This window comes from Streptomyces sp. NPDC058671, from assembly GCF_042716475.1.
Lineage (GTDB): Bacteria > Actinomycetota > Actinomycetes > Streptomycetales > Streptomycetaceae > Streptomyces.
This window is the reverse complement of sequence record NZ_JBHXSA010000017.1, coordinates 1-57272: the sequence shown is the minus strand read 5'-3', so window position 1 is coordinate 57272 and position 57272 is coordinate 1. Positions and strand designations below refer to the sequence as shown.

General features: G+C 72.4%; 47 protein-coding genes (1 of these 47 running past the window's edge). 30 read left to right on the top strand and 17 right to left on the bottom strand.

The features are described 5' to 3' along the window. The 5 genes in view from ACFWV2_RS21575 to ACFWV2_RS21555 are tightly spaced (at most 53 nt apart) and all read left to right on the top strand, a layout consistent with a single transcriptional unit that may run on beyond the window. Window positions 1–459, top strand: the final stretch of a protein-coding gene (locus ACFWV2_RS21575; RefSeq protein ID WP_384406660.1) for a glycosyltransferase. The gene continues 867 nt to the left of window position 1, outside the view; 459 of the gene's 1326 nt are visible here — the last part of the coding sequence; its start codon lies beyond the left edge, outside the window; it ends in the stop codon at window positions 457–459. Then, window positions 456–1265 (top strand): polysaccharide deacetylase family protein, encoded by an 810-nt coding sequence (locus ACFWV2_RS21570; protein WP_384406659.1) that lies wholly within the window; start codon window positions 456–458, stop codon window positions 1263–1265. The genes ACFWV2_RS21575 and ACFWV2_RS21570 overlap by 4 nt, the downstream gene beginning before the upstream one ends. An 8-nt stretch (window positions 1266–1273) precedes the next feature. Beyond that, window positions 1274–3220 carry a hypothetical protein gene (locus tag ACFWV2_RS21565; protein WP_384406657.1) on the top strand — a complete coding sequence of 649 codons (1947 nt, stop codon included), beginning with the start codon at window positions 1274–1276 and terminating at the stop codon, window positions 3218–3220. 53 nt (window positions 3221–3273) lie between these two features. After that, on the top strand, window positions 3274–3723 hold the full coding sequence (locus ACFWV2_RS21560) for a hypothetical protein (RefSeq protein WP_384406655.1): 450 nt from the start codon (window positions 3274–3276) through the stop codon (window positions 3721–3723). Beyond that, window positions 3720–4781 carry a glycosyl hydrolase gene (locus tag ACFWV2_RS21555; protein WP_384406653.1) on the top strand — a complete coding sequence of 354 codons (1062 nt, stop codon included), beginning with the start codon at window positions 3720–3722 and terminating at the stop codon, window positions 4779–4781. The genes ACFWV2_RS21560 and ACFWV2_RS21555 overlap by 4 nt, the downstream gene beginning before the upstream one ends. A gap of 29 nt (window positions 4782–4810) precedes the next feature. Here ACFWV2_RS21555 and ACFWV2_RS21550 read toward each other — a convergent pair whose 3' ends face one another. The 3 genes from ACFWV2_RS21550 to ACFWV2_RS21540 form a co-directional block, all read right to left on the bottom strand. Next, window positions 4811–7021 carry a lipopolysaccharide biosynthesis protein gene (locus tag ACFWV2_RS21550; RefSeq protein WP_384406651.1) on the bottom strand — a complete coding sequence of 737 codons (2211 nt, stop codon included), beginning with the start codon at window positions 7019–7021 and terminating at the stop codon, window positions 4811–4813. Further along, window positions 7018–8217, bottom strand: a complete 1200-nt coding sequence (locus ACFWV2_RS21545; RefSeq protein WP_384406649.1) for a DegT/DnrJ/EryC1/StrS family aminotransferase — start codon at window positions 8215–8217, stop codon at window positions 7018–7020. The genes ACFWV2_RS21550 and ACFWV2_RS21545 overlap by 4 nt, the downstream gene beginning before the upstream one ends. A gap of 156 nt (window positions 8218–8373) precedes the next feature. Then, window positions 8374–9291: an RNA polymerase sigma factor SigF gene (locus ACFWV2_RS21540; protein WP_384406647.1), complete on the bottom strand. Its 918-nt coding sequence runs from the start codon at window positions 9289–9291 to the stop codon at window positions 8374–8376. Between the two features lie 221 nt (window positions 9292–9512). On the opposite strand from ACFWV2_RS21540, the gene ACFWV2_RS21535 reads away from it, so the two are divergent. Continuing rightward, window positions 9513–9884, top strand: coding sequence for an STAS domain-containing protein (locus tag ACFWV2_RS21535; RefSeq protein ID WP_360793501.1), 372 nt, complete (start codon window positions 9513–9515; stop codon window positions 9882–9884). Between the two features lie 122 nt (window positions 9885–10006). Beyond that, window positions 10007–10426, top strand: coding sequence for an ATP-binding protein (locus ACFWV2_RS21530; RefSeq protein ID WP_360793503.1), 420 nt, complete (start codon window positions 10007–10009; stop codon window positions 10424–10426). Window positions 10427–10665: 239 nt separating this feature from the next. Here the strand turns inward: ACFWV2_RS21530 and ACFWV2_RS21525 are convergent, their stop codons facing one another. After that, on the bottom strand, window positions 10666–12183 hold the full coding sequence (locus ACFWV2_RS21525; RefSeq protein ID WP_384406645.1) for a peptide MFS transporter: 1518 nt from the start codon (window positions 12181–12183) through the stop codon (window positions 10666–10668). Between the two features lie 429 nt (window positions 12184–12612). On the opposite strand from ACFWV2_RS21525, the gene ACFWV2_RS21520 reads away from it, so the two are divergent. Both ACFWV2_RS21520 and ACFWV2_RS21515 read left to right on the top strand, forming a co-directional pair. Then, window positions 12613–13290, top strand: a complete 678-nt coding sequence (locus tag ACFWV2_RS21520; RefSeq protein ID WP_360793507.1) for a response regulator transcription factor — start codon at window positions 12613–12615, stop codon at window positions 13288–13290. A gap of 14 nt (window positions 13291–13304) precedes the next feature. Beyond that, window positions 13305–14576 (top strand): ATP-binding protein, encoded by a 1272-nt coding sequence (locus ACFWV2_RS21515; RefSeq protein WP_384406643.1) that lies wholly within the window; start codon window positions 13305–13307, stop codon window positions 14574–14576. Between the two features lie 10 nt (window positions 14577–14586). Here the strand turns inward: ACFWV2_RS21515 and ACFWV2_RS21510 are convergent, their stop codons facing one another. Further along, window positions 14587–15102 carry a GtrA family protein gene (locus ACFWV2_RS21510; protein WP_360793511.1) on the bottom strand — a complete coding sequence of 172 codons (516 nt, stop codon included), beginning with the start codon at window positions 15100–15102 and terminating at the stop codon, window positions 14587–14589. 187 nt (window positions 15103–15289) lie between these two features. On the opposite strand from ACFWV2_RS21510, the gene ACFWV2_RS21505 reads away from it, so the two are divergent. The 4 genes from ACFWV2_RS21505 to ACFWV2_RS21490 all read left to right on the top strand — a co-directional run bounded on the left by ACFWV2_RS21505 (window position 15290) and on the right by ACFWV2_RS21490 (window position 19212). Further along, complete coding sequence (locus tag ACFWV2_RS21505; RefSeq protein ID WP_360793513.1) at window positions 15290–16429, top strand: 5-(carboxyamino)imidazole ribonucleotide synthase; 1140 nt, start codon at window positions 15290–15292, stop codon at window positions 16427–16429. Between the two features lie 35 nt (window positions 16430–16464). Next, on the top strand, window positions 16465–16962 hold the full coding sequence (purE, locus tag ACFWV2_RS21500) for a 5-(carboxyamino)imidazole ribonucleotide mutase (protein WP_384406837.1): 498 nt from the start codon (window positions 16465–16467) through the stop codon (window positions 16960–16962). Further along, window positions 16959–18164, top strand: a complete 1206-nt coding sequence (locus ACFWV2_RS21495; RefSeq protein WP_384406641.1) for a dipeptidase — start codon at window positions 16959–16961, stop codon at window positions 18162–18164. The genes purE and ACFWV2_RS21495 overlap by 4 nt, the downstream gene beginning before the upstream one ends. 124 nt (window positions 18165–18288) lie before the next feature. Then, window positions 18289–19212, top strand: a complete 924-nt coding sequence (locus tag ACFWV2_RS21490) for a membrane dipeptidase (RefSeq protein ID WP_384406639.1) — start codon at window positions 18289–18291, stop codon at window positions 19210–19212. A gap of 61 nt (window positions 19213–19273) precedes the next feature. Here ACFWV2_RS21490 and ACFWV2_RS21485 read toward each other — a convergent pair whose 3' ends face one another. Together ACFWV2_RS21485 and ACFWV2_RS21480 are read right to left on the bottom strand one after the other, a co-directional pair. Next, window positions 19274–20599: a UDP-glucose/GDP-mannose dehydrogenase family protein gene (locus ACFWV2_RS21485; RefSeq protein ID WP_360793518.1), complete on the bottom strand. Its 1326-nt coding sequence runs from the start codon at window positions 20597–20599 to the stop codon at window positions 19274–19276. Window positions 20600–20695: 96 nt separating this feature from the next. Then, window positions 20696–21955, bottom strand: coding sequence for an LCP family protein (locus tag ACFWV2_RS21480; RefSeq protein ID WP_384406637.1), 1260 nt, complete (start codon window positions 21953–21955; stop codon window positions 20696–20698). Between the two features lie 130 nt (window positions 21956–22085). Here ACFWV2_RS21480 and ACFWV2_RS21475 point away from each other — a divergent pair, with 130 nt between their 5' ends. Beyond that, complete coding sequence (locus ACFWV2_RS21475; protein ID WP_384406635.1) at window positions 22086–22619, top strand: acyl-CoA thioesterase; 534 nt, start codon at window positions 22086–22088, stop codon at window positions 22617–22619. Window positions 22620–22661: 42 nt separating this feature from the next. On the opposite strand, the gene ACFWV2_RS21470 is transcribed toward ACFWV2_RS21475, so the two are convergent. Next, window positions 22662–24041 (bottom strand): LCP family protein, encoded by a 1380-nt coding sequence (locus ACFWV2_RS21470; RefSeq protein WP_384406633.1) that lies wholly within the window; start codon window positions 24039–24041, stop codon window positions 22662–22664. 213 nt (window positions 24042–24254) lie between these two features. On the opposite strand from ACFWV2_RS21470, the gene ACFWV2_RS21465 reads away from it, so the two are divergent. Beyond that, on the top strand, window positions 24255–25280 hold the full coding sequence (locus tag ACFWV2_RS21465; RefSeq protein WP_384406631.1) for a glycosyltransferase family 2 protein: 1026 nt from the start codon (window positions 24255–24257) through the stop codon (window positions 25278–25280). A 73-nt stretch (window positions 25281–25353) separates the two neighbouring features. On the opposite strand, the gene ACFWV2_RS21460 is transcribed toward ACFWV2_RS21465, so the two are convergent. From ACFWV2_RS21460 to ACFWV2_RS21445, 4 genes are all read right to left on the bottom strand, one after another. Continuing rightward, window positions 25354–27132 (bottom strand): LCP family protein, encoded by a 1779-nt coding sequence (locus tag ACFWV2_RS21460; RefSeq protein ID WP_384406629.1) that lies wholly within the window; start codon window positions 27130–27132, stop codon window positions 25354–25356. Window positions 27133–27182: 50 nt separating this feature from the next. After that, window positions 27183–28910: an LCP family protein gene (locus tag ACFWV2_RS21455; RefSeq protein ID WP_384406627.1), complete on the bottom strand. Its 1728-nt coding sequence runs from the start codon at window positions 28908–28910 to the stop codon at window positions 27183–27185. Window positions 28911–29217: 307 nt separating this feature from the next. Next, window positions 29218–30441, bottom strand: coding sequence for an LCP family protein (locus tag ACFWV2_RS21450; RefSeq protein ID WP_384406625.1), 1224 nt, complete (start codon window positions 30439–30441; stop codon window positions 29218–29220). Window positions 30442–30619: 178 nt separating this feature from the next. Further along, entirely contained in the window at window positions 30620–31372 is a 753-nt protein-coding gene (locus tag ACFWV2_RS21445) for a TIGR03089 family protein (protein WP_384406623.1), read from the bottom strand. Between the two features lie 136 nt (window positions 31373–31508). On the opposite strand from ACFWV2_RS21445, the gene ACFWV2_RS21440 reads away from it, so the two are divergent. The 3 genes from ACFWV2_RS21440 (at window position 31509) to ACFWV2_RS21430 (ending at window position 35378) form a co-directional block, all read left to right on the top strand. Beyond that, on the top strand, window positions 31509–33044 hold the full coding sequence (locus ACFWV2_RS21440) for an N-acetylmuramoyl-L-alanine amidase (protein ID WP_384406621.1): 1536 nt from the start codon (window positions 31509–31511) through the stop codon (window positions 33042–33044). A gap of 104 nt (window positions 33045–33148) precedes the next feature. Continuing rightward, window positions 33149–34231, top strand: coding sequence for a sugar phosphate nucleotidyltransferase (locus tag ACFWV2_RS21435; RefSeq protein WP_384406620.1), 1083 nt, complete (start codon window positions 33149–33151; stop codon window positions 34229–34231). Between the two features lie 178 nt (window positions 34232–34409). Continuing rightward, a complete protein-coding gene (locus tag ACFWV2_RS21430; protein ID WP_384406618.1) occupies window positions 34410–35378 on the top strand; it encodes a DNA-3-methyladenine glycosylase family protein in 969 nt (322 codons plus the stop codon). A gap of 107 nt (window positions 35379–35485) precedes the next feature. On the opposite strand, the gene ACFWV2_RS21425 is transcribed toward ACFWV2_RS21430, so the two are convergent. From ACFWV2_RS21425 to ACFWV2_RS21415, 3 genes are read right to left on the bottom strand one after another with little or no spacing between them, the layout of a single operon-like run. Next, on the bottom strand, window positions 35486–36793 hold the full coding sequence (locus ACFWV2_RS21425; RefSeq protein ID WP_384406616.1) for a coenzyme F420-0:L-glutamate ligase: 1308 nt from the start codon (window positions 36791–36793) through the stop codon (window positions 35486–35488). After that, window positions 36790–37746 (bottom strand): 2-phospho-L-lactate transferase, encoded by a 957-nt coding sequence (gene cofD, locus ACFWV2_RS21420; protein ID WP_384406615.1) that lies wholly within the window; start codon window positions 37744–37746, stop codon window positions 36790–36792. The genes ACFWV2_RS21425 and cofD overlap by 4 nt, the downstream gene beginning before the upstream one ends. 13 nt (window positions 37747–37759) lie before the next feature. After that, window positions 37760–38269 (bottom strand): cysteine dioxygenase, encoded by a 510-nt coding sequence (locus tag ACFWV2_RS21415; RefSeq protein ID WP_384406613.1) that lies wholly within the window; start codon window positions 38267–38269, stop codon window positions 37760–37762. A 681-nt stretch (window positions 38270–38950) separates the two neighbouring features. Here ACFWV2_RS21415 and ACFWV2_RS21410 point away from each other — a divergent pair. From ACFWV2_RS21410 to ACFWV2_RS21400, 3 genes are all read left to right on the top strand, one after another. After that, window positions 38951–39214: a WhiB family transcriptional regulator gene (locus ACFWV2_RS21410; RefSeq protein WP_015033978.1), complete on the top strand. Its 264-nt coding sequence runs from the start codon at window positions 38951–38953 to the stop codon at window positions 39212–39214. 241 nt (window positions 39215–39455) lie between these two features. After that, window positions 39456–43190 carry a glycosyltransferase family 2 protein gene (locus ACFWV2_RS21405; protein WP_384406611.1) on the top strand — a complete coding sequence of 1245 codons (3735 nt, stop codon included), beginning with the start codon at window positions 39456–39458 and terminating at the stop codon, window positions 43188–43190. Beyond that, complete coding sequence (locus ACFWV2_RS21400; RefSeq protein ID WP_384406609.1) at window positions 43187–44725, top strand: DUF5719 family protein; 1539 nt, start codon at window positions 43187–43189, stop codon at window positions 44723–44725. Before ACFWV2_RS21405 ends, ACFWV2_RS21400 begins: the two co-directional genes overlap by 4 nt. 128 nt (window positions 44726–44853) lie before the next feature. Here ACFWV2_RS21400 and ACFWV2_RS21395 read toward each other — a convergent pair whose 3' ends face one another. Continuing rightward, on the bottom strand, window positions 44854–45309 hold the full coding sequence (locus tag ACFWV2_RS21395) for a metallopeptidase family protein (RefSeq protein ID WP_384406835.1): 456 nt from the start codon (window positions 45307–45309) through the stop codon (window positions 44854–44856). A gap of 299 nt (window positions 45310–45608) precedes the next feature. On the opposite strand from ACFWV2_RS21395, the gene ACFWV2_RS21390 reads away from it, so the two are divergent. The 8 genes from ACFWV2_RS21390 to ACFWV2_RS21355 all read left to right on the top strand — a co-directional run bounded on the left by ACFWV2_RS21390 (window position 45609) and on the right by ACFWV2_RS21355 (window position 54782). Beyond that, window positions 45609–46043, top strand: coding sequence for a DUF3499 domain-containing protein (locus ACFWV2_RS21390; protein WP_384406833.1), 435 nt, complete (start codon window positions 45609–45611; stop codon window positions 46041–46043). A 163-nt stretch (window positions 46044–46206) separates the two neighbouring features. Continuing rightward, on the top strand, window positions 46207–47571 hold the full coding sequence (locus tag ACFWV2_RS21385; protein ID WP_384406607.1) for a phosphomannomutase/phosphoglucomutase: 1365 nt from the start codon (window positions 46207–46209) through the stop codon (window positions 47569–47571). A gap of 89 nt (window positions 47572–47660) precedes the next feature. Then, window positions 47661–47843, top strand: a complete 183-nt coding sequence (locus ACFWV2_RS21380) for a Trm112 family protein (RefSeq protein WP_073820091.1) — start codon at window positions 47661–47663, stop codon at window positions 47841–47843. Between the two features lie 926 nt (window positions 47844–48769). Beyond that, complete coding sequence (locus tag ACFWV2_RS21375; RefSeq protein ID WP_384406605.1) at window positions 48770–49918, top strand: SIS domain-containing protein; 1149 nt, start codon at window positions 48770–48772, stop codon at window positions 49916–49918. 155 nt (window positions 49919–50073) lie between these two features. Continuing rightward, a complete protein-coding gene (manA, locus tag ACFWV2_RS21370; RefSeq protein ID WP_384406603.1) occupies window positions 50074–51225 on the top strand; it encodes a mannose-6-phosphate isomerase, class I in 1152 nt (383 codons plus the stop codon). A 66-nt stretch (window positions 51226–51291) separates the two neighbouring features. Beyond that, window positions 51292–52257 carry a cation diffusion facilitator family transporter gene (locus tag ACFWV2_RS21365; protein WP_384406601.1) on the top strand — a complete coding sequence of 322 codons (966 nt, stop codon included), beginning with the start codon at window positions 51292–51294 and terminating at the stop codon, window positions 52255–52257. A 303-nt stretch (window positions 52258–52560) separates the two neighbouring features. Then, the gene (gene ahcY, locus ACFWV2_RS21360) at window positions 52561–54015 is read left to right on the top strand and encodes an adenosylhomocysteinase (protein ID WP_384406599.1); all 1455 of its coding nucleotides are present in this window, start codon (window positions 52561–52563) and stop codon (window positions 54013–54015) included. Between the two features lie 152 nt (window positions 54016–54167). After that, the gene (locus ACFWV2_RS21355) at window positions 54168–54782 is read left to right on the top strand and encodes a hypothetical protein (RefSeq protein WP_384406597.1); all 615 of its coding nucleotides are present in this window, start codon (window positions 54168–54170) and stop codon (window positions 54780–54782) included. 3 nt (window positions 54783–54785) lie between these two features. Here ACFWV2_RS21355 and ACFWV2_RS21350 read toward each other — a convergent pair whose 3' ends face one another. Further along, window positions 54786–55697, bottom strand: coding sequence for an RDD family protein (locus ACFWV2_RS21350; RefSeq protein ID WP_384406595.1), 912 nt, complete (start codon window positions 55695–55697; stop codon window positions 54786–54788). Window positions 55698–55816: 119 nt separating this feature from the next. Here ACFWV2_RS21350 and ACFWV2_RS21345 point away from each other — a divergent pair, with 119 nt between their 5' ends. After that, the gene (locus ACFWV2_RS21345) at window positions 55817–56824 is read left to right on the top strand and encodes a stage II sporulation protein M (protein WP_384406593.1); all 1008 of its coding nucleotides are present in this window, start codon (window positions 55817–55819) and stop codon (window positions 56822–56824) included. The last annotated feature ends 448 nt before the right edge of the window (window positions 56825–57272 follow it).

Below are 57272 nucleotides of genomic sequence, written 5' to 3'. Positions count from 1 at the left end.
GCCGGCGGCTTCGACCCCGCCACCGGCACCGGGACCCCGGCGAAGGGCGGCGACGACCTGTACGCCTTCGTCGCCGTCCTCTCCGCCGGCTTCCGGCTCCGCTACACCGCGGAGGCCCTCGTCTGGCACCACCACCGCGACACCTGGCAGGACCTGCGGAACCAGGCGTACGGCTACGGCGCCGGCCTCACCGCCTACCTCACCGCCACGCTGGTCCGCCGCCCCGCCCTGCTGCCCGCGCTCCTCGCCCGGCTGCCGCGCGGCCTCGCCCGCGCCCGTACGATGACCGCCCAGCGCGGGGAGACACCCCCCGACGGCGGCGTTCCCGGCGAGCACGGCACCCACCACCACCCCTGGCCTCGCAGCCTCTCCCGACTGGAGCGACGCGGCATGCTCTACGGCCCCATCGGATACGCGAAAGCCCGCGTCACGGCCCGGCGGGGGAGGAACCCCCGATGACGAACGTCCCCCTCCACACCCGGATACCCGTCCTCCTCTACCACGCCGTGATGGACGACCCCCCGGACTGGATCGCCGAATTCACGGTCACGCCCGGGGAGTTCGCGTCCCAGCTCGACGCGGTCGTCGCCAGTGGCCGGGCGCCCGTCACCGTCGGCACCCTGGCCGCGCACCTCGCCTCCGGGGACCCGCTGCCGGACCGGCCCGTCGTCATCACCTTCGACGACGGCTTCGCCGACCTGGCCGGGCCCACGGCCGAGGCGCTCGCGGCCCGGGACCTGCCGTCCACGGCGTACCTCACCACCGGGGCCATCACCCCCGGCCGGCCGTGCCTGCTGCCGCCCGCGCCGATGATGACCCTCGAACAGGCGCCGCGCCTGGAGGAGTACGGGATGGAGGTCGGCGGACACACCGCCACCCACGCGCAGCTCGACACCCTGGCCCCGGGGGCCCTCCGGCGTGAACTGCGCGAGTCCAAGGCGGTCCTCGAGGACACCCTCGGCCACGAGGTCCGGCACCTCGCCTACCCCCACGGCTACAACAGCCCCGCCGTCCGCCGGGCCGCCGCGGCCGCCGGCTACACCTCGGCCGTCGCCGTCCGGCACGCCCTGAGCTCCGGTCGCGACGAGATCTACCGCATCGCACGGCTCATCGTGCGCCGAACCCACACCACGGCGGACGTGGAGCAGTGGATGGAGGGCCGGGGCGCGAGGACCGCGCCGTACCCGGACTCGCCGTTGACGGTGGGCTGGCGGATGTACCGACGGACGCGCGCGCTGGTGCGCGGGGCGGAGTTCGCCGGGTGACGAGGAACGTGTTCACAACGACGCCGGAGAACAACGTGCCGCCGGAGAACAACATGCCGCCGGAAGGCGAACTGCCGCCCCGGAACAACGAGCCGACGGAGGGCTCCCAGCTGTCGGGACGCGACTCCGGCGCCGCCCCGGCCCCCGTCCGTCGGACCGGCCCGGCCGCCGCGCTCCGCTCGCCGGCCGCCCTCAATCTGGCGCCCCTCCTCCTCGCCGCCGTGCTCTGGCTCTGGGCGCTGCCCCGCATCGACTTCCGGAGCATCGAGGAGTTCGGTCTCCTCGACCGCTTCCCCCTCAGCTTCTACGCCGCCCTCACCGCCCTGACCTGCGGCTTCGTCATCACCCTGCGGCGCGCGGGCACCGCGCCCCTCTGGCCCGCCACCTACTGCGCGGCGATGCTCGTCGCCCTCAAGGCGCCGCCCGCGATCCTCTACGACACCGTCCGCTACGCCTGGGCGTCCAAGCACGACGCGATCATCAGCCGACTGCTCACCGAGGGCACCGTCCACCCAGGGCGCGAGCTTTCCGGCGGCATGTCGGCCTACGACCAGTGGCCCGGGTTCTTCTCCCTCGACGCGGCCCTGGTCCGCGCCTTCGGCGTCGAATCCGCCGCCTCGTTCATCAACTGGGCCCCGGTCGCCCTCGGTCTGCTCACCGTGCCCGTCCTCATCCTCGTCTACCGCACGTTCAGCGACGACTGGCGGCTCGTGTGGACCGGTGTGTGGATCTTCCAGCTGGCGAACTGGGTGGGCCAGGACTACCTGTCCCCGCAGGGCTTCTCGTACCTGCTCTACCTCACCGTCTTCGCCGTCGTCGTCCGGCACTTCGTCCTCCCGGGCTCGGCGGGCGCGCTCCGCGACCGCTCAGCGCTCGACCCGGCCGCCGCGTCCGTGCCGCCGCCCACGACCACCCGGCAGCGGGCGGTCGCCGTCCTCTTCCTCGTCCCGATCGTCGCCACCATCAACGCCTCGCACCAGCTCACCCCCGTGATGCTGTGCGCTAGCCTCTTCGCGCTCTGTCTCACCCGCCGCTACCGCAACCTGGGGCTCCTCGCCACCACCGGCCTGATCATGCTGGTCTGGAACCTCACCATGGGCCGGGAGCTCTTCCTCGACACCCTCGGCACCCTGCGCGAGAAGGCCGGAGACCTGCTGGGGAACTCCCGCCCCGGCTTCGCGGGCGACCCGACGGGCCCCGGCCCGGAGCTCGTCGGCAGCGCGAACGTCCTGATGGTCCTCGCCCTCGGCGGGCTCGCCGTCGCCGCCGTCCTGCTCCGTCGCAGACTGGCCCGCAGCGCCCTGCCGTTGGTCCTCGCCGCCGCCGCGCCCCTCCCGATGTTCGCCGTCAACGACTACGGCGGCGAGATGATCTTCCGTGTCTACCTCTTCGGCCTGCCCGGCTCGGCGTTCTTCGCGGCCGCCGCGCTCGTCCCCGCCGCCGGGGCCGCGAGCCGTGCCGCCACCGTCGCGCGCCGGACGGCGGCCGTCGCCCTGCCCGTCACCCTCGTCGCCATGCTCGCCGGCTTCCTGCCCTCGTACTACGGCAAGGAGGGCATGCACTACGCGCCCCCCGGCGAGACCGCGCTGACCCGGCGCGCCTTCGACCGGGCGCCCGACGGGGCGCTGATCCTCGCCGCCACCGGCGCCTTCGCCGATTCGTACTACCGCTACGACCACTTCGAGCGGTGGTTCTTCACCGAGCAGGAGGTCGACGAGAACCTCCGCATGCTGAAGGACCCGGCCGGCTACCTCGCCGGCGGCATCCCGGCCGGACGCCCTGCCTACGTGATCCTCACGCCCACCCAGGGCGAGGCCGTCATCGGCGAGGGCTACCTTCCGGAAGGCGGCTTCGACACCCTCCGCGCCGCCCTCAAGAACTCGCCGCTGTTCGGGGTCGTCGAGGAGAACCGGCACGGGCTCGTCCTCCGCTACCGCCCCACGACCGGCGGCTGAAGCCGTCTCCGCCCCCACCCCCGCCGACCGCACGCACGAGGAGTAGGTACGCCATGGCCCACCCACGCCTGACCCCGCGAGTCCAGCGCAGAGCCGTCCTCGCGGCCTCCGGATGGGTCGCCCTCGCCGCGACCGCGATCCCGGGCGGCTCGCCGCTGCGCTGGATCCCGGTCCTCGCCTTCGTCGTCCTGGCACCGGGCCTCGCCCTGATGCTCCCGCAGCCCGTCGGTCTGCGGCCCGGCGCCCGGCTGGAGGCCCTGGCGCTCGCCGCGCCCGTGAGCCTCTCCGTGGCCACGATCGCCGCGACCACCCTGTTCCTCACGAAGTCCTTCTCGCTCACCGTCTTCCTCGTCGTGCTCGCCCTCTTCGTGAGCGTCGCCGCCACCCTGCCCGGCGTGCCGCTGCCGGCCGCCACCCGCGGCGCCGTCGAGCGCGCAGGCTCCACCCGCACGTCCCCGTTCCCGTCCCGGTTCCGGATACGAAGGCCCGGTGGAGGGCGATGAGCAGGCGGCACGCCAAGGGTGATGCCCGGACCCGGCTCGCGGTCGCGCTGGCCGCCGTCGGGGCGCTCACCGTCGGCCTGGGCGTCTGGTCCGTCCTCGGCGAGGAGGAGGACCGCTGCACTCCCGATGCCTCGCTCGTCGCACCGTGCGGGGCATGGTGGGGCGCGTACATCCCGTACGACGAGGACAGTTCGCTCACCCGGCCGGTGTACGCCTTCGAGAAGAAGATCGGCCGCAGACTCGACCTCGTCTACACGTACCACGACATGTCGGGGAGCAAGGCCGACGGTGAGCTGCTCACGCCGGACGAGCGGGAACTCGGCCGCGAGCGCCTCCTCATGCTGGCGTGGGAGTCGACCGTGTGGACCGAGAAGCACCACGCCGACTGGACCGAGAGGCAGCTCGGCTGGAAGAACATCGCTTCGGGGACGTACGACGCCTCGGTCATCGACCCGCAGGCCCTCCGCGTCAAGGAGTACGGCAAGCGGGTCTTCTTCTCCTTCGACCAGGAGGCCGACTTCCGCATCGAGCAGGGCGCCGGGACCCCCGAGGAGTACGTCGCCGCCTACCGTCACGTCCGTGACCGCTTCGAGAAGCTGGGCGTCACCAACGTGGTGTGGGTGTGGACCGTCTCCGGCTGGCTCGGCAACGCCGCCTTGATGAAACGGCTCTACCCCGGCGACGACTACGTCGACTGGATCGGCATGGACCAGTACAACTACTACCTCTGCCACAAGTCGACGGACTGGCTGGACTTCGACCGGAGTCAGCGGCCCGGTTACGACTGGCTCCGGGAGAACATCTCGGCCGACAAGCCGGTCATGCTCGCCGAGTTCTCCACCGCCCCCGACCCGAAGCGGCCCGAGCGGCAGCGTGACTGGTACACCGCCATCCCCGGGGTCGCGCCGACGCTGCCGAAGGTGAAGGCGTACGTGCACTGGAACCGTGCCGTGCCCGGGCCCGGCTGTGACCTGACGATCGACTCCGGACCCGGCCTCGACGGCTACCGGATCGCCGGCCAGGACCCGTACTTCCGGCAGGCCGTACCGAAGGGCTGAGGCTCAGCCGCCGTCCCGCCGCCGGGGTCTCACCGTCGGCCCGTCGTCAGGCCCCGGAAGGCGCACACCGCCATCGTGCCCCCGGCCAGGCCCAGGAAGAGCGGCAGCGGGGCCGTGGCGAAGGCCTGCTGACCCGCCCAGCCCGCCCAGACCAGCACCCACACCACCCCGGCCGTGACCCGCGCGCCCACGCCGACCACCCGCAGCAGCACGGCCGTAGCCAGCAGACTCAGCGCCTGGAGGACGATCGGGGCGACGGCTCTCCCGGCGCCCTCGCCCAGGAGCGCGGCGCCGGGGCCGTCCGCCTCGGCGGGCCGCAGGCCGAGCAGGGGCGGGGCGGTGTGCAGGGCGAGGAAGGTGGCGAGCAGGACCGTTCCGGCGAACCAGGGCCGGAACGCGCCGAGTCCGACGGCCGCCCCCTGGAGGGCGACGAGCAGCAGCCCGGCGGCGAGCGTGACGGGCGGGAGCGCGGTCAGCAGACCGGTGCCGGAGAGCCGCTCCACGTCGAGCGCCCCGGAGCCGGTGAGCGGCAGCCAGAAGAGGGCTGCCGCGAGGGCGAGCAGCACCCACCGCCAGGCCTCCGACCGGTCCACGCGTACCGTCGGCCGCCTCTGCGGAGCCGGGGCCGGGGCCGGAGCCGGGGCCGTGGGCGCCGACGGGGTGGTGGGGAGCTTCGACCCGTCCGCCCGTACGGACGGGCCCACCGGCTCCTCCGGACGCGGCCGGGGTACGTACACGGGGATGCCGAACGCCGGCGTCACCGACTCGTGCGCCCCGCGCAGATAGGCGCTCTCCCGTGCCCAACTCGTGCCGTAGTCGTCCTCGGCGCGCTCCCTGACCCGCGCGGCCCGCTTCGGCTCCTCGGCCGGTGCGTGGCTGTTGAGGGCGGCCCGCAGGCCCGGTACGGACACCAGGGCCATCAGGGTCATCGCCCCGAGCACGGCGTATCCGGCTCCCGCGATGCCGAAGGGCCCCAGGAGGAGCGCCGCGCTGCCGAGCACCAGGACGCACATCGCGCCCTGGAAGGCGGCGAGTACACCCGTACGCCCCTGGACGCGCAGGACACCGATGTACAGCTCGACGGCGACCCGGGGGAGCGCGGCGGCGGCGAGCAGCCGGAGCACGGTCGTGCCCTGCTCCGCGTAGGCGCCGCCGAATGGCGCGAGGACCAGTGGGGCGAAGACGACGAGGACGAGCACGACGGGGACGAGCAGCAGGGTCATGCGGCGCAGTGCGCCCCGTACTCCCTCGGCGAGGGACTCGGGGCTGTGCGAGGCGTGCGCGGTGAGCGAGGTGGCCATGTTGATGGCCATGAACTCCATCGTGCCGCCGAGGGTGTAGGCCGTGTAGAAGAAGGCGTTGTGGGCGGCGTCGAAGCGGACGGCGACCATCACCGGCAGCAGGTTGATCATGATGAGGCTGAAGAACGCGCCGACGGAGTCCCCGGCCATGAAGCGGCCGATCTCGCGCATGCCGGGCGGTTCGCGGTCGCGGTCGGCGTGTGCCTGCCGGGGGATGAGCCGCCGGAGGACGAGCCAGCCGATCGGCAGCACGGAGAGCGCTATCGCCGCCGACCAGGACACGAAGACGCCGAGGACCGGCAGGGCGGTGGCGAAGAGGATCAGGAGGACCAGCTTGCCGACGGTGAAGACCGCGTTTCCCACGGGGACCCAGATCGCCTGTCTGAGTCCGGTGAGGACGCCGTCCTGGAGGGTGAGCAGGGCCCAGCCGATGCTGGAGGCGGTGAAGAAGAGGCCGGCGGAGAGGGTGCCCAGCGGGGCGTACGAGGGGCCCCACCAGTCCAGGGTGAGCAGGAAGACGCCGCAGGCGACGGCGACCACCACGGTGCTGACCAGGTACAGGCGCACCACGAGCGGTCCGGTGGCGCGGCCGGCCCGGGGCACGTACCGGACGACGGCGCCGGTGAGCGTCGTCGCGGTGAGGGAGGCGAGCATCCGCTGGGCGGCGATGGCGGCGGAGCCCTGCCCGACGGCCTCCTCGGTGTAGTAGTGGGCCGCGACCAGCCAGAAGCCGAGGCCGAGGGCGGCGGAGACGCCGGTGGAGATCATCAGGGCGTAGGCGTTGCGGAAGAGGGAGTCGTCGGCGCCGGATGCCGAACTCTCGGCCGGGCCCGTCTCCTCGACCGGGTCCCTCGTGTCGGCGGGGGGCTCCGGCGGCGTGCCCGAGGGTCCCTCGGCCTCCGGACGTCCCGTCCCGCGCAGCCGTACGGTCTCGCTCACCGGGCGCCCTCGGGGGCCGCCGACAGGTGGGACGCGGGGCGGATTCCGGCGGTACGCAGCACCGCGAGGACCTCGTCCGCGTGGCGCGGGTCCACGGGCAGGGCGTGCCGGGCGAACCAGGCGGCCGGCTCCGGGGCGGCGGAGGGCTCGGTGAACGCCTCGCCCGCGTACCGGTCGAGCGGCGGGTCGTAGACGTAGCCGGTGGTGATCCGCTGCCGGGCGAGGGCGACGATCGCGGTGTCCCTGTCCTCGACGAGCAGCGGTACCCGGAACAGCGGCTGCGCGGCCTCCCGCGGGGCCCCGGGCGTGCCGTACTCGCTGGCCAGGAGTCGGGCGGTGCCGTCCCGGTGGGTGGCGAGGACGTCGTCGAGACGGGCGAGCTTGCCGGTGGTGCGGCGGAGCCGGCCGGCGCCGGGCCGGAGGCGGTAGTCGTGCATGTCGACCCGCACCCAGGAGTCGAAGGGGTCGAGGGCGGGCGCGGCCGGGAGGGCCCGCGCCAGCTCGTCGGCGCGGAGCGGCATCCGGATCTCCTCCCGCTCGTCGAGGCCCAGCAGCCGCACGGTCGCGCGCGCGGCCCCGGCGAGGCGCAGTCCGCGCAGGGCGGCCTCGGCGTACGGCCGGGTCAGGTAGGCGAGTTCGGCGGTGGCGCGGGTGGGGTGCAGCAGCGCGTCGCGGGCGGCGGCGAGTTCGTCGCGCAGCGCCGGGTCGGCGAGGGCGAGGAAGCCGCCGGCCTTGGCCGCGGTGTGCTTCGAGAGGCTGAAGACGGAGGCCTCGCCGTACGTGCCGACCGGGCGGCCGCCCACCGTCGAGCCGATGGCGTGGGCCGCGTCCTCGATGAGCGGGATCCCCGACCGGTCGCAGCGGGACCGGAGTCCGGGGGCGGGGTCGGGATTGCCGTACAGATTGGTGGTCAGTACGGCGGACAGGCCCTGCCATACGGAGTCGGGCACCGCGGCCGTGTCGATCGACCCGTCCCGGGGGTCGAGCGGCGCCTGCACGGGGCGCAGCCCGGCGGCGAGGACGACGAAGAAGATGACGTCGTCGTTGACCGGGGACATCAGCACCCGGCCGCCGGGACGGCACCAGTGGCGCAGCGCGAGATAGAGACCGAAGCGGCACGACGGCACGTAGAGGCACTCCCTGCCCCCGAGCCTGTCGCGCATGCGCTCTTCCAGTTCCGCGTACGCAGAAACCATGTGATTCCCCCCTGAACCCCCGGGCTCAATGTGGCCCAATCCGGACGGCTCGTCAACACGGCCCTCCGGTCACGCGGAAGGGCCCGTCCCGGGTCCGAAGACCGTGAACGGGCCCTTTCCGTAGCCATCTTCGCGGCTCGCGGGAGGCGGTGGAGGTCATTCCTCCAGAGTGAGACCGCGGCGGAGCCGGGCGAGGGTGCGGGAGAGCAGCCGGGAGACGTGCATCTGCGAGATGCCGAGCTCCGTGCCGATCTCCGACTGGGTCATGCCGGTGACGAAGCGGAGGGAGAGGATCTCCCGCTCGCGGTCGGGCAGCGAGGCGATCATGGGCTTCAGGGAGGCGATGTACTCGATCCCGGTGAGGCCGTGGTCCTCGTAGCCCAGCCGGTCGGTGATGGCGGCCTCGCCGCCTCCGCCGTCCTCCTCGGTGGGCTGTGCGTCGAGCGAGGCCGCGGTGTAGGCGTTGCTCGCGGTCATGCCCTCGACGACCTCCTCGCGGGCGATGCCGAGTTCCTCGGCGAGCTCGGCGACCGTCGGGGCGCGGTCGAGGCGCTGGGAGAGCGCGTCACCGGCCCTGGCGAGGTCGAGCCGCAGCTCCTGGAGCCTGCGGGGCACGTGCACGGACCACGACGTGTCGCGGAAGAAGCGCTTGATCTCGCCGATGATCGTCGGCATCGCGAACGTGGGGAACTCGACGCCCCGGGAGAGCTCGAAGCGGTCGATGGCCTTGATGAGGCCGATGGTGCCGACCTGGACGATGTCCTCCATCGGCTCGCTGCGGGTGCCGAAGCGGGAGGCGGCGAACTTTACGAGGGCCAGATTGAGTTCGACGAGGGTATTGCGGACATACGAGTGGTCGTGGGTGCCCTCTTCCAGCTCGGCGAGCCGGGCGAAGAGCTGCTTCGAGAGGGCGCGCGCGTCGACCGGTCCGATCCGGTCGAGCGGCTGCTCGGTGAGCTGCCGCGGAAGCCGGACGGTTGCGAGGGAATGGTTCATGGGGTGGCCGGGTAGGTCGAGGGGGACTGCTGCCGACGGCGCGTCGGGGGTACGCGGGGCGTCGAGCCGGGGTGACATGGGTCTCCTTCGGGGTTCTTCTGCTGCGGTGTGCGGTGCCTCCGAAACCGGTCGTGTCGGGTGTTCTCCTCTAGCCCTACCTGCTCGACGCGTGAGGTCGCAAGTGTCGACAATCCGTTATGTACGGGTATGAGGGGGACCCCGTGTGCACGGAGGCGCACCTCGCTTGTAGGGTTCGAGGCACGTCAGTCGGCACCCGCGAGAGCGAAAGAGGCACGGCCATGGACCGCGAGAACATCGGCAGCGCAACGCCCGCGCGGCTGCGGGTGGAAGTCCGGACCGTGGACGAGGAGATCGAACTCCTCGCGCCGGTGGGTGAGCTCGATCACCACACCTCCGAACTGCTGCGCGCGCCGCTGGACGACGCGCTCGAAGCGGGCCGTTCGCGCCTCGTCGTCGACTGCTCGGGCCTGGAGTTCTGCGACTCGACCGGACTCAACGTCCTGCTCGGTGCCCGGCTCGGAGCGGAGGCCGCCGGCGGCGGGGTCCACCTGGTCGGGATGCGGCCCGCGGTGGCCCGGGTGTTCCAGATCACGGGTGCGGACGCCGTCTTCACCGTGCACGAGACGCTCGCCACGGCTCTCCCCGCCTGAGCCCCTGTCAGGCTCCCCGGCCGCGCCCTGCCCGCGACGCCCGGCCCCGCACCGGCCGAACCCCACCCGCACCGCCCGTACGTCCTGCCCCCTGTCCCGTCGATCGGTGAGGTGAAGCGCTGATGGACCAAGCTTCCGACGTCCGTACCATCGCCCTCGGCGAGACCAGCGGCACCGTGCCGCTCGCCCGCGACTTCACGCGGACCGCGCTCCGCGAGTGGGGCTGGCTCCCGGCCGCCACCGCCGACCGCAGAGCCGCCGCGGAGGACGTCCTCCTCGTCGTCTCCGAGCTCGTCACCAACGCCTGTCTGCACGCCGACGGCCCCGAGAGCCTCCGCGTCCTGCGCCTGGCCAAGGTCCTGCGCCTCGAAGTCACCGACCGGGGCGCCGGCCAGCCCGCGCCCCGCACCCCGCACCGGTCCGGCCGTCCGGGGGGCCACGGCATGTTCATCGTGCAGCGCCTCTGCCTCGACTGGGGCATCGAGCGCACCCCGGGCGCCCCCGGCAAGACGGTCTGGGCCGAACTCGCCTCACCTGTGTAGGACTTCCACAGCTCCACCCGTTGTCCGGCCCGCTCGGACGGAGGCAGCCTCGCCGGGGCCGACCCCGGGAGCGACGGCACCCCGCGCGCCCTCGCCCTCGTCGGCGGGACGGTGATCCTGCTCGGCGGCGCGGCGTTCACGTTCACCCCGTGGGCGCGGCTCAGGACGTGACGGAGGGCGGGAACGGCGAAGGCCGCCGCACCGGATCGGTGCGGCGGCCTTCGGGCGAGCGGGTGGCGTCAGTGGACGCTGCCCATGAGCCCCTGGACCTTCTTGCGGTACATGTAGATCGCGAAACCGGCGCCGACGGCGAGCGTCGCCTGCATGGCGATGATCCCGGTGCCGTTCAGGTCGACCCCCGCGATGGAGAGCAGACCGGTGGTGCAGTCACCGGCGGTGACGGCGAGGAACCAGACACCCATCATCTGGGAGGCGTACTTCTTCGGCGCCATCTTCGTGGTGACGGAGAGGCCGACGGGGGAGAGGCACAGCTCGCCGATGGTCTGGATCATGTAGATCGAGACGAGCCACATCGGGGAGACCAGGGTGCCGTCGCCCGCCATGCTCATCGGGACGATGAAGACGAAGAAGGACGCGCCGACCAGGACCAGACCCATCGCGAACTTCACGATGGTGTTCGGCTCCTGGTTCTTGCGGGCCAGCCACAGCCACAGCCAGGCGAAGACCGGCGCGAGCGCCATGACGAACATGGGGTTGAGCGCCTGGTACCAGGTGGCCGACGGGTCGAAGCCGAAGAGCGTGCCGGTCTTGTCGTCGGCGAAGAGCGACAGGGTGGAGCCACCCTGGTCGTAGATCATCCAGAAGATGGCGGCGGCCACGAAGAACCAGATGTAGCCGTTCATCCTCGACTGCTCGCCCTTGTCGAGGTCCTTGTCGCGCTTGATGCGGACGAGGACGGCGACCGGGATGATCAGGCCGGCGAGGGTGAGCGGCACGAGCGCCCAGTTCAGGGTGAACAGGTCGAGGCCGACGACGACGCCGTAGAAGACGGCGGTGAGCACGACGACCAGCGAGGCCTTGACGAGGAGGCCCTTGCGCTCCTCGGCGGAGAGCGGGTTCGGGACGACGCTGCTGGTGGGGCTCAGGCTCTTGGTGAAGGCCAGGAAGCAGGCCAGGCCGAGGCCCATGCCGATGGCGGCGAGGGCGAAGCCCAGGTGCCAGTTGACCTTCTCGCCGACGGTGCCGACGACGAACGGCGCCACGAACGCGCCGAGGTTGATGCCGACGTAGAAGAGGGTGAAGCCACCGTCACGGCGCGGGTCGTCCGGGCCGTCGTAGAGGTGGCCGACCATCGTCGAGATGTTGGCCTTGAGCAGACCGGAGCCGGCGGCGACGAGCGCCAGGCCGACGAAGAACATCGCCTGGCCGGGCAGGGCCAGCGAGGCGTGACCGGCCATGATGACGAAGCCGGCGATCGTGACGGTCTTCCGGGCGCCCCAGACGCGGTCACCGAACCAGCCGCCGGGCATGGCCATGAGGTAGACCATCGACACGTACACGGAGTAGATGGCCGTGGCCGTGGCCGCGGTCATCGCGAGACCGCCGCCCTGGCTGCCCGTGGCCGCGTCCGCGCCGCCGGAGACCAGGTACAGAACGAGAAGGGCCCTCATGCCGTAGTAGGAGAAACGCTCCCACATCTCGGTGAAGAAGAGGGTGGCCAGGCCGCGGGGGTGGCCGAGGAACGTCTTCTCGGAACCAGGGGTTCCGCTCGAAGCCGTCGTCAGGCTGGACGCCATGTCGATCCTTGCTCTGTCGGGACGCGCGCCTTGTGAGCGTGATGCGCCCGGTGGGGGAGGCCGGCACCGGCGGGGGTGGTCGCACCCCCGTCGGGATCCACGCTCCGGGAGACGCGTCGTCGCGTCCCGGAACCCGGCCCACAGGTCGTTCGCCGTCTTCAAGGTTCGGCGAGGCCGACCTCACGCAGAAAGAGGACCTCGGCCCAGAAAACTGGCCAAAGGTCCCCGATCACCGCAACAGACGTCTCGCCACCATACGCCACGACAGGGCGGGATATGGAAGGACTTGAGAGATGGATCACAGGTGAAAGTGCAACCACATGGTCCCATTCCAAGGTCATGTGCAGGATGGTCACAAGATCTCCAAGGGTCGCCCGGTCCCTGTCGATCCCGCCCCGCCCCGGGACCCGTGCGGACTACCATCACCCCATGACCCGTGTACTGCTCGCCGAGGACGACGCCTCCATCTCGGAACCGCTGGCCCGCGCCCTGCGGAGAGAGGGGTACGAGGTCGAGGTCCGCGAGGACGGCCCGACCGCCCTCGACGCCGGACTCCAGGGCGGAGTGGACCTGGTCGTGCTCGACCTGGGCCTGCCCGGGATGGACGGCCTGGAGGTCGCCAGACGGCTGCGCGCCGACGGGCACGCCGTCCCGATCCTGGTGCTCACCGCCAGGGCCGACGAGGTCGACACCGTCGTCGGGCTCGACGCGGGCGCCGACGACTACGTCACCAAGCCCTTCCGGCTCGCCGAGCTCCTCGCCCGCGTCCGGGCCCTGCTCCGGCGCGGCTCCAGCGAGCCCGCCGCCGCCCCCTCGACCCACGGCGTCCGCATCGACGTCGAGTCGCACCGCGCCTGGATGGGCGAGGAGGAGCTCCAGCTCACCGCGAAGGAGTTCGACCTGCTCCGGGTCCTGGTCCGGGACGCCGGCCGGGTCGTCACCCGCGACCAGCTGATGCGCGAGGTCTGGGACACCACCTGGTGGTCCTCCACCAAGACCCTCGACATGCACATCTCCTGGCTGCGCAAGAAGCTCGGCGACGACGCGGCGAACCCCCGTTACATCGCCACCGTGCGCGGAGTCGGTTTCCGCTTCGAGAAGAGCTGAGCCACCCCCACGCCATGCGCCGCCGACTGATCAACTCCACGCTCGCCGTGGTGCTCGTCGTCATCTCCGTGTTCGGGGTCTCCCTCGTCATCGTCGAGACCCGCACCATCACCAGCACCGCCCAGGAGCGGGTGGACACCGAGGCCGTCCGGCTCGCGTCCATCGTCGACAGCCGGCTCATCGGCGGCGAACCCGTCAACCCCGACATCCTCGCCGAGCAGAGCGGCGCCAAGCGGTTCGCCGAGATCCGCATCCCCGGCCGGCCGTCGATCGAGATCGGCACCCGCCCCACCGGGGACGTCATCCGGGGCCTCGCCGAGGGCGAGCGCGGTGAGACCGTGATCATCGAGGAGTCCCGCTCCACCGTCACCGCCGAGGTGGGCCGCACCCTGCTGATCATCGGCGCCGTGGCCCTGCTCGCCGTCGTCGCCGCCGTCCTCCTCGCCGTACGGCAGGCGAACAAGCTGACCTCCCCGCTCACGGACCTCGCGGAGACCGCCGAGCGCCTCGGCTCCGGCGACCCCCGCCCCCGGCACAAGCGGTACGGGGTGCCCGAGCTGGACCGGGTCGCGGACGTCCTCGACGCCTCCGCCGAGCGCATCGCCCGGATGCTCACCGCCGAGCGCCGGCTCGCCGCCGACGCCTCCCACCAGCTCCGTACGCCCCTCACGGCGCTCTCCATGCGCCTGGAGGAGGTGGCCCTCGCCGACGACCTGCACACGGTCAAGGAGGAGGCGACGATCGCGCTCACCCAGGTCGAGCGGCTCACCGACGTCGTCCAGCGGCTCCTGACCAACTCCAGGGACCCCCGGACCGGCTCCGCCATCGCCTTCGACCTGGACGAGGTCGTCAAACAGCAGATCGAGGAGTGGCGGCCGGCCTACCGCAGCGCGGGGCGGGCCATCGTCCACTCGGGCAAGCAGGGGATGCGGGCCGTGGGCACCCCGGGCGCGGTCGCCCAGGTCCTCGCGGCCCTGATCGAGAACTCGCTCATGCACGGCGGCGGCACGGTCGCCCTGCGGACCCGGGTCATCGGCAACCAGTCCGTGATCGAGGTCACCGACGAGGGGCCCGGCGTCCCGGCCGACCTCGGCGCACGGATCTTCGAGCGGGCCGTCAGCGGCCGCAGCTCCACGGGCATCGGCCTCGCGGTCGCCCGCGACCTCGCAGAGGCGGACGGCGGGCGCCTGGAGCTGCTCAGGGAGCAGCCGCCGGTCTTCGCGCTCTTCCTGAGCCGCGAGGTGAAAAGCGTGTCCGACGAGCCGCGCGACCGGCCCGTACGGTGAGAATGCCTGGTCAGACCCGGTCGGGCTGGCGGCGGGTCGCCTGGCGCGGGGGCTGCTCCAAGAACGATTCGGCGGCCTGGACCGCCTCCTTCGCGGGCAGCGCGCGGAAGACCCATGTGCGGTACGACCAGAAGCGGAACAGCGTGGCGATCCCGATGCCGAGGAACTTGAAGAAGTTGCTCGCCAGGGGGCCGTCCCAGCCGAAGCCGTACGTCGCCGCGTAGAGCACGCCGTTCTCGACGACCATGCCGATCACGCTGAACAGCAGGAACAGCGACATCTCCTTGGTCCGCCCGGACTTGTCCCGGTCGCGGTACGTGAAGTAGCGGAACCCCACGTAGTTGAAGACGATGGCGACGACGGTCGCGATCAGGCTGGCCCGCACCATCGGAATCTCGGTGGTGGCCCGGACCAGGTTGAAGACGGCCAGGTTGACCAGGACGCCGAGACCGCCGACCACCCCGAACTTGGCGACCTCGCGGACGAGCAGGTCGAGTCGCGTGCGCAGCGCGCCGGGTTCACTCATGGTGATGGCTCTGTCCCGTCCGTCCGGGTGACGTCCGGATGACGTCAACCCAACCATGCTAACCAGCCGCCCTGTCACCCGCCCGTGTACCTCGTAAACCCCCGGGAGCCCGGCCCTCACCCCTGGTTTTCTTGTGCCAAACCACAGCCGGACGCGTGTTCCCTGATGGTGCGGATACCCTAAGAGGGTGACGTTCCCCGTAGTAGGCATGGTCGGCGGCGGGCAGCTCGCCCGTATGACCCACGAGGCGGGCATCCCCCTCGGCATCAAGTTCAAGCTCCTCAGCGACACCCCGCAGGACTCCGCGGCCCAGGTGGTGAGCGAGGTCGTCATCGGCGACTACCGCGACCTGGACACGCTGCGTGACTTCGCGCGCGGATGTGACGTGATCACCTTCGATCACGAGCACGTCCCCACGGAGCACCTGCGGGCCCTCGAAGCGGACGGCATCCCCGTCCGCCCGGGGCCCGACGCGCTGGTGCACGCCCAGGACAAGGGGGTGATGCGCGCCAGGCTCGACGAGATCGGCGCGCCCAGCCCGCGGCACCGCATCGTGGCGGACCCCGAGGACGCGGCGGCCTTCGCCGCCGAGGTCGGCGGCTTCCCGATCATCCTCAAGACCGTGCGCGGCGGCTACGACGGCAAGGGCGTCTGGTTCGTCCGTACGCCGGAGGACGCCCGCGACCCGTTCCTCGCGGGGGTCCCGGTCCTCGCCGAGGAGAAGGTCGACTTCGCGCGCGAACTCGCCGCGAACATCGTCCGCTCCCCGCACGGCCAGGCCGTCGCCTACCCGGTCGTGGAGTCCCGCCAGGTCGACGGCGTCTGCGACACGGTGATCGCGCCCGCGCCCGACCTCGACGACGAGCTGGCCGGTCAGGCGCAGGAGCTGGCGCTGCGGATCGCCAAGGAACTCGGCGTGGTGGGCCATCTGGCCGTCGAGCTGTTCCAGACCACGGACGGCCGCATCCTCGTCAACGAACTGGCGATGCGCCCGCACAACTCCGGCCACTGGACCCAGGACGGGGCGATCACCTCGCAGTTCGCCAACCACGTCCGGGCGGTCCTCGACCTGCCCCTCGGCGATCCGCGCCCGCGCGCGACCTGGACCGTGATGTGCAATGTCCTGGGCGGCGACTACCCGGACATGTACGCGGCGTACCTGCACTGCATGGCCAGGGACCCGCAGCTCAAGATCCACATGTACGGCAAGGACGTGAAGCCCGGCCGCAAGGTGGGGCACGTCAACACCTACGGCGACGACCTGGACGACGTGCTGGAGCGCGCCCGCCACGCCGCCGGCTACCTGCGAGGAACGATCACCGAGTGAGCAGCATCAGCACCTCCCCCGTCGTCGGCATCGCCATGGGATCCGACTCCGACTGGTCCGTCATGGAGGCCGCCGCGCAGGCCCTCGACGAGTTCGAGATCCCCTACGAGGTGAACGTCCTCTCCGCCCACCGGATGCCGCGCGAGATGATCGCGTACGGCGAGCAGGCCGCGGACCGCGGGCTGAAGGCGATCATCGCGGGCGCGGGCGGCGCCGCCCACCTGCCCGGCATGCTCGCGTCCGTCACCCCGCTCCCCGTGATCGGCGTGCCGGTGCCGCTGAAGTACCTCGACGGCATGGACTCGCTGCTCTCCATCGTGCAGATGCCGGCCGGGGTCCCCGTCGCCACGGTCTCCGTCGCCGGCGCCCGCAACGCGGGCCTGCTCGCCGCCCGGATGCTCGCCGCGCACGACCCCGAGCTCCTCACCCGGATGACCGACTTCTTGCAGGACCTGAACGACCAGGCGACCGAGAAGGGCAAGCGGCTGCGGGCCAAGGTCGAGGGCGCCGACTCCTTCGGCTTCGGCGGTTGAGCGCCGCCGACCGCCTGGCGGAGGCGCGGGAGCTGCTGGCTTCCGCGCCCGTCGCCGACGGCCACAACGACCTGCCGTGGGCGCTCCGCGAGCACGCGCGGTACGACCTGGACCGCATGGACATCGCCGCGGACCAGACCGGCGCCCTCCACACCGACCTCGCCCGGTTGCGGGCCGGCGGCGTCGGCGCCCAGTTCTGGTCGGTGTACGTGCCCTGCGGGCTCACCGGGGACGACGCGGTCAGCGCGACCCTGGAGCAGATCGACATCGTCGACCAGCTCCTGGAGCGGTACGCGGACGAGCTGGCCCCCGCCCTGACGGCGGACGACATGGAGACGGCCCGGCGGCAGGGCCGTATCGCCTCCCTCAAGGGCGCCGAGGGCGGCCACTCGATCAACAACTCCCTCGCCACCCTGCGCGCCCTGCACACCCTGGGCGTGCGGTACATGACGCTCACCCACAACGACAACAACGACTGGGCGGACTCGGCCACCGACGAACCCCGCGTCGGCGGTCTCTCCGCCTTCGGCCGCGCGGTCGTCCGCGAGATGAACCGATCCGGCGTGCTCGTCGACCTCTCGCACGTCGCCGCCACCACCATGCGGGACGCCCTCGACGCCACGGCGGCGCCGGTGATCTTCTCGCACTCCTCGGCCCTGACGGTCTGCCACCACCCGCGCAACGTCCCGGACGACGTCCTGGAGCGGCTGCCCGCCAACGGTGGCGTCGCGATGGCCACCTTCGTGCCGAAGTTCATCCTCCCCGCGGCCGTCGAGTGGACCGCGCGGGCCGACGACAACCTCCGCGCCCACGGCCTCCACCACCTCGACACGACCCCCGAGGCGATGAGGCTGCACCGCGCCTTCGAGGCGGAGAACCCGCGCCCGGTCGCCACCGCCGCCACCGTCGCCGACCACCTCGACCACATGCGCGAGGCGGCCGGCGTCGACCACATCGGCATCGGCGGCGACTACGACGGAACGGCCTTCACCCCGGCCGGTCTCGACGACGTCGCCGGGTACCCGAACCTGATCGCGGAGCTGCTGCACCGCGGCTGGTCCCACCCCGACCTGGCCAAGCTGACCTGGTCCAACGCGGTCCGCGCCCTCCGTGACGCGGAGGCGGTCTCCCGCGACCTGAAGAGCCGTACGGCCCCGTCGAACGCGACCATCGACCTGCTCGACCCCGTCGACGCACCGTAACCGCCCCGTCACCCGGACGGCTCAGTCCGCCGCGCTCCCGTACGGGGCCGGTGGCACGGTGGACGGTACCGCCCCGCCGCACTCGGCGGGGCGGTACTGCATCGCCCGAGTTCGGAGTCAGACCATGGCGGACCTGCTAGACGACCCTCCCAGCCTCTCCACCGTCCCCGCCGCCGGCGAGCCCGACGAACCCCCTGAGCCGCCCCCGCCGCTCGACGAGACTGCCCGCGCCCGCGCCGTCCTGGCCGTCGAGCACGTCGTCGAGGGGCACACCGAACTGCCCGCCTCACTCGACCCGGAGGACCTGCCGCCGGCGCGTGCCGAGGAGACCGGGGCCCAGTTCTGGTCCCTGCGCGCCGAGGCCGACGAGGGTGTCATCGGCACCCTGCGGCGCATCGACTCCGTCCGCGCGCTCGTCGCGGGCTGCCCGGAGGAACTGCGCCTCGCGCACACCACCACCGAGATGGCCCACGCCCGGAACTGCGGTCGCGTCGCCGCCCTCCTCGGCCCGGTCGACTGGACCGCGCTCGGCGGTTCCACGGCCGCCCTGCGGGCCTACCGGACCCTGGGGGTACGGGCCGTCAACCTCACCCGCTTCGACGACTTCACCCGCGAGGCGCTCCGGGAGATGAACCGCATCGGCATGGCCGTGGACCTGTCGGGCGCCGACGAGGAAACGATCCGCCGCGCCCTCGCGGTCACCCGCGCCCCCGCGCTGCTGACCCGGGCCGCGCCCGAGGGCCTGCCCGACGACGTCCTCGGACTCCTCGGCGAGAACGGCGCCGTCTGCATGGTCACGGTGACGGACACCCCGGCCGCGGTCGCCGACGTCCTGGACCGGGTGCGTGCGGCAGCCGGACCGCACTGCGTGGGCCTCTCCCGCACCACCGCCCCCGCCGTCGGCTACGTGCCGCTCTTCGCGGAGCTCCTGCGCCGCGGCTGGGCCGCCCAGGACCTGGCCGGGCTCGCCCACGCCAACGCCACCCGGGCGCTTCGCCAGACGGAGTTCCTGGCCCGGGCGAGCCGCGTCGGGCCGACCGCGGTCTGACCCCGTACGCAGACGAGGAGGGGGCGCCTCCGCGCCCCCTCCTCGTCGTACTCCCGCCCGCTCAGGCGCGCGGGCGGCCCATCGCCCGGTACGTCCACCCCGCGGCCCGCCAGCGCTCCGCGTCCAGCGCGTTGCGGCCGTCCAGGAGCACGGGCGCCGCGACCAGGTCCACCAGCTCCGCCGGGTCGAGCTCACGGAACTCGCGCCACTCCGTCAGGTGCAGCACCACGTCCGCCCCGCGCACCGCCTCGCGCGCCGTGTCCGCGTACCCGAGGGTCGGGAAGACGCGCCGGGCGTTGTCCATGCCCTTCGGGTCGTAGACGGTGACCTGGCCGCCCTGGAGGTGTATCTGACCGGCCACGTTCAGCGCGGGGGAGTCGCGGACGTCGTCCGAGTCCGGCTTGAAGGTGGCGCCGAGGACGGCGACCCGACGGCCCAGGAAGGAGTTCCCGCCGAGGACCTCCCGTGTCATCTCCACCATCTGGCCGCGCCGCCGCATGTTGATCGAGTCGATCTCGCGGAGGAAGGTCAGCGCCTGGTCGGCGCCGAGCTCGCCGGCGCGGGCCATGAAGGCCCGGATGTCCTTCGGGAGGCAGCCGCCGCCGAAGCCGATGCCGGCGCGCAGGAACTTGGCGCCGATCCGGTCGTCGTGGCCGATGGCCTCGGCCAGCTTGGCGACGTCACCGCCCGCGGCCTCGCAGACCTCCGCCATCGCGTTGATGAAGGAGATCTTGGTGGCGAGGAAGGAGTTCGCGGCCGTCTTCACCAGCTCGGCCGTCGGGAAGTCGGTCACCACGAACGGCGAACCCTCGCCGACGGGTACGGCGTACACCTCGCGCAGCGTCTTCTCCGCCCGCTCGCCGCGTACGCCGACGACGATCCGGTCCGGGCGCAGCGTGTCCTGCACGGCGAAGCCCTCCCGCAGGAACTCCGGGTTCCAGGCGAGTTCGACACCCTCAGGCAGCACGCCCGCGAGCCGCTCGGCCGAGCCGACGGGCACGGTCGACTTGCCGACCACCAGGGCCCCTTCGCGTACGACCCCGGCGAGGGAGGTGAAGGCGGCGTCCACGTAGCTCATGTCGCAGGCGTACTCGCCGTGTTTCTGCGGGGTGTTCACGCAGACGAAGTGCACGTCGCCGAAGGCCCCGACCTCCTCCCAGGAGGTGGTGAACCGCAGCCGCCCGCTCGAACCCTCGATGCCGGCCACGTGCTTGGCGAGCAGCTCCTCGAGGCCCGGTTCGTACATCGGGACCCGGCCGGAGGACAGCAGCTCGATCTTCTCGGGGACGACGTCGAGGCCGAGCACCTCGAAGCCCAGTTCCGCCATGGCCGCGGCGTGGGTGGCGCCGAGGTAGCCGGTGCCGATCACGGTGATCTTGAGGGCCATGCGGGTCTCCAGTGACGTCGGGCGGAATGCCTGCCCGAGCATAGTCGTGCCCAGGTCGGGGACCCGGGCGCGCCCTCCCCTCGTGCTGCCGCAGGGTCACGGGTTCGACTCGACGGTGACCTTCTCGTCGTTCTGGATCTGCGACACCAGCTGCTTCACCTTCGGCATGTCCCACTTGAGCGAGTTCTGCGGTGCCTTGCCCGAGATCGGGATGTTCATGGACTTGCCGTCGCCGCCGCTGATGCCCTTCATGGCGAAGAACATCTTCCCGAGGTCGTACAGCGACATGTCCTTGTCCACGATCAGCGTGTCCAGACCGGCGCCCAGCGTCGGGTACAGCGCGAACGGGTTGAGGATCGTGCCCGGCGTCGCCGCCTGGTTGGCGAGGGCGGCGAGGAACTTCTGCTGGTTCTTCGTCCGCGAGAGGTCCGAGTCGGCGAAGGCGTACCGGGTACGGACGAAGGCCAGGGCCTGCTCGCCGTTGAGGGTCTGGGTGCCCGCCTGGAAGTCGGCGCCGGACTTCTTGTCCTTGAAGCCCTTGTCGATGTTCAGCTCGACACCGCCGAGCGCGTCCACGATGTTCGCGAAGCCGGCGAAGCCGATCTCCGCGTAGTGGTCGATGCGCAGGCCGGTGTTGAACTCGACGGTCCGCACGAGCAGCTCGGGGCCGTCCATGGCGTACGCCGCGTTCAGCTTGGAGCCGCCACGGGCCGGGAAGGACTTGCCGGACTCGGAGCCGACGAAGTTCGGGATCGTCACCCAGGAGTCGCGGGGGAGCGAGACCATCGTGTTCCCGCTGGAGCAGGCCGCGAGGATCATCATCGAGTCGGTCCGCTTGCCCTCGGCGGAGCCCGTGCGGAGCCTCTTCTTCTCCTCGGCGGACATGCCCTCGCGGCTGTCGGAGCCGACGATCAGATACGTCGTGCAGTCGCCCTCCGCGGGCCGCTCGATGACCTTGGAGAGGTCGACCTCGTTGCGCATCTGCGAGCCGGCCCAGGCGTACGTGCCGATGCCCCAGGCGAGGACGCCGACGACCAGGACGATCGAGCCGACCTTGACGCGCTTGCGCCAGTCCGGCGCGGGCCCCCCCGGGCCACCGGCGCCGGTGCTCGGCGCGTACTGCGGCGGTACGGTGCCACGGCCGCCCCCCTGCGGGCCGCCGTAGACCTGGCCCGAGCTGTAGCCCGAGTCGTAGCCCGTGCCCTGGGCCTGCGTGAAGTTCGGGTCGGCCTGGTCGTAACGAGGCGGCTGCTGCGGAACCTGCGGGCGCTGCACATGGCTCATGCGGCGAGGACCCTCGGGGTGGGGGTTCGAGCTGCCGCGGCCGTATCCGCCGTCATCGGGCCAGTCATTCATGCGGACCAGTGTGCCGGGCAGGGCTTCGCGGGCGACAGGGCGGGTGGAGCATCGGGCCCGGGCTGTTGCCAAGCTGATGCAAAGCGGACCGGACGGCGACGGTCCGCAGGCCCCGCATATGGTGGACGGCATGACAGATCAGGGCGATATTCCGGGCAAGCCCACCTCCGCCTCCCGCACCACCCTCAGCCACATCATGACCAGCCACGACACCAACCTCCTCGGCACGGTGCACGGCGGCGTGATCATGAAACTGGTGGACGACGCGGCGGGCGCCGTCGCGGGCAGGCACTCGGGCGGTCCGGCCGTGACCGCCTCGATGGACGAGATGGTCTTCCTCGAGCCGGTACGGGTCGGGGACCTGCTCCATGTGAAGGCCCAGGTCAACTGGACCGGCCGGTCCTCCATGGAGGTCGGCGTCCGGGTCATGGCCGAGCGCTGGAACGAGTCCACGCCCGCCACCCAGGTCGGCTCCGCCTATCTGGTCTTCGCCGCCGTCGACGCGGACGGCAAGCCGCGCCGGGTCCCGCAGGTCGTCCCCGAGACGGAGCAGGACAAGCGCCGCAACCAGGAGGCCCAGATCCGCCGCACCCACCGCCTGGCCCGCCGCGAGGCCATCAAGGACCTGCGCGAACGCCGGGCGGCGGAGGGCTACGAGGACTGAGGACGGAGGCCCGCGCCGCCGGTCACGGACGCACGACCCCGGTCACGGACACACCACCCGGTCCCCCGTCACCGCCTCGAACGGGCCCGCCCGGCCCGCCTCCTCCGCCCGGACCGCCCGCACCCCCCTGTAGTCCGCCCCCACCGTCACCCGCAGCGTCCCGCCCCTCCCCGGCACCGCCTTCAGCTCCGCTCCCGGCAACGCCACCGCGAGGGTCTTCGCCGAGCGGTCCCAGCGCGGGTCGTACTCCACGAGCGTGCGCGTCCGGTCCTTTCCCGGCGCGGTCATCGGCGTCCGCGTGGTGTCGAAGCCGGTCCCGCGCAGCGCGTCGTCGACCTTGCGGCCGAGCCCGTCCGTCCGGGTCCCGTTGTAGACCTGCACCCGGACCGTGCGCGGCGCCACGTCCACCACCTCGGCCTCGGGGGCCTTGTCCGACGAGGCGGGCTTCGCGGGGGTGAGCGGCCGGTCCTCCCGTAGCGCCTGGAACAGCTTCTGCGCCTTCGCCGCGTCCCACTTCACCGTCGAACCGATCCCCTTCACGGGGAAGCTCATGTCACCGATCGGCACGGACACGAACTCCGACGACGCCGGGGTGAAGCCGCGCATCGCCCTGGCGAGGGCGAAGAGCTGGTCCGTACCGAAGTCCTCGTCGGCCCGCACCGAGCCCAGCATGGCCGTGGCGACCTCGCGGAACCGCACCGGGTTGAACAGCACCCCGCTGCCGCTGATCCGCTCCACGAGCGCCGCGAGGAAGCGCTGCTGCCGCTGCATCCGCCCGATGTCGGCGGCTCCGTCGATGTGCCGGGAGCGCACGTACTGGAGGGCCTGCCCGCCGTCGAGCTCATGGGTGCCGGCCGTCAGGTCGAGCCCGGTGTAGGGGTCCTTCATGGGCCGGGCGGTGCAGATCTGCACGCCGTCGACCGCGTCCACGGTCCGCATGAAGCTGGTGAAGTCGACCTCCAGATAGTGGTCGATCTTGACGCCGGTCATCGACTCGACGGTGCGCACGGTCAGCCCGGGACCGCCCTCGGCGTACGCCGCGTTCAGCTTCACCGGATGCGCCTGGTGCTTCTCGCCGCTGATGAGATCGGTGTGCTCGGGCATCTCCGCGTACGAGTCACGGGGCAGGCTCACCACGCTCGCCCGTTCCCGGTCCTCCGAGATGTGCACGAGCATCACGGTGTCGGTGCAGTGGCAGGGCGCGCCGCCGAGCCGGTACTTCTCCTTCTCCTCGGGGGTGATCCTGTCCCGCCCGTCGGTGCCGACGACGAGGACGTTCATCCCGTGCCCGGCCTGCGGCCGGTTCTTCATGTCCTTGAAGGGGTCGACCCGGCTGATCCCGGTGTTCAGACCGGTCACCACCGCGTGCCCGATCCCGCCGGCCGCGAGGACCGTCACGGACAGCGCCGTCGCCATCCGCATCCCCCACCGTGGGCGCCTCCGCCGCCCACGGGCCGGCACGGGGCGGGCGGCGGGCCGGGTACGGGGCGTGCGGGGCGGTGTGGGCACGGACGGACACCTCCGCGGGTGTGACAAGGGGAACCGTGAGCACCGTAGGCCCATACGATCAGCGCAAGGGCCCACCACCCGTGCGGCGCGCACCGCTGTCCCCCATTCGCGGTAACGTGGCGGACGATGAACGCCACGCCCCCCGTCTCCGTGATCATGCCGGTCCTCAACGAGGAGCGGCATCTGCGCACCTCGGTTCGTCACATCCTGGAGCAGGAGTACGCCGGCGAGATGGAGGTGGTGATCGCGCTCGGCCCGTCCACGGACCGGACCGACGAGATCGCCGCCGAACTCGTCCGCGCGGACCCCCGCGTCACGACCGTGCCGAACCCCACGGGCCGTACTCCCGCCGCTCTCAACGCGGCGATCAAGGCCTCACGTCACCCGATCGTGGTGCGCGTCGACGGCCACGGCATGCTGTCCCCGAACTACATCGCCACCGCCGTCCGGCTCCTGGAGGAGACCGGCGCGCAGAACGTCGGCGGTGTCATGCACGCCGAGGGTGAGAACGCCTGGGAGGACGCGGTCGCCGCCGCGATGACGTCGAAGATCGGCGTGGGCAACGCGGCCTTCCACACGGGCGGCGAGGCGGGCCCCGCGGAGACCGTGTACCTGGGCGTCTTCCGGCGCGAGGCGCTCGAACAGCAGGACGGCTACAACGTGGAGTTCATCCGCGCCCAGGACTGGGAGCTGAACTTCCGCATCCGCGAGGCCGGCGGTCTGATCTGGTTCTCGCCGGAGCTGCGCGTCCAGTACCGCCCGCGGCCCAGCGTCCGCGCCCTCGCCAAGCAGTACAAGGACTACGGCCGTTGGCGCCATGTGGTGGCCCGCTACCACCCCGGCTCCATCAACCTGCGCTACCTGGCCCCGCCGACCGCCGTCTGCGCCATCGCCGCCGGCCTGCTCGTGGGCGCCACCCTCACCCCGCTCGGTTTCGTGATCCCGGCCGGCTACCTCGCCGCGATCACGGCCGGCTCGGTCCCGGCGGGCAAGGGCCTGTCGCTCAAGGCCCGCCTCCAGATCCCGGTGGCGCTCGCGACGATGCACATGTCCTGGGGCTACGGCTTCCTGACGAGCCCCCGCTCCCTCGCGAGGAAGGTCATCGCGAGCCGCCGCCCGGCCGTGAAGACCGGCGAGGCCGAGACGGTCTGACCCGCTCCCCGCACACACGCCGACGGCCGGACCCCTCCTCGGGGTCCGGCCGTCGGCGTCGGCGGTGCGGGGGTCAGCTCTTGCTCTTCCCGTCCCACCTGTAGACCGAGTAGATGTCCATGCAGGTCGCCTTGTCGTCGGCGCCCTCGGGCAGGTCGCCGGCGACGGCCGTCGGCTTCTTGTACGTGGCGCCCTCGCGCCAGTCGGCGCCGACGACCAGGGTGATGCCGTCCGCCTCGGCGTCGGGCCGCACCTTGGTCTCCGGCAGTCCGAGGGCCTTCGCCACGGACACCGCGTTCGCCCGGCCCTGGTCGCCGTCGGCCTTCGGGTACATGACGACCGAGTCCTCGCGGGGCTGCGGCTCCTTGGAGGCCTCCGCCTGCGTGAAGCCCTTGCCCGTCAGGCTCTCGGTGACGGCCTTGGCGCGCCCCTCGACGGGCGCCCCGTTCGTTCCGGCGGTTCCGTTGGCGACGGTGACGGCGAAGGAGCCGGGGGCCTCGGCGGTGGCCTTGGGCGTCGCGGGCGTGTCCGGCTTCGGCTTGGGCGTGGCCGGCTTGCCGTTCTTGTCGAAGGCGATGTCGTCGCGGAGCATCGCCCACATCCTGTCGGCGGACGACTTGACCATCTGGAGCTTGTTCCGGTTCTGGGACCACTCGACCGTGGGGACCGTCGCCGTCGTCAGACGGTTCATCTTCACGTTCTTGAGCTGCATCGACAGGTCGAAGAGCTTCTTCACCGACTTCAGTTCGTCGGAGACCTGGAGCGCCTTGGTGGCCGTCTCGGCGAGGCCGGTCAGCTGCCCGGTGTCGCTCCAGGCGTTCTGCTTCTGGAGCTTCTCGACCATGCCGTTGATGTACATGTGCTGGGCCTTGGCCCGGCCCTGGTCGTTGCCGAAGGCGTGCCGGGTACGGAGCCACTGGAGGGCCTGCTTGCCCTGGATCTCCGTGGTGCCCGCGGGCAGCTGCAGGCCCGAACCGCCCTTCACCCGCCGGGTCGACCTGTCCCAGACGCCGGTCTTCACGCAGACGGGGACGCCGCCGACCTCATCGGCCATCGCCACCACGCCCGCGAAGTCGATCATCATCCAGTGGTCGATGTAGACCCCGGTGATGCTCTCCCAGGTGGTGAGGGTGCAGCCGGGACCGCCGCGCCCCAGCGTCTCGTTGATCGGTTCGGTGGTCGTCGCCGGGTAGGTGGAGCCGTCCTCGCCCTTGCACTCCGGGATGGGCACGATCGTGTCGCGCGGGATGGTGACGATGGAGGCGTTCTGGCGGTCGGCGGAGACGTGCAGCAGCATCTGCACGTCCGCGAGCGGCTTCGCCTGACGGAGGTTCTTGCCGCCGCCGAGCGCCACGTTCTTGGCGTCGGCCCGGCTGTCGGAGCCGATCAGGAGGATGTTCAGCGGGGTGTCGCCGAGCGCGTTCGGCGCGGCCTTCTTCACACCGCTGTCGCCGCCCGCGCGCGAGCCGCCGCGGATGTTGCCGTTCAGGTGCTCGTAGTACAGGTATCCGGCGCCGGCCGTGCCGAGTATCAGCACCGACATCGTGATGGCGACCCAGCGCAGCACCTTGCGCTTGCCGGACTTCTTGGCGCGACGGCGTGCGGCGGCGCGGCCGCCCGCTCCCGTACCGCCACCCGACCCCGTACCGCCGGCGTCGCCGGCGGCGGTTCCGCGGCGGCGTTCGGCGCGGGTCGACGCGGGTGCGTCGGTCCGGGCCGCGTTCTCCTCGGGAACGTCGCCCCCGACGCCGGTGACCTCACCGGCGCCGTGCAGGTCGTCGTCCCAGCCCCGTTCACGGGCGCGCGGAACGCGTCCCCGCGTTCCCTCCCCACGCACGCTCTTCTGTCCCACCCCAGGTCCCCTCGTCAGTCAGGAGTGCGCGGAGACCCGGTGTTTCCGGGTCACTTGGCGCACACCTGCTTGTCAGCTTCTACCTTGTCGACGGCCGGCGCCTTCGTCGGACCGTTGATGGGCACCCCCGCGCCCTTGAAGTCGGCGCCGAGGACGAGCGTCATGGGCTCGCGTTCCCCGGCGTCCTGCGTGCCCGGCTTGAGCGCCGTGGCCGCCAGACCCATCATGTCCGCGAGCGCGCGGGCCTGATCGGCCTGGTTCGGTGCGTAGGTGAGCGTGGTCTTCGCCGCCTTGTCGGGGGCGTTGCTCTTGTTGGTGGAGCGGTTCACGCCCTGCTCGTTCTGCAGCCAGTTGATGGTCGACTGGGCCGCGCCCGTGATGCCGCTGCCGTTGTAGACGTCGACGCGCACGTCGGCGGCCGCGGCACGCGCCCCCTGGAGCAGCTTCGCCTGGGCCTGCGCCTGGGCGTTCTTCGCGTCCTGGGTCTTCTTCTTCACCGCGGTGAGCGAGACGTCGGCCTGCAGCGCGGCGAAGAGTTGCGGTGCCTGCGTCGGATGCGGCACGACGGTGATCGGCTTCGGCTCGGCCGGGTTGTCGATGACCGGGAGGGTCGCGAACGAGATGTTCTTCGTGTCGATCCCGGAAAGCTCCTTGCCCAGGTCCTGGAGCTTGGAGAGGGAGCCTATGCCCTTGTCGACGGTGAGCGCGTTCGTCGCCGCCTGGGCGAGGTCGAGGAGCTTGGTGGGGCTGGTGAGCGTCTCGTCCGACTTCATCTGCCGGATCATGGAGCCCAGGAACTGCTGCTGGATCTTGATCCGGTCCAGGTCGCTCTTGTTGCCGAAGCTGGAGCGGGTACGGACGAAGGCGAGGGCCTGCTCCCCCTCGATGACCGACTCGCCGGCCGGCAGCTTCAGGTGCGACTTGGGGTCGTCCACCGCCTTCTCGACGCAGACCTTCACGCCGCCGACGGCCGAGGTCAGCTCCTTCACGGCGTTGAAGTCGACCATCATGAAGTGGTCGACGGTCAGGCCGGTCAGTTCCTTGACCGTGCGCATGGTGCAGCCGGGGTCGCGGCCGTCCTGGCCGAGGCTCACGTTGAACCGGGCCTGCTGCTGGGCGGGGATCGTCAGGATCGACCCGTCGTCCTGCCGGGACTGGCACTCGGGGATCGTCGTCATCAGGTCGCGCGGGATGGAGACCGCCGTGGCGTTGGTGCGGTCCTTGGAGACGTGGAAGAGGATCGTGGTGTCCGCGTGGCCGGGGCTGTTCTTGTCGCCGTAGCCGCCGTTGCCCTCCCCGGTCCGCTTGTCGGTGCCGATGATCAGGATGTTGAAGGCCTCGCCCTTGCGGAAGCCCTTGCTCTCCATGCCGACGGGGTCGACGACGTCGATGTTGCCGTCGAGCTTGCTGTAGAGCATGTACGCGCCCGTCGCGCCCCCCACGAGCACCAGGGCCATCGTGCCCCCGGTCCACAGCAGGACCTTCTTCTTGCGGGACGCGCCCTGCTTGCGCTTGCGGCGGCTCGCGGGCGGCTGGGGTGCTCCGCCGCCCGGCTCGGTGACCCTGCGGCGGCGCTGCCCGGGAACAGGTGCCTCGGCGGGGGTGTCGGACGGGGCGGGAGCGGGAACGGTGGATCTACGGGGCCTCGCCGGCGCCTGGGTGGTCGGCTGCCCTGCGGAGTGGTCCAGTCGCAGTTCGTAGTTGCCGGTCTGCGGGTTGAGCACCCACTGGTCGGCGGGGTCGATCTCGTCCGCCCGTCCACGGCTGTGCGCGTCCACGGTTACTCGAGTCCTCCGTCGGTGCCACGCGAGGCGCCTTCCCCACCGGGCGCCGCTCTCTCGGTCGTTCGATCCTTGGTGAGTGCGACCACGCGTCGGGGTGCACCGGATCGCGTCACACTATCCGCCCAGTTCAGCGTGGGGCGACGCGCGTGACAAATTCCACCCCCCTTACAACCGGGCAATTTGCTCAAACCTCATCGCTCCCCGCCCTCCCCTTGGTGTGGCCTTTACCCACCCGTCCCCGGGGCCCCTCCGAGGCGCCCCGCCCGCCGGTGCCCACCGTCGGCCCGGTCTCGTGAGCCCCCTAGGAGCACACCCCTTCCGCGGCGTTCCGACCGGTGAACGTCGGGGTCACCGAGGGTGTCGGGATGTCCGCGTCGTCGGGTTTCCCGTCCGTGCCGCCGTCCTGCCCGTCGTCGTCCTTCCCGCCCGGCGTGACCACCACGGGCCGGTCCTCCCGTAGCTGCGTGAAGAGTTGACTCGCCGCCGGCTGTACCAGTTCGTCCCGGTTCGCATCGAATCTGTACGGGCGGCGGGGGACCGTGAGGAATTGCACCTTCTCCGTCGGTACCGCCCGCATCGACCGCGCCAGGTCGTAGAGGTCCCGCAGCGAGTCGAGCCCCGCGTCGGTGGTGATCGCCCTGGTGGTCGCGTCCAGGACCGGATAGAGCTTCGTCGGGTTGAGCAGCACCCCGTCGCTCTGCACCTTGCTGACCAGGGCGCCGAGGAACTGCTGCTGGCGGTCCATGCGTTCCGTGTCGCTGCCGTTGCCGATGGACTTCCGGGCGCGTACGAAGCCGAGCGCCTGTTCCCCGCGGAGCGTCTGGCGGCCCGCGGGCAGCTTCAGTTTCGCGTCGTGGTCGTCCACGGGCTCCTTGAGGCAGACCTCCACGCCGTCGACCGCGTCCACCATCTTCTTGAAGCCCCGGAAGTCGATCACCATGTGGTGGTCCACCCGGATCCCGGTCAGCTTCTCGACGGTACGGATCGTGCACGCCGTACCGCCGAACTCGAACGCCCAGTTGAACTGCGCGAACTGCTCGCCGGTCCGGGTCCCGTCACCCTTGGGGCAGCTCGGGATCGTCACCATCAGGTCGCGGGGGAGGGAGACGGCGGTCGCGCTCGACTTCCCCGCCGACAGGTGCAGCAGGATCGTCGTGTCGGAGTGCTGGGTCCCCTTGTCCCTGCCGTACTGGCGGTTCCCCTCGCCCGCCCGGGTGTCCGAACCGATCAGCAGGATGTTCCGGGCGGCCGACACGACCGCGGCCGGGCGCTCCTTCTCGTACTTCCGGAGCTCGGCGGCGGCGGTCGTGTCCGTGGTGATGTTGCCGTCGAGCTTCCGGTAGAACCACCAGCCGACCCCGGCCGCGGCCAGCACCACGAACGAGACGCCCAGGGCGGTCCACCGCAGCCAGTGGCGCCGGCGCGGCTCCTCCGGCGCTCCGGGCGCCGTGCCCTCCGCCGGAGGGGTGTCCCCGTCCGCCGGAGGGGGATCCGGTTCGGCGGGCGTGCCCGCGCGGTCCGTCACGTCTCAGTCCGTCCTTCATGGCGTCGGCGGCACGCCGGGCGGCCGCCGGTCGTAGAAGGAGACGGCCGAACCCGACACATGGTTGTACGGAAGGAGTCCACTCCCCCTGGGCCGATCATGTACCGGACGGCGCGCCCGGGCCCGGGGACCCGGCGCGTCGCTGGTCCGAACGGGTGCGTCAGACGGCGGTGACCGTCACCCGCTCGCTCTCCACCCGCTGGGCGAGGGCCTCGGGCGCGAGCTGCTGCGCGTTCCGGCACAGGACCACGGAGCCGCCGGCCGCGAGGGGCGCGTACAGACCGGCCGAAAGACCCTTCCAGTGCCCGTACCCGAGCCCGGAGAGCAGCCGGGCGCCGGGAGGGAGGCCGAGCGCCTCCGCGTCGGCGCGGGCCTGCGCGACGACCTGCGCGCCGCTGTGCTCCGTACCGTCGACGACGAGCGCGGGGGCCTCCGGATCGACCGGTACGAACGGGGCGAACCGGTCGCCCTGGCTCGGTACCTCCACCGCGTAGTCCGCGTATCCGGCGGGCGCGGCCGGGAAGCGGCGGCCCATCGGGGCGAGCGAGAGCGCGATCCGCTCCCCGGAGCAGGCGAGCCCCGCGTCGAGCGCGTCCGGCCCCGCGACCACGAGGTCGGCGTCGGCCGGGTCGGCGCCGACCTCCGCGGTGACCCCCACGGAGGAGCAGGCGAGCAGCCAGACGGCGGTCTGCCAGTGCGCGGGCAGCAGCAGCGCGAGCCGGTCGCCGGGAGCGGCGGACAGTTCGCCCTGGAGCAGGTTCGCCGTCTTGGCCACCCAATTGGCGAAGGTGGCGACGGACAATTCCACCCGCTCACCGGTGGCGTCGTCGTAGAAGGTGACCAAGGGGCGGGCGGGGTCCGCGGCGAGCGCGGATCGCAGCAGGTCGGCGGGGGTGCGGTCGCTGGCGTTCACGCCGGACAGCGTACGCGCGCCGCCGTGCGGGGGTCCGCCGTACCGGTGACGCCGTCCACCGGTCGGCCGACACGCCGTCAGTTCCCGGGCCCGTTCCCGGCGCGCGGAACGGCTCACGGGTACGCACGATCGGCCCATGCGTGCCTCACTCGCCTCCTCGATCGCCGTCAGCTGTGCGGCGGTCCTCGCCCTGCCGGTCTCCCTCGCCGCGCCCGCGGCGGCCGAGGTCCCCCAGGCGCTCGGGCCGCCCTCCTCGCTCTCCGCGCTGCCACCCGCGCCCGACCTCCACGGCTCCACCCGGTCCCTCCCGCTGGAACCCCTGTCCGACGCGTCCGACCGGTCCTTCGGGGGCGGGGCGGACGGTACGGAGACGCAGGGACTCACCCGGCTCGACGTCCAGCCCTTCTCACTCGTCGGCGTCGTGTGGGACGACCCCACGGCCGCTTTGCACGGCACCGTCCAGGTCCGCACCCGGGCCACCGGCGGCGGAGCCTGGTCGCCGTGGCAGGACGTGGAGACCCACAACGACGACCACGGCGCCGACCCCGACACCGCGGAGGGCGCCGGCCGGGCGCTCAAGGGCTCCACGGCCCCGCTGTGGGTGGGCGACTCGGACGGCGTCGAGATCCGCGTACGGGGGGAGGAACCGCTTCCCGAGGGCCTGCGCCTGGAACTGGTCGACCCGGGCGAGGGCCCGGCGGAGACCGCCCCCGAGACCGCTCCGGAGACCCCTCCCGAGGTCACCCCGGTGGGCGTCGCGGCGGCGGCCGCTCCCGATGTCGCTCCCGCCGCGCGTACCGCTGTGGCCGCCCTGGTCCAGGCCGGGCTCGGTGCGGCGGAGGCGGCGGTCAGCGCGGTCAACGCCCAGCTCGCCCCGTACGGCGCGGCCTGGATCCCGGCCCTGTCGAAGGAGGCGACCGCGTTCACGGTCCCGTACGCGCCGTCCACGCCGTACATGGAGCCGGCGGAGGCAGGGGAGCCGGCCGAGGTGGTGGAGCCGGCGGAGGCCAAGGAACCGGCTCTGCCCGACGCCCTGCCCGAGGCCCAGGCCGCGGCGAAGCCGTACATCGGTCCCCGACCCAAGATCATCACGCGCAAGGGCTGGGGCGCGGACGAGAAGATCCGCGAGAAGGGCTTCGTCTACACGAAGAGCATCAAGGCGGCCTTCGTGCACCACAGCGCGACCGGTAACAACTACACCTGCGCCCAGGCACCCTCCGTCCTGCGCGGTATCTACCGCTACCACGTCCTGAGCAGCGGATGGCGAGACTTCGGCTACAACTTCGCCGTCGACAAGTGCGGAAACATCTACGAAGGACGGGCCGGGGGAGTGGCCAAGCCGGTCCTCGGCGCGCACACCCTCGGCTTCAACACCAACAGCATGGGCATCGCCGTCCTCGGAACCTTCAGCAAGACCACTCCGCCCGCCGCCGCGGTGACGGCCGTCGCCCGCCTGACGGCCTGGAAACTCGGGCTGCACGGGGTGAACCCGAAGGGAACGTCGTACCTCGTCTCAGGAGGCGGAAACCTGTACGCGAAGGGCAAGAAGGTCCGGTTCAACGCCATCGCGGGACACCGCGACGGATTCGCGACGGAGTGCCCCGGAGTACGGCTGTACGGCAAGCTCGGGACGGCCCGCGCGAGCTCCGCGAAGTACCAGGGGAGGCGCTGATGGGGGCATCGGGGCAACCATCTGCCTAAACTGACCGGTCATATCGCACGGACGACCGACACGGGCGTGCTGACCGACCCCGAACAGGAAGCAGAGACGACAAGGTGACAGAAGCGATCCTCCTGGTCGGTGGCAAGGGAACGAGGCTGCGACCGCTCACGGTCAACACGCCGAAGCCCATGGTCCCGGCAGCGGGCGTCCCCTTCCTGACGCACCAGCTGGCCCGCGCCCGCGCCGCCGGCGTCGAGCACATCGTGCTCGCCACCTCCTACCTGGCCGAGGTCTTCGAGCCGCACTTCGGAGACGGCTCCTCGCTCGGCCTGAGCCTGGAGTACGTCACCGAGGAGGAGCCCCTCGGCACCGGCGGCGCGATACGCAACGTGGCCTCGCGGCTGCACTCGGGCCCCGACGACCCGGTCCTCATCTTCAACGGGGACATCCTCACGGGCCTCGACATCGGGGCGCTCGTCGCCACCCACTCCTCCTCCGGCGCGGACGTCTCCCTCCACCTCACCCGGGTCGAGGACCCGCGCGCCTTCGGTCTGGTGCCCACGGACGCCACCGGCCGCGTCACGGCCTTCCTGGAGAAGCCGCAGACGCCCGAGGAGATCGTCACCGACCAGATCAACGCGGGCGCGTACGTGTTCCGGCGCTCGGTCATCGACACGATCCCCGCGGGCCGCCCGGTCTCGGTCGAGCGCGAGACCTTCCCGGAACTCCTGTCGTCCGGCGCACACCTCCAGGGCATGGTCGACTCCACGTACTGGCTGGACCTCGGCACCCCGCAGGCCTTCGTCCGCGGCTCCGCCGACCTGGTCCTCGGCCGCGCCCCCTCCCCGGCCGTCCCGGGCCGCTGCGGCGACCGCCTGGTCCTGCCGACGGCCCGGGTCGCCCCGGACGCCAAGCTGACCGGCGGCACGGTCGTCGGCGCGGACGCGGTGGTCGGCGAGGGCGCCCGCGTCACGGGCTCCACGATCCTGGCGGGCGCGGTCGTCGAACCGGGCGCGGTGATCACCGACTCGCTCATAGGCGCGGGCGCCCGCATCGGCGCGCGCTCGGTCCTCACGGGAGCGGTCATCGGCGACGGCGCCCACGTGGGCCCCGACAACGAGCTCCGCGAGGGCGTCCGCATCTGGTGCGACGCCACCCTCCCGGCAGCCACGGTCCGCTTCTCCTCGGACCAGTAACCACGCGCACCATTACCCACACGGGCACGTGGTCGTCCCGTCGTGCCCGTGCGTTCCGCAGGGCGTGGGCCCCGGGGGGGGCACCACGCACGCGGCGCCCGTCCCTCGGGCCCGTCACCCCGAGGACCTGGGACGGCGCCGCATCCGCACCCACTCCGGCCCCGTTACGCTCGTATCCATGGCCGGCCGCTTCACACCCCCCACCACTCCCACCCGCACCACCGTGCGCGGCGGCCACACCCACGCTCCCGTCGCCGTCACGGACGACACCCCGCTCGACCTGGGCCTCACCCTCGGCCCCCTCCGCCGCGGCCCCGCCGACCCCACCTTCCGCGCCACCCCCGACGGCTCCGTCTGGCGGGCCAGCCGCACCCCGGACGGCCCCGGGACCCTCCGGGTCCGTATCCGCGAGGGACGCGCCGCGGCCGAGGCCTGGGGCCCCGGAGCGCCCTGGCTCCTGGACCGCCTCCCCGGGCTGCTCGGCGCCGACGACGACCCGGCCGCCTTCGTCCCCCGCCACAAGCTGGTCCTCGCGACCCACCGCCGCCGCCCGGGCCTCCGCCTCACCCGCACCGGCCTGGTCCTGGAGTCGCTGATCCCCTCGGTCCTGGAGCAGAAGGTCACTGCGGACGAGGCGTACCGCTCGTGGCGGGTGCTCGTGCGGAAGTACGGCGAGCCCGCGCCGGGACCGGCCCCCGAGGGTATGCACGTGATGCCGGACGCGCGTACGTGGGCGATGATCCCGTCCTGGGAGTGGCACCGCGCGAACGTCGACGGCAAGCGCTCGGCCACCATCGTCCGCGCCGCCCAGGTGGCGGCCCGCCTGGAGGAGGCCGCGCACATGGCCCCGCCGGCCGCCCGTGAGCGCCTGGAACTGGTCCCGGGCATCGGCCCCTGGACGAGCGCCGAGACGGTCCAGCGCAGCAACGGCGCGCCGGACGAGGTCACCACCGGCGACCTCCACCTCCCCGGCATCGTGGGCTGGGCGCTCGTGGGCGACCGGACCACCGACGACGCGGCGATGCTCGACCTCCTGGCCCCGTACGCGGGCCAGCGCCACCGAGCGGCCCGCCTGATCCTCCTCAGCGGCCGCGTCCCACCCCGCAGAGCCCCACGCATGACCCCCGGCGACATCACGCGGATCTAGGGCCCGTCGTTCGGATCAGGCCGGGCTCGCGGGGACTGATCCGAACGAAAGGCCCGAGGGCCGGGCGTCCGGATCATGCGGGGCCCGTGCCCCGCACACCCCACCTCTCACCGCACCTCGACGAACTCCGCCGCCCCCCGCGCCGCCCGTTCCCTCGGCGCCGCCGCCGGATGGCCGATCGCGACCGCGCCGAGCGGGTCCCACCCGGCCGGCAGGTCGAGGACCTCCCGTACGACGTCCCGGCAGAACATCGTCGAGGACACCCATGCCGAGCCGAGCCGCTCACCCGCGAGCGCCACCAGGAAGTTCTGTACGCCCGCGCCCGCCGCCACCACGAACATCTCGCGTTCGGCCGCGTCCCGGCGCGGGTCGCCGTAGTGGTGGGAGCCGTCCATGACGAGGCAGGGCACCGCCAGGTAGGGCGCGTCGCGCAGGACGTCCCCGCGGCGCACCCGCTTGGCGATGGACTCCTCGGACCTGCCGTCCCGCCGCAGGTCCGCGATCCACGCGTCCCGCATCGCGTCGAGCAGTCGGACCCGGGAGGCCGCCGACTCCAGGAGCACGAACCGCCACGGCGTGGTGTGGTGCGGCGCCGGAGCCGTCACGGCCGCGGCGACCGCGCGCCGTACCGCACCCGGGTCGACCGGATCCGAAGTGAACTTCCGTACGGTCCGCCGCAGCGTCACCGCCTCGCGTACGGCCTCCGAGGTACCGAGCCGGAACATGTCGTCGGCCGCGCCGCGCACCAGCGCCCGGGCGCCCGGCTCCTCGTCCCCGCCCACCACGTGCGGCAGGCCCCGGACGACGGCGACGGGAAGACCCGCCGCCTTGCCCTTCACCAGGTCGCCCGCGGCGGCGAGCTCGTCGGCGGTGGCGACCACGGTCGCGCTGAGCGGATTGCCGTACGTGTCGGTCCCGCCGCGCAGGTCGTCGAGGACCCGCACGCCGGCCGCCCCGATCGCCACGTCGGTGAGCCCGCTGCGCCAGGGCCGCCCGAAGGTGTCCGTGACGACGACCCCCACGTCGACGCCGAGCGCCTCGCGCAGCCCCGAACGGATGCGCCGCGCCGAGGCGTCGGGGTCCTCGGGCAACAACAGCACCGTCCCGGCGGGGGTGTTGGACGCGTCGACCCCCGCGGCGGCCATGACGAGCCCCTGCCGGTTCTCGACGATCCGCAGGGTCCCGCGCCGCGCCACCACCCGCACGGTCTCGGCGTCGATGACCTCCTCGCGGTCGGCGGCGGCGACCACCCGCCCCTCGGCCTTGCTCACGATCTTGGAGGTGACGAGGAGGACGTCCCCGTCGACGAGGTCAGGCGAGACGGAGGCGATCAGCTTGGCCAGGTCGTCCCCGGCCGCCACCTCCGGCAGTCCGGGCAGCGCCCAGACCCGGTACGAAGGGGGTACGGGGGTCACCCGCGGACCTCCTCGGCGAGCGCCAGCGCCTCCCGCGCCATCGCGGCCGTCGCCTCGATGTCGGTCATCATCAGCGGGACCGCCCGGCAGCGGATGCCCGCCGCCTCGACCTCCGCGACGGCGCCCGCGTCGACGGTGTCGACGAGCCAGCCGTCGACGAGTTCGGAGCCGTAGTGCCGGGCGACGGCCGCCGCCGTGGACTCCACGCCCACGGCCGCGAGCACCTTGTCGGCCATGCCGCGCACGGGCGCGCCCCCCACGATGGGGGAGAGGCCCACGACGGGCACCTCGGCCGCGACGATCGCTTCGCGGATCCCGGGCACGGCCAGGATCGTCCCGACGCTGACCACGGGGTTGGACGGCGGGAAGAGGATGACGTCCGCGTCGGCGACGGCCTCCAGGACACCCGGCGCGGGCTTCGCGGCCTCCGCGCCGACCGGCACGATCGCCTTCGCGTCCACGGAGGCGCGCAGCTTCACCCAGTACTCCTGGAAGTGCACCGCGCGCTGCTCGCCGTCGACCTCGATCGCCACGTGCGTCTCGACGCGGTCGTCGGACATGGGCAGGAGGCGTACGCCGGGCTGCCAGCGGGCGCACAGCGCCTCCGTGACGGCGCTCAGCGGGTAACCCGCGCCGAGCATCTGCGTACGGACGATGTGGGTCGCGAAGTCCCGGTCGCCGAGACCGAACCACTCGGGTCCGACGCCGTACTCGGCGAGCTCCTTCTTCACGGTGAAGGACTCGTCGCGGCGGCCCCAGCCCTGTTCCTCGTCGATGCCACCGCCGAGGGTGTACATCACCGTGTCCAGGTCGGGGCAGACCTTCAGCCCGAAGAGATGGATGTCGTCACCGGTGTTGCCGATGACCGTGATCTCCGCGTCAGGCGCGGCCTGCTTGAGGCCGCGAAGGAAACGGGCACCACCGATGCCGCCGGCCAGAACCACAATGCGCATGCGGAGCAGTCTGTCAGGCGACGACGACACCGGGGGCGGCCGGGGCGCACCGGCCCTGGAGCGACTCGTGCATCGGCATCTCGGTGAGACCCGGGAAGTAGACGTGCAGGCTGACGGCCGGTTCGAGGGAGTCGTTGACGACCTCGTGGACGTACCCCGGCGCGAACACCCGCTCCGCGCCGGGCACGAGCGTCCGCGTGCCCCGGTCCGTACGCTCCGTCAGCTCGCCCTCCAGGACGGTCAGGACACCGGAGGAGACCCCGTGGTCGTGGAGCCCGCTGCCCTGGCCGGGCACCCAGGAGAGGAGCCACACCTCGTAGCCGGGGCCGGTGCGCAGCCGGTGGTACCAGCGGGTGGTGGCGTCGTACTCGACGTACGGGGCCCACTGGGCGCGGTCGTCGGCGATCGAGCGGGCGAGGCCGGCGAACTCGGCCACGGTGACCGGGTGGGGGCGCTCGGGCTGGAGGAGGTGCGGGACCTCGAGGATGTCGCCGGCGATCTGAAGGTCGCTGTCCATGTTCATGGGTGGGGAGGTTCCTCAGCAGAAACAGAAGCGGTGGGGGTCACGAGGCAGAGGTGACGCGAGTGACGCGTGTGACGCGGGGTGGCGCTATGAGGAGAAGCTGGAGCTCTACGGCATCAACAGCTGGAACAACAACAGCAACAGCGCGCCTGGACAGCGCGGCGGAACCCACGGCTGTGGGTCGCGGAGAGCGCTGCGGTCGCTGGCATGCCACCAAAGGTGGCCGCCAGGGCACCCGACTGTCAACTCAATGCCCGATTTGGGGGTAATGTTTCACCTCTTCTGATTGCTGCGCGGGGAGAAAGGTTTGCTCATGCGCCGACCAGGAGAGATGGCGCTTCGGTCGTGCTCGTAAACCTGGCAGCCTCGTCGTGAGGGCGGGGCGGGTCGTGATCGGACTGTGATCCGGATCGCTTCCATGGCTGGATCGCAACAAGATCCACGTCCTGGACGTCTTCCTTGCGGGACCACGCGGTGCGGCCAGACCGGTGGCATGTGTCACGTTTTTTGGTGATTTGAACACTTTCCGCATACGCTTGGTTCCGCAGAGTGAATACCGGGCCCAATAGCAGATCTCGGCTTGACTCGCACAGAGCACGAACTTGTAATTTCACTCGTGTCGTTCGGCCGGTTTCGCAACGGCAACATCACGGGGACGCACAGAACAGACGAGGGGCGCACATGACCGAGTTGTTCCAGGAACTGCTGGTCGAGGACGCGGACGAGGAACTCGGCTGGCAGGAGCGCGCGCTGTGCGCCCAGACCGATCCCGAGTCCTTCTTTCCCGAGAAGGGCGGCTCGACCCGCGAGGCCAAGAAGGTCTGCCTCGCCTGCGAGGTCCGCTCCGAATGCCTCGAATACGCCTTGCAGAACGACGAGCGCTTCGGCATCTGGGGCGGCCTCTCCGAGCGCGAGCGACGCCGCCTGAAGAAGGCCGCCGTCTGAACGGCGCGAAGCCCGCCGGTGCCCGCGCACCGGGCCGCGCCCACCACGACACGCGGAACGGTCCGCCCCTGTGACCCATCCACAGGCGGCGGACCGTTCTGCGTGTTCTGTACGAAACCGTTCCGCACCCTCTGTCCACAGGTCGGCGGACCGCTCCGCGTGCAGCCGTTAGTGTGGGCCTCCGTCCGAGACGCTCCCCACGCCCTTCGCGGGCGACCCCGGCCGGAGGGCCCGTAGCTCGATGTCCTCAACTCCTGAGTTTCCGCGACACGTCGTCACCGCCGTGCTCGTCACCCACGACGGCGCCCGCTGGCTGCCGGACGCCCTCGCCGGGCTGCTCGCCCAGGAACGCCCCGTGCAGAACGTGGTGGCCGCCGACACCGGCAGCGCCGACGACTCGGCGCAGCTCCTCGCCGACGCCATCGGCACCGACCGCGTCCTCCACCTCGCGCGCCGCACCGGCTTCGGCACCGCGGTCGAGGAGGCCGCCCGCACCGCGCCCGTGCTCGGACCCGAGGACCTGCCCTACCTGAAGCGGCCCAGCGGCTGGGACCCCGTCAGCCGGACCTGGAACGACGACGCCTACGACCTCCCCGACCTGCCGCACGGCGAACCGGTCCAGTGGCTCTGGCTCCTCCACGACGACTGCGCCCCCGAGCCCGCCGCCCTCGCCGAACTCCTGCGCGTCGCCGACTCCGACGCGCACGCCGCCGTCATCGGACCCAAACTGCGCGGCTGGTACGACAGGAAGCAGCTCCTGGAGACCGGCGTCTCCATCGCCCGCAGCGGCCGCCGCTGGACCGGGCTCGACCGCCGCGAGCAGGACCAGGGCCAGCACGACCAGGTCCGCTCCGTCCTCTCCGTCTCCACCGCCGGCATGCTGATCCGCCGGGACGTCTTCGAGGAGCTCGGCGGCTTCGACCGGCGCCTGCCCCTCATGCGCGACGACGTCGACCTGTGCTGGCGCGCCCACTCCGCCGGCCACCGCGTCCTCATCGCCCCCGACGCCGTCCTCCGGCACGCCGAGGCCTCCGCCCGCGAGCGCCGCACCGTCGACTGCGCCGGGCGCACCGCCGCCAACCCGCACCGCGTCGACAAGGCCGGCGCCGTCTACACCCTCCTCGCCAACACCCGGGGCGCGGCCCTCCCGTACGTCCTCCTGAGGCTCGTCCTCAGCACCCTGCTCCGCACCCTCGCCTACCTCGTCGGGAAGGTCCCCGGGCAGGCCGTCGACGAGGTCATGGGCCTCCTCGCCACCCTCCTGCGCCCCGAGAAGATCCTCGCCGCCCGCAAACGCCGCAAGAACCCGGCCGTCGCCGCGAGCGAGCTCCGCCCGCTGTTCCCCCCGCCCGGCGCCACCGTCCGCGCCGCCGTCGAACAGCTCACCGCGGACTTCGGCGGCGACGAGGCCGACTCCGGCGGCTCCCGCCACGGCGTCGTCGAGTCGGGTCCCGGCGGCGACGACGCCGACTACCTGGAGATCGAGCAGTTCGCCCGGCTCAAGAAGATCGCCGCCAGACCCGGCCCGGTCCTCTTCGCCCTGCTGCTCCTCGTCTCCCTCGTCGCCTGCCGCAACCTCCTCGTCGGCGGCTCCCTGGCCGGCGGCGCCCTGCTGCCCGCCCCCGACACCGTCTCCGGCCTCTGGTCGCGCTACGCCGACACCTGGCACGCCCTCGGCACCGGCGGCACCCAGACCGCCCCGCCCTACCTCGCCGTCCTGGCCGCGCTCTCCGCCCTCTTCCTCGGCTCCACCTCCACCGCGCTGACCCTGCTGCTCGTCTGCTCGGTCCCGCTCGCCGGCTTCACCGCGTACTTCGCCTCCCGAGGCATCGTCGAGTCCCGGCTTCTGCGCGCCTGGGGCGCCATCGCCTACGCCTTCCTGCCCGCCGCCACCGGCGCCCTCGCCACCGGCCGGCTCGGCACCGCCGTCCTCGCGATCCTGCTCCCGCTGACGGCCCGCGCCGCCGTCGCCGCCCACGGCCTCAACCGGCCCGACCGGGGCAGCTGGCGCGCCACCTGGGCGTACACCTTCCTGCTCACCTTCACCATGGCCTTCACCCCGGTGGTGTGGCCGCTCGCCGTCCTCCTCGGCCTGGGCGTCCTCGTCGTACGCCGCTCGGACATCACCGCGTACGGACTCCGCTTCCTGGCCGCCGTCGGCACCCCCCTCCTCGTCCTCGCCCCCTGGTCGCTCACCCTCCTCACCGACCCCGCCGCCCTCCTGCGCGAAGCCGGCCGCGACATCCGTACGGGCACGGCCACCGCGCTCGACCTGCTCGGCACCAGCCCGGGCGGCCCCGGCACCACCGGCGGCCTCCTCCTCCTGGGACTCGTCCTCGCCGCCCTGGCCGGACTGCTCCGCGAGGAACGCCGGACCGCCGTCCTCGCCGCCTGGACCGCCGCCCTCGCGGGACTCCTCCTCGCCGTCCTCACCAACGGCGCGGGCGGCACCGGCTGGGCCGGACCCGCCACCCTCGTCTACGGCGCCGCCCTCATCGCCGCCGGAATGATCGGCGCCGAAGGCGGTCGCACCCGCGTCGCCGCCCACGGCTTCGGCTGGCGCCAGCCCGTGGCCGCCCTGATCGCCCTCGCCTGCGCCGTCGGCCCGGCCGTCGCCGCCGCCGGCTGGATGATCGCCGGCGCCGACGGTCCGCTGACCCGCCGCGACCCGGTCCAGGTCCCGGCCTTCGTCGCCGAGGAGAGCGGTACGCGCGACCAGCCCCGCACCCTCGTCCTCGGCGGCGGCTCGCCCGGCCAGGTCGACTACAGCCTGGTCCGCGGCTCGGGCGCCCGCCTCGGCGACGCCGAACTCACCGCGGGCGCCGAGGCGGACCCCCGTCTCGACGCCGTCGTCGCCCACCTGGTCGCGGGCTCCGGCGCCGACCAGACCCAGGAGCTCAGCGGCTACGCGATCCGCTACGTCCTCGTACGGGACGGGGCGCCGCGCCAGATGAGCCGCGTCCTCGACTCCACCCCCGGGCTCAGCCGCCTCAGCCAGCTCGACGGCAGCGCCCTCTGGCGCGTGGACCGAGAGATCGCCCGCGTCATGATCGTCCCGCCGGCCGGACCGGCGGAGAAGCCGGCCGACACAGCGAAGGCGACGCCCCCGGTCGCCGTCGCCGCGGGCCCCGTCGAGGCGCACACCGACATCCCGGCCGGCCCCGCGGGCCGGGTCCTGCGCCTCGCCGACCGCGCCGACGAGGGCTGGACCGCCACCCTCGACGGCAAGGAGCTGACACGCACCACCGTCGACGGCTGGGCGCAGGGCTTCGAACTCCCCGCCGGAGCCGGCCGCCTCGACGTCACCTACGACCAGCCGCTCACCCGCACCGCGTGGATCTGGACCCAGGCCGGCCTCGCCGTCGTCCTCCTCGTCCTCGCCCTGCCCGGCCGCCGCCGCCAGATCGACGACGACCTGCCCGACGAGGAACTCGCGATCCCCGCCCAGGCGACCGAGGGCGACGGCCGCAGGGCCCGCCGTCTGCGCGCCGCCGCGGAGGCGGAGGCGGAGGCCGAGGCCGGGGCCACCGGGGCGGGACCCGGGAGCGAACCCGCCGCCGTCCCCGAGCAGCAGGCGTACGAGCCCCAGGAATGGGAGGGCGGCTACGACCCGGCCTACGCCCAGGCCCAGGAACAGCCCCAGGCCCAGAACCAGGAGCAGCCCCAGCCCCAGGCGTACGCCGAGCAGGGCTACTACCAGGACTACGCCGCCGACCCGTACCAGCAGCAGCCGTACGCGTACCCCCAGCAGGGCTACGAACAGGGCTACGGCCAGCAGGGGTACGAGCAGCCGCAGCACGACCAGCAGCAGTACGAGCAGCAGGGTCACGAGCAGCAGCAGTACGAGCAGCCGCCCCAGCAGTACGAGCAGCCGCAGCATCCCGACCAGCAGCAGTACGACCCGTACACCTACGGCTACGGGCACCCCCAGGGCCACGAGACCGAGCAGCGTCCCGACGGGAGCAGCAACCAGTGAAGCGCACGACCCTCTCCCTGATCGCGGTCGCCACCGGGCTCGCCGCCCTCACCGGCTTCGCGTCCCTCACGGCCCCGGACGGCACCGCCACCCCCGGGGCCAAGGCCCCCACGCGCCTGCCGGTGGAGCGCGCGGGCCTGGTCTGCCCGGCGCCCAGCACCTCCGAGGTGGCCGAGACGCGCTACACCTCGTACACCCCTCCGAGCACGGGTTCGGGCTCGGCGGCCGGTGCCCCGGGCAAGGGCGAGGCCGAGCAGCCCACCGCCCAGCTGCGGCCCGCCGCGGGCACGACGCCCTCCGGCGGCACCGCCAAGGGCGGCAAGAAGCCCAAGGCCCCCAAGGCCCCGGCCACCGTCACCGCCCCCGGCAAGCCCGTCACCGCCGAGGCGGAAGGCCCCGCCGTGCCCGCCCTCGCCGGCTCGGCGACCGGCACCCTCGCGCCCGGCTGGACCGTCCAGCAGACCACCGTCGTCCCCGCCGGCGGCGCGGGTGGTCTCCTCGGCCTCAGCTGTGGAGCCCCCGACACCGACTTCTGGTTCCCTGCGGCCTCCACCGCCAAGGAGCGCCAGGACTACGTCCACCTCACCAACCCGGACGACGCGGCCGCCGTCGCCGACATCGAGCTGTACGGGCCCGAGGGCCCCCTCACGTCCCAGTTCACCGACGGCATCCCGGTCCCCGCCCGCTCCACGGTCCCCGTGCTCCTCTCCACCCTCACGGGCGAGGCCGCCAAGCAGGTCGTCACCGTCCACGTCACCACCCGCAGCGGACGGCTCGGCGCGGCCGTCGCCGCCGCCGACGACAAGCTCGGCAGCGACTGGATCGCGGCCGCGACCGACCCGGCGAGCCGCGCCGTACTCCCCGGCATCCCCGCCGACGCCACCTCCGTCCGGCTCGTGGCCTTCGCCCCCGGCAACGACGACGCCGACCTGAAGGTCCAGCTCGTCACGGCGACCGGCACGATCGTCCCGGCCGGCGCCGGTTCCCTCCACCTGAAGTCCGGGATGACGGCCTCCGTCGACCTGCCGGACCTCACCCGCGGCGAGGGCGGCTCCCTGCTGCTCACCCCGAGCGACCCGAAGAAGCCCACCCCGTTCGTGGCCGCCCTCCGGGTGGTGCGGGGCAAGGGCGACAACACCGAGGTCGCCTTCGTACCGGCGGCCGCGGCGATCTCCGACCGCGCGACGGTCGCCGACAACCGGGCCGGGGCCACGACGCTCTCCCTGACCGCGCCCGACGCCGCCGCCCAGGTCAAGGTCACGGCCTCGGCCGGTTCCGCGGCGGGCACGCCGGTGTCGAGGACGGTCACGGTCAAGGGCGGTACGACGACGACCCTCACGGACCTGGTCCCCGAGGGCCTCAAGGGTTCGTACGCGATCACCGTCGAACCGGTCTCGGGCGGCAGGGTGTACGCGGCCAGGACCCTGGCGCTGCCCCTGGACGGCACACCGATGTTCACGATCCAGACCTTCGCCGACGACCGCGGCACGGTCGAGGTCCCGACGGCACACCAGAACCTCGGGGTGCTGGACTAGGACCTGACCAGCAGGCACCGGATCAACGCCGGTCCGGCAGGCACGGACCACAGCCTGTCCGGCGGGTCGGCGCTCAAGGCCGGTCGGGACAGGCCCCTGAGGCTCGGCCGGGGAGCCCTTCCGCCGGCTCAGTCCTGCCCGTAGCGCGGATCGACCGACTCGGGGGAGAGCCCGAGGAGTTCCGCGACCTGCTCCACGACCACCTCGTGGATCAGGAGCGCCCGCTCGTCCCGGTTCTTCGACCGGATCTCCACCGGGCGCCGGTAGACGACCACCCTGGCGGGCTCGTTCTTCTCGGCGGGGGCCGAGCCTCCCAGCGGCACCGTCTCGCCCGACACCGGCGGAGGCACCTCCATCACCATGAAGTCGACGTCCGCGAGCTGTGGCCAGCGCCGTTCGAGGCGTTCGACCGAGTCGAGCACCAGATCGCGGAAGGTGTCGGCCCGGCTCGCGGAGAGCGGCACCTGCGGCGGGGCGACCGGTCCGCGCATCCCGCGGCCGTGCCGGTCGCGGCGGCGCACCCGGGGCTCCGCCGGAGGCTCCGGGGGACGGTGCGAGGGGCTCGGCGGCACAGGACTGTCCATCACTGACGCAGCGTAACCCTCATCTGTCTCCCCGCACTCTGGCGCGTCCCCGCCGCCGCCCCCGGGGCCGCCGCCCCACCCCCACCCCCGATGGCGAAACCTGAACATTCCGGCCAATCATCCGCTCGATTCCCCAGGCCCTCGTGATCGGCCATCTGGCCGTGGTTGACCGGATCTGTACCCCAGACTGTCCGGATCGACTCCCGGCCCCGCCCCCATGCGTCCTCTCCCACGCAGGTCGGAGCGACCACCCCGGGCGGCGGCGTGGGGGAGGTCACAGCGCGACACGGGCGGGTGACCTGAGGGCGAGTCGTCGCGGCCCGCTCAAGAGTGCGGTACCGTCCAACGTCGTGAGCCCTGTACGTCGCTGTTCGCGCACCGCGTGCGGCCGCCCTGCCGTCGCGACACTGACGTACGTCTATGCCGACTCGACTGCGGTCCTCGGCCCGCTCGCCACCTACGCCGAGCCCCACTGCTACGACCTGTGCGCCGAGCACAGCGAGCGCCTCACCGCCCCACGCGGGTGGGAGGTCGTGCGGCTCACCGACGGTTCCGCTCCGCCCCGCCCCAGCGGCGACGACCTCGAAGCCCTGGCCAACGCGGTACGGGAGGCGGCCCGCCCCCACGAGCGCGCGGCCGAGGCGGGCGGCAAGGGCGGCGGAGGCCGTGGCGGCGACCCCATGGAGGTCGGCCGCCGAGGGCACCTCAGGGTGCTCCGCTCGCCGGACAACTGAGCCGACGGCCAGGCCCGGACACGGCACCGATCCGGCACCGATCCGGCCCGGATCCGAGCGCAACAGGCCACGGTCCGCTTACCCCTCCCCGCGCCGGGTAGTTTGGGCGTTCCGTACACGTGCCGCACACACGTGCCGAGAAAAATCTCAGGAGGGTGGATCCGTGACTGCCGATCTGTCGCAGATCGTGAAGGCGTACGACGTCCGCGGAGTGGTACCCGACCAGTGGGACGAGGATCTCGCCGAACTCTTCGGCGCCGCCTTCGTACGGGTGACGGACGCGGACGCGATCGTCATCGGCCACGACATGCGCCCCTCGTCGCCCGGCCTGGCCGACGCCTTCGCGCGCGGCGCGGCCCGCCTCGGCGCCGACGTCACCCTGATCGGACTCTGCTCCACCGATCAGCTGTACTTCGCGTCCGGCAGCCTCGGCCTGCCCGGCGCCATGTTCACCGCCTCGCACAACCCGGCCCAGTACAACGGCATCAAGATGTGCCGCGCGGGCGCCGCCCCCGTGGGGCAGGACACCGGCCTGGCGGAAATCCGCGAACTGGCCGAACGCTGGTCGGAGACCGGCGCGCCGGAAGCCGCGGCCACGCCGGGCACGGTCTCGCGGCAGGACACCCTGGCGGACTACGCCGCCCACCTGAAGGCCCTCGTCGACCTCACGACGATCCGCCCCCTCAAGGTGGTCGTCGACGCGGGCAACGGCATGGGCGGCCACACGGTCCCCACCGTCTTCGACGGCCTGCCGCTGGACGTCGTCCCGATGTACTTCGAGCTGGACGGGACGTTCCCGAACCACGAGGCGAACCCGCTCGACCCGAAGAACATCGTCGACCTCCAGGCCCGTGTCCGCGCCGAGAGCGCCGACCTCGGTCTCGCCTTCGACGGCGACGCGGACCGCTGCTTCGTCGTCGACGAGCGCGGCGAGCCCGTCTCGCCGTCCGCGATCACGGCCCTCGTGGCCGCCCGCGAACTCGCCAAGCACCCCGGCGGAACGATCATCCACAACCTGATCACCTCCTGGTCGGTGCCCGAGGTCGTCCGCGAGAACGGCGGCGAACCCGTCCGCACCCGCGTCGGCCACTCCTTCATCAAGGAGGAGATGGCGAAGACCGGCGCGATCTTCGGCGGCGAGCACTCCGCGCACTACTACTTCAGGGACTTCTGGAACGCGGACACGGGCATGCTCGCCGCGCTCCACGTCCTGGCGGCCCTCGGCGGCCAGGACGGCACCCTGTCCGACCTGGTGTCGTCGTACGACCGCTACGCCTCCTCGGGCGAGATCAACTCGACCGTCACGGACCAGGCCGCGAGCGCGGCGAAGGTCAGGGCGACCTACGAGCGCGAGGGCGCGACCCTCGACGAGCTCGACGGCCTCACGGTGACGGCCGCGGACTGGTGGTTCAACCTGCGCGCCTCCAACACCGAGCCGCTGCTCCGCCTCAACGTCGAGGCCCGCGACGAGGCCACCATGGTCAAGGTCCGCGACGAGGTCCTCGCCCTGGTCCGGGCGACGGACTGACCCGGCAGGCCGCCGGGGAACGGGGCGCCCCCCGTCCCCCGGCGGTAGGCTGACCAGGCCCGACCCCCGCTTGTTCGAAGGGACACCCCATGCCGCTCGAAGCCGGCCTCCTGGAGATCCTGGCCTGCCCCGCGTGCCACGCTCCGCTGAACGACCGCACGGCGGACGAAACCCCCGAACTCCTCTGCACGAGCCCGGACTGCGGCCTCGCCTACCCGGTCCGCGACAACATCCCGGTCCTCCTGACCGACGAGGCCCGCCGCCCGTCGTGACCCGACCGAACGAGCCCACCTGACGAAGACAGGCCGCGACGGTGGCACGGCCGCCGAACGGCGGGCGGGTCCCGACGCGGGCCCCGTCACCGAACGGCAGTAAGGCCCGCCACCGGCACGGCCACCTGACGGCGGCATGCCGCGACGGGTGGTACGGCCCGCACGGGGCCGTGGCCACGCAAGAGCCTCACGGCCACCAGACGGCGGCGGGTCCGCGCGACGGCACGGCCACCCGCCGGGCGGCAACGCCACCCGAGGACGTACGGCCACCCTTCGGGGGCTGCGCCCAACGGCGGCACGGCCACTCACGCGGTAGCCGTCGGCCAGGTCCGACTGAGGTACGGCCACCCGTCGGCAGGCGGCACCCGCTCCCGGCGCCGAAGGCCCGGACCACCAGAAGCCGGCCCGGGCCTCCGAAGCCGGGGCGAACACCACCAGGCCCGGACACCACCCAAGGGCGGTCCCCGGCCTACCTCCCCCGGGGGGAGGGTCAGCTGTCGAAGGCGAGCACTCGTCCTCTCCACCGGGGAGGGTCAGCTGTCGAAGGCGAGCACCCCTCGCCACCCGGGAGGGTCAGCCGCCGACGGCGAGCACCCCCACGGGAAGACCCGCACCTCTGCGTTCTCAGCTGCACGGGTGGTGCGGGTGGGAACCGAAAAGCCCGGCCGAAGGCCGGGCACACCACGAAGCCCCGCCCCCACCGAGCCCCGCCACCACAACCCCCGCCCCCGCCAGGGGCCCCGCCCCCACCGAGCCCCCGCACCACGAGCCCCGCCCCGCACCACGAGCCCCCGCACCACGAGCCCCGCCCCGCCAAGGGCCCCGTCCCCGCCAGGGCCCCACCCCCAAGAGCCCCCCAACACGCCGCCCTCCCCGCAGGGGACCGCACGACGACGACGCGACCGACCGACCGGAGGCACCGCCCCATGCTCGACGAGACCCTCCTCGACGCCCCGGACGACCTGGCCCTGGCCGACCACCGGGGCCTCCTCCGCGCCGCAGCGGAGGCGGGTGCCCGCGTACGGACGGCAGCCCGCCACGCCGCCGAGGCCGGCATCGCGGACCTGCGCCCCGAGGGCCGCCCCCGCGCCGTCCTCGTCGCGGGCCCCGGCACCGTGGCCGCCGGTGTCGCAGACCTGATCGGCGCACTGGCCGGGGCCTCGGCCCCGGTCGTACGTCTCCAGCCGACTGGCGTCGCCCCCGCCGCGGGCGCGCTGCGCTGGGCGCTGCCCGGCTGGGCCGGCTCGGTGGACCTGCTCCTGCTGCCGACGACGGACGGCTCCGAACCGGGCCTGGCGCTCCTCGCCGAGCAGGCGTACCGCCGCGGCATGTCGGTCGTCGCCGTCGCCCCGAGGACCTCACCGCTCGCCGAGGCCGTCAGCGGCTCCCACGGCCTGTTCGTGCCGATGGCCACCGCACCGAACGAGACCGCCGACGAGTCGGCCGAGACCCTCGCGGCCGGCCCGGGTGCGCTGTGGGCCCTGTTCACCCCGCTGCTCGCGCTCCTGGACCGGGTGGGGCTGGTGGAGGCGCCGCCGGAGACGCTGGAGAAGGTGGCCGACCGGCTGGACCGTACGGCCGAGCGCTGCGGCCCGGCCGTCGCCACGTACGGCAACCCGGCGAAGACGCTCGCCGCCGAGCTCGCGGACTCGCTGCCGCTGATCTGGACCGAGGGCGCGGCGGCGGGTCCGGCGGGCCGCCGTTTCGCCGCGGTCCTCGCCGAGATCGCCGGACTGGCGGCCCTGGCCGCCGAACTGCCGGAGGCCCTGCCCGCGCACGGGGTCCTGCTGTCGGGCGACTACGCGGCGGGCGCCGACCCCGACGACTTCTTCCGCGACCGGGTCGACGAGCAGCAGGCGCTGCGTGCCCGGGTCGTGCTGCTCAGGGACCGCCCGGCGGAGGGCCTCACCGCGGCGCACGCGGCCCGCGAACTGGCCCTCAGCCACGAGACCGCCGTCAGCGAACTGGAACCGGAGGAGGGCGGCGACCTGGAGACCCTGGCGGAGCTGCTGGCCGTGACCGACTTCGCGGCCGTCTACCTCTCCCTGGCCACCCGAGGCCACACGCCCCACTAGAAAAAACACCACCCCACCCCCCTCACCTCCCCCACCCCACCCCCCGGCCCCACCCCCCATCCACCACCCCGTCACCCACCCGTCACCCGACACCTGTCACCTGTCTCCCGACACCCCTCACCATCCGTCACCGCCCCGAGGAGCTGGCAGGCACCATGGACCGCCTCGTCAACACCGTTCGCCCCTACGCCTGGGGCTCCACGACGGCCATCCCGGAACTGCTCGGAATCGCCCCGTCCGGCGAGCCCCAGGCCGAGATGTGGATGGGCGCCCACCCCGGCGCGCCCTCCCGCACCGAGCGCGGCTCGCTGAACGAGCTGATCGACGCCGATCCCGTACGCGAACTGGGACGGCGTTCCGTCGAGAAGTTCGGCCCCCGCCTCCCGTTCCTCCTGAAGGTGCTCGCCGCGGGCGCCCCGCTCTCCCTCCAGGTCCACCCCGACCTGGCGCAGGCACGGGCCGGCCACGCGGCCGAGGAGGCCGCCGGCGTCCCGATCGACGCCCCGCACCGCACGTACAAGGACGCCAACCACAAGCCCGAGCTGATCTGCGCCCTCACGCCCTTCGACGGCCTGTGCGGCTTCCGCGCCCCCGCCGAGGCCGCCGATCTGATCGCCGCACTGGGCGTCGACTCGCTCAAGCCGTACGTCGACCTCCTCCACGCCCACCCGGAAGAGGCGGCACTCCGCGAGGTCCTCACGGCCCTGCTGACCGCCGACCCGGAGGAGATGGCGCACACGGTGGCCGAGGCGACCGCCGCCGCCGACCGCCTCGGCGGCGCCCACGCGCCGTACGCGAGCCTCGCCCACCACTACCCGAGCGACCCCGGCGTCATCGCCGCGATGCTGCTCAACCGGGTCCGGCTCCAGCCCGGCGAGGCGCTCTACCTCGGCGCGGGCGTGCCGCACGCCTACCTCGACGGCCTCGGCGTCGAGATCATGGCGAACTCCGACAACGTGCTGCGCTGCGGACTCACCCCCAAGCACATCGACGTGCCCGAACTCCTGCGGGTGGTCCGTTTCGAGCCGACCGACCCGACCGTCCTGCGCCCGGAGGCCTCCCCGACGGGCGAGGAGGTCTACGACACCCCGATCGACGAGTTCCGCCTCTCCCGGTTCGCCCGGGCCGAGGGCGCCGCCCCGACCGATCTGACCAGCCCCACCCCGCAGATCCTGCTCGCCGTCGCCGGTCGCCCGAAGGCGGGCGAGATCACCCTCGGCCCCGGCGAATCCGTCTTCGTGCCGGCAGGCGTACCGGCCGAACTCTCGGGTAGGGGGACGGTCTTCCGCGCCACCGTCGTGGCCTGATGCAACAATGACCGGCCGAACCGCGGCGACAGAGCCGATGCATCGACGAAGGGAACCCGTACACCCATGAGCGCGTCAGGCGGAACCAAGGCGATCGTGGCGGCGCTCGCCGCCAATCTCGCGATCGCCGTAGCCAAGTTCGTGGCGTTCCTCTTCAGTGGTTCGTCCTCGATGCTCGCGGAGAGCGTCCACTCCCTGGCCGACTCGGGCAACCAGGGCCTGCTGCTCCTCGGCGGCAAGAAGGCCCAGCGGGAGGCGACCCCGCAGCATCCCTTCGGCTACGGCCGCGAGCGGTACATCTACGCCTTCCTCGTCTCCATCGTCCTGTTCTCCGTCGGTGGCATGTTCGCCATCTACGAGGGCTACGAGAAGATCAAGCACCCGCACGAGATCCACGCCTGGTACTGGCCGGTCGGCGTCCTCGTCTTCGCGATCATCGCCGAGACCTTCTCCTTCCGTACGGCCATCAAGGAGTCCAACGCGATCCGTGGCGGGCTGTCCTGGACCCAGTTCGTCCGCCGGGCCAAGGCCCCGGAGCTGCCCGTCGTCCTCCTGGAAGACCTGGGCGCCCTCGTCGGCCTGATCCTGGCCCTCGGTGGCGTCAGCCTGGCGCTCGCCACCGGCGACGGGGTCTGGGACGGCATCGGCACCCTCTGCATCGGCGTCCTGCTCATCGTCATCGCGATCGTCCTGGCCGCCGAGACCAAGTCGCTGCTGCTCGGCGAGTCCGCCGGCATCGAGGACGTCAAGAAGATCGAGGACGCGGTGGTCGACGGCGAGACCGTCACCCGCCTCATCCACATGCGCACGCTCCACCTCGGCCCCGAGGAACTCCTCGTCGCCGCGAAGATCGCCGTCCGCCACGACGAGTCGGCCGCCGAGGTCGCGAACGCGATCAACGCCGCGGAGGAGCGCATCCGCGCCGCCGTCCCGATCGCCCGGGTCATCTACCTGGAGCCCGACATCTACGACGAGACGGTCGCCTCGAACGGCGTGAACCCCGCCAAGCACCCGGGCGGCACGGGTCACTGACCCACGCCCCACCAGACCCCCGGAACCCACGGTCCCGGGGGTCTCGCGCGTCCGTACGAGCCCCTCGGAGCCGCCCCGTGATCCCGATGCGGACTGTGGCCCACCGCCCCTTCCGGTGTAGATTCGTGACCAGCCAGACGTCGCTGCTGATGGCGGTCGGGCGGTCCGCAGGACCGGCCGAGGGAGAGAGGGCCTCCGACGACGGCACCGTGGAGTACCCGGGCATTCGTGTGCCCTGGGAGCCCCGTGGCGCCCGGCGCCCCAACCGACCCTCGCACCCGACCACACGAGGAGCAGCCCGTCATGACGACCGCCACCCACCAGGACTTCAAGGTCGCCGACCTCTCCCTGGCCGTATTCGGCCGCAAGGAGATCACCCTCGCCGAGCACGAGATGCCCGGCCTGATGTCGATCCGCCGCGAGTACGCCGAGCAGCAGCCGCTCGCCGGCGCCCGCGTCACCGGCTCCCTGCACATGACCGTGCAGACCGCCGTCCTCATCGAGACCCTGGTCGCCCTCGGCGCCGAGGTCCGCTGGGCGTCCTGCAACATCTTCTCCACCCAGGACCACGCCGCCGCGGCCATCGCCGTCGGCCCGAACGGCACCCCGGAGAACCCGCAGGGCGTCCCCGTCTTCGCCTGGAAGGGCGAGACCCTCGAGGAGTACTGGTGGTGCACGGAGCAGGCCCTGACCTGGCCGAACACGCCCACCGGCGGCCCGAACATGATCCTCGACGACGGTGGTGACGCCACCCTCCTCGTCCACAAGGGCGTCGAGTTCGAGAAGGCGGGCTCCGCTCCGGACCCGGCGACCGCGGACAGCGAGGAGTACGCCCACATCCTCCGTCTCCTCAACCGCACCCTCGGCGAGAACCCGCAGAAGTGGACCCAGCTCGCGTCCGAGATCCGCGGCGTGACCGAGGAGACCACCACCGGCGTCCACCGCCTGTACGAGATGCACCAGGCCGGCTCCCTCCTCTTCCCGGCGATCAACGTGAACGACGCCGTGACGAAGTCGAAGTTCGACAACAAGTACGGCTGCCGTCACTCCCTCATCGACGGCATCAACCGCGCCACCGACGTCCTCATCGGCGGCAAGACGGCCGTGGTCTGCGGCTACGGCGACGTCGGCAAGGGCTGCGCCGAGTCCCTCCGCGGCCAGGGCGCCCGCGTCATCGTCACCGAGATCGACCCGATCTGCGCCCTCCAGGCGGCGATGGACGGCTACCAGGTCACGACCCTCGACGAGGTCGTCGAGACCGCCGACATCTTCATCACCACCACCGGCAACAAGGACATCATCATGGCCGGGGACATGGCCAAGATGAAGCACCAGGCCATCGTCGGCAACATCGGCCACTTCGACAACGAGATCGACATGGCCGGCCTCGCCAAGACGCCGGGCATCGTCAAGGACGAGGTCAAGCCGCAGGTCCACACCTGGACCTACCCCGACGGCAAGGTCCTCATCGTCCTGTCCGAAGGCCGCCTCCTCAACCTGGGCAACGCCACCGGTCACCCCTCCTTCGTCATGTCGAACTCCTTCGCGGACCAGACCCTGGCCCAGATCGAGCTCTTCACGAAGCCGGAGGAGTACCCGACCGACGTCTACGTCCTGCCGAAGCACCTGGACGAGAAGGTCGCCCGCCTCCACCTGGACGCGCTCGGCGTCAAGCTGACGACCCTCCGCCCCGAGCAGGCCTCCTACATCGGCGTCGAGGTCGAAGGCCCCTTCAAGCCGGACCACTACCGCTACTGATGCCCCGGCCGGCGGCGCCCGCGCACTGACGTGACGCCGACCGGACACCCGTAGAGGACCCAGGCAGGCCCCCCGCACCCCCGTGCCGGGGGGCCTGCCCCGTCCCGCCCCCGCTACCGCTCCTGGAAGCGCCCCCTCCCGAGGACCGACCCATGCCCCGCGGCCGATATTCGCTCCATGACCCGCACGACCACACCCCCCTCGGTGAAGAACACTTCCACTGCGCGCCCGGCCCCTCCGGCTGGCGCTACGTCTCCCAGCTCACCACCCCCTCCGGCGACCACCAGGGCTCCGTCGACCTGGCCGTCGACGAACTGGGCCGCCCCCTCCGCCTCGAACTCCACGCCGCCGGCTGGCAGGTCCGCGGCGCGGCCCTCGACGGCGTCACCTGGGTCCGCACGGACCCCACCGGGACCCACGCCACCGAAGGCAATGTGCGCGCCCACGCCTTCACCGGCACGTCCCCGGCGTTCCTCGTCGCGCTCACGCGACTCCTGCGTCTCACCCCCGCTTCCCCCGAGACCCGTGTCAGGCTCGTCGCCTTCACGGACCCGGTGCTCGCCCCCCTCACGGTCGACCAGTCCTGGGCCCTGCTGAGAAGTGAAGCGCACGCCACTGACAACGGCCCCCTGACGGTGGACGAATACCAGGTCAGCGCCCTGGCCACGGGCGAAAGACACACCGTCCACATCGCCGGGGACGTGATCCTCGCGGCCCCCGGAATCGAACTCGAAGCCCTGGAAACCCCGCCGTCGGTCTTCCCCTGACGGTCAGGCCGGGGGAGCGAACCCGGTGGCGCGCACGGTGCTCTCCTCGCCCCCGCCGCCACCCGGTGCTGCGGGGCGCGGAGCAGCGGCTACGGGCGGAACGACAACCGAAGAGCCCCCACCGGACACCCCCGTCCCCTTCCCTCCCGCACCGGCCGGCCCCGCCCCCGGGGCCACCGTCCGCCGGGCGTCCCGGGCCTGCCGCTCCGCCACCACCCCCGCCAGATACGCCTCGGCCGGAACCCCCGGCGGCGGAGGCGTCCCGGTCCGCGTCACCAACGCGTCGGCCAGCCGCTCCGCGAGCCGCCGCCCCACGGCCGGGTCCAGCTCACGCGCCCGCGTGAGGTACTGCCGTATCTCCAACCACAGGGCCTCGGGCACCGCCGAAAGATCCAATCCCGAGAACCGCCCCACCAACCACGGCGGCGGCGGAGGCACGAACTGAACCCGTGCCGCGGGCATCCGCTCCCGCACCACCAGCGTCCCCGCGAAGACGTCACCAAGCCGCCGCCCCCGCTCCGACACCAGCGACGCCACACAGGCGACGACCCCGAACGTCATCAGGATCTCCACGACCCCCATCGCCCCGCGCACCAGCGCGTGCCGGAACCGGACCGGCCCGCCGTCGTCCCGCACCACCCGAAGCCCGCACGCCATCTTCCCCAGCGACCGCCCGTGCGACAGCGTCTCCACCGCGATCGGCGCTCCCACGAGGATCAGGAGGAAGGAGGCGATGGACACCGCCATCCCCGCCGCCTCGTCGAGCGACGCGGTCGCGACCGCGAGCCCCAGCGTGATCAGCAGGTACGCGGTCCACACCACCGCGAGGTCGATGAGCACCGCCAGCGCCCGGCTCGGCAGCCGGGCGGGCTGCAACCCCAGTACGACGGCGTCTCCCGTCACCCACCCACTCACGGCACCCACCCTTCTCCGACCTTCCCGACCCCTCCGAACGCCAGTCTGCCAAGCTGACCCGCAGCGCGCCGCAGCAGTACGGACCCGTCCGCAGCCGATGCCTGGAGCAGCAGCCGATCATGGACCTCGACGTCTACGTCACCGCCCACCGCGCTGAGTGGGAGCGCCTCGACCACCTCCTGGGCCGCGGCGGCAAGCTGACCGGCGCCGAGGCCGACGAACTCGTCGCCCTGTACCAGCGCACGGCCACGCACCTCTCGATCGTCCAGTCCACCGCCCCGGACCCGATGCTCACGGCCCGGCTCACCCAGCTCGTGGCCCGCGCCCGCGCCACCGTCACCGGCACCCGCCGCTCCTCCTGGCGTGACGCGGCCCGGTTCCTGACGGCCGGCTTCCCGGCGGCCGTCTACCGCTCACGGCACTGGTGGATCCCCACCGCCGTCCTCTCCACCCTGCTCGCCGTCCTGATCGGCTGGTGGGTCGGCACGCACCCGGAGGTCCAGGCCGCGATCGGCGCCCCCGCCGAACTCCGCGAGATGACCCGCCCGGGCGGCCAGTACGAGACGTACTACTCCAGCCACCCGGCGACCTCCTTCGCCGCCCAGGTCTGGACGAACAACGCCCGGGCCGCCGCCATGTGCCTGGTCCTCGGCGCGTTCCTGGGGATCCCGGTGCTGTGGATCCTCTTCCTCAACATGCTGAACGTCGGTGTCGCCGTCGGCCTGATGTCGTCCGCCGGCCGCCTCGATGTCTTCCTGGGCCTGATCCTTCCCCACGGCCTGCTCGAACTGACCGCCGTCTTCGTGGCAGCGGGCACGGGCCTCCGCCTCGGCTGGACCGTCATTGACCCAGGCCCCAGGACCCGCCGCGCGGCCCTCGCGGAACGGGGCAGGGCGGCCGTCGGCATGGCGATCGGCCTGGCCCTGGTCCTCTTCGTCTCCGGCCTGATCGAAGGCTTCGTCACCCCGTCCGGACTGCCCACCTGGGCGCGGATCACCATCGGCATCGCCGCGGAGCTGGCCTTCCTCGCCTACGTGTACGTCCTGGGCGGTCGCGCCTCCCGCCTGGGCGAGTCCGGCGACCTGGACGAGCCCGACCGCAGCGCGGAGCTCCCCACCGCCGCCTGATGTGCGTACGGCCCCGCTGACCTGTTAGTGTCCTCCGGTGCCCACAAAAGCCGTTGACACGGCTGACGTGTGGAGGTAGATTTAAACGGTTGCCTGGAGCTGGACAGTTCGGCAGCAACCAAGTTAAAGTCTCACTCACTCCGGTCGGGAATTCGATTCCACGGAGTCACTCCGATTCTTATTCGAATCACGAAAGCCACCGATTAGGTCGGCCGAAATGAATCTGATAAAGTCGGAACCGCCGAAAGGCCCCCGGAGTGAAAACAAAAGGGACCGGAAAGCACCGAGGAAATCAGGTCGGAAAGATCTGGTAGAGTCGGAAACGCAAGACCGAAGGGAAGCCCGGAGGAAAGCCCGAGAGGGTGAGTACAAAGGAAGCGTCCGTTCCTTGAGAACTCAACAGCGTGCCAAAAATCAACGCCAGATTAGTTGATACCCCGTCCATCTT

What these genes read in the sequence shown, in the direction of transcription:
- ACFWV2_RS21375 (WP_384406605.1), top strand. Translation starts at nt 48,770, where the DNA reads ATGCTCGACGAGACCCTCCTCGACGCCCCGGACGACCTGGCCCTGGCC.
- ACFWV2_RS21405 (WP_384406611.1), top strand. Translation starts at nt 39,456, where the DNA reads ATGTCCTCAACTCCTGAGTTTCCGCGACACGTCGTCACCGCCGTGCTC.
- ACFWV2_RS21395 (WP_384406835.1), bottom strand. Translation starts at nt 45,309, where the DNA reads ATGGACAGTCCTGTGCCGCCGAGCCCCTCGCACCGTCCCCCGGAGCCT.
- ACFWV2_RS21440 (WP_384406621.1), top strand. Translation starts at nt 31,509, where the DNA reads ATGCGTGCCTCACTCGCCTCCTCGATCGCCGTCAGCTGTGCGGCGGTC.
- ACFWV2_RS21480 (WP_384406637.1), bottom strand. Translation starts at nt 21,955, where the DNA reads ATGAATGACTGGCCCGATGACGGCGGATACGGCCGCGGCAGCTCGAAC.
- ACFWV2_RS21355 (WP_384406597.1), top strand. Translation starts at nt 54,168, where the DNA reads ATGCCCCGCGGCCGATATTCGCTCCATGACCCGCACGACCACACCCCC.
- ACFWV2_RS21515 (WP_384406643.1), top strand. Translation starts at nt 13,305, where the DNA reads ATGCGCCGCCGACTGATCAACTCCACGCTCGCCGTGGTGCTCGTCGTC.
- ACFWV2_RS21490 (WP_384406639.1), top strand. Translation starts at nt 18,289, where the DNA reads ATGGCGGACCTGCTAGACGACCCTCCCAGCCTCTCCACCGTCCCCGCC.
- ACFWV2_RS21545 (WP_384406649.1), bottom strand. Translation starts at nt 8,217, where the DNA reads ATGGTTTCTGCGTACGCGGAACTGGAAGAGCGCATGCGCGACAGGCTC.
- ACFWV2_RS21475 (WP_384406635.1), top strand. Translation starts at nt 22,086, where the DNA reads ATGACAGATCAGGGCGATATTCCGGGCAAGCCCACCTCCGCCTCCCGC.
- manA (WP_384406603.1), top strand. Translation starts at nt 50,074, where the DNA reads ATGGACCGCCTCGTCAACACCGTTCGCCCCTACGCCTGGGGCTCCACG.
- ACFWV2_RS21540 (WP_384406647.1), bottom strand. Translation starts at nt 9,291, where the DNA reads ATGTCACCCCGGCTCGACGCCCCGCGTACCCCCGACGCGCCGTCGGCA.
- ACFWV2_RS21485 (WP_360793518.1), bottom strand. Translation starts at nt 20,599, where the DNA reads ATGGCCCTCAAGATCACCGTGATCGGCACCGGCTACCTCGGCGCCACC.
- ACFWV2_RS21465 (WP_384406631.1), top strand. Translation starts at nt 24,255, where the DNA reads ATGAACGCCACGCCCCCCGTCTCCGTGATCATGCCGGTCCTCAACGAG.
- ACFWV2_RS21535 (WP_360793501.1), top strand. Translation starts at nt 9,513, where the DNA reads ATGGACCGCGAGAACATCGGCAGCGCAACGCCCGCGCGGCTGCGGGTG.
- ACFWV2_RS21520 (WP_360793507.1), top strand. Translation starts at nt 12,613, where the DNA reads ATGACCCGTGTACTGCTCGCCGAGGACGACGCCTCCATCTCGGAACCG.
- ACFWV2_RS21530 (WP_360793503.1), top strand. Translation starts at nt 10,007, where the DNA reads ATGGACCAAGCTTCCGACGTCCGTACCATCGCCCTCGGCGAGACCAGC.
- purE (WP_384406837.1), top strand. Translation starts at nt 16,465, where the DNA reads ATGGGATCCGACTCCGACTGGTCCGTCATGGAGGCCGCCGCGCAGGCC.
- ACFWV2_RS21525 (WP_384406645.1), bottom strand. Translation starts at nt 12,183, where the DNA reads ATGGCGTCCAGCCTGACGACGGCTTCGAGCGGAACCCCTGGTTCCGAG.
- ACFWV2_RS21510 (WP_360793511.1), bottom strand. Translation starts at nt 15,102, where the DNA reads ATGAGTGAACCCGGCGCGCTGCGCACGCGACTCGACCTGCTCGTCCGC.
- ACFWV2_RS21345 (WP_384406593.1), top strand. Translation starts at nt 55,817, where the DNA reads ATGGACCTCGACGTCTACGTCACCGCCCACCGCGCTGAGTGGGAGCGC.
- ahcY (WP_384406599.1), top strand. Translation starts at nt 52,561, where the DNA reads ATGACGACCGCCACCCACCAGGACTTCAAGGTCGCCGACCTCTCCCTG.
- ACFWV2_RS21430 (WP_384406618.1), top strand. Translation starts at nt 34,410, where the DNA reads ATGGCCGGCCGCTTCACACCCCCCACCACTCCCACCCGCACCACCGTG.
- cofD (WP_384406615.1), bottom strand. Translation starts at nt 37,746, where the DNA reads ATGCGCATTGTGGTTCTGGCCGGCGGCATCGGTGGTGCCCGTTTCCTT.
- ACFWV2_RS21470 (WP_384406633.1), bottom strand. Translation starts at nt 24,041, where the DNA reads ATGCGGATGGCGACGGCGCTGTCCGTGACGGTCCTCGCGGCCGGCGGG.
- ACFWV2_RS21555 (WP_384406653.1), top strand. Translation starts at nt 3,720, where the DNA reads ATGAGCAGGCGGCACGCCAAGGGTGATGCCCGGACCCGGCTCGCGGTC.
- ACFWV2_RS21380 (WP_073820091.1), top strand. Translation starts at nt 47,661, where the DNA reads ATGCCGCTCGAAGCCGGCCTCCTGGAGATCCTGGCCTGCCCCGCGTGC.
- ACFWV2_RS21410 (WP_015033978.1), top strand. Translation starts at nt 38,951, where the DNA reads ATGACCGAGTTGTTCCAGGAACTGCTGGTCGAGGACGCGGACGAGGAA.
- ACFWV2_RS21560 (WP_384406655.1), top strand. Translation starts at nt 3,274, where the DNA reads ATGGCCCACCCACGCCTGACCCCGCGAGTCCAGCGCAGAGCCGTCCTC.
- ACFWV2_RS21365 (WP_384406601.1), top strand. Translation starts at nt 51,292, where the DNA reads ATGAGCGCGTCAGGCGGAACCAAGGCGATCGTGGCGGCGCTCGCCGCC.
- ACFWV2_RS21570 (WP_384406659.1), top strand. Translation starts at nt 456, where the DNA reads ATGACGAACGTCCCCCTCCACACCCGGATACCCGTCCTCCTCTACCAC.
- ACFWV2_RS21415 (WP_384406613.1), bottom strand. Translation starts at nt 38,269, where the DNA reads ATGAACATGGACAGCGACCTTCAGATCGCCGGCGACATCCTCGAGGTC.